Origin of the sequence: Brachybacterium sp. ACRRE, from assembly GCF_022346485.1 — a bacterium.
Classification (GTDB): Bacteria; Actinomycetota; Actinomycetes; order Actinomycetales; family Dermabacteraceae; genus Brachybacterium; species Brachybacterium halotolerans.
The window spans coordinates 1-56,223 of the sequence record NZ_JAKRMO010000023.1 but is presented as its reverse complement, the minus strand read 5'-3'; the positions used below and the strand labels follow the sequence as shown (position 1 = coordinate 56,223).

Annotated in this window: 46 protein-coding genes and 1 pseudogene; 22 read left to right on the top strand and 25 right to left on the bottom strand. The window is 71.0% G+C overall.

Features of this window, described 5'->3' with window-relative positions; all coding sequences use genetic code 11:
- The first annotated feature begins 209 nt into the window (after positions 1–209).
- The 4 genes from MHY49_RS08730 (at position 210) to MHY49_RS08715 (ending at position 4,748) form a co-directional block, all read left to right on the top strand.
- Positions 210–1,211, top strand: a complete 1,002-nt coding sequence (locus MHY49_RS08730) for a LacI family DNA-binding transcriptional regulator (protein WP_239203622.1) — start codon at positions 210–212, stop codon at positions 1,209–1,211.
- Positions 1,212–1,420: 209 nt separating this feature from the next.
- Entirely contained in the window at positions 1,421–2,584 is a 1,164-nt protein-coding gene (locus tag MHY49_RS08725; RefSeq protein WP_239203621.1) for a Gfo/Idh/MocA family protein, read from the top strand.
- A gap of 5 nt (positions 2,585–2,589) precedes the next feature.
- On the top strand, positions 2,590–3,879 hold the full coding sequence (locus MHY49_RS08720; protein ID WP_239203620.1) for a DUF993 family protein: 1,290 nt from the start codon (positions 2,590–2,592) through the stop codon (positions 3,877–3,879).
- On the top strand, positions 3,876–4,748 hold the full coding sequence (locus tag MHY49_RS08715) for a sugar phosphate isomerase/epimerase (protein WP_239203619.1): 873 nt from the start codon (positions 3,876–3,878) through the stop codon (positions 4,746–4,748). The genes MHY49_RS08720 and MHY49_RS08715 overlap by 4 nt, the downstream gene beginning before the upstream one ends.
- A gap of 30 nt (positions 4,749–4,778) precedes the next feature.
- Here MHY49_RS08715 and MHY49_RS08710 read toward each other — a convergent pair whose 3' ends face one another.
- From MHY49_RS08710 to MHY49_RS08675, 8 genes are all read right to left on the bottom strand, one after another.
- On the bottom strand, positions 4,779–6,665 hold the full coding sequence (locus MHY49_RS08710) for a M48 family metallopeptidase (RefSeq protein ID WP_239203618.1): 1,887 nt from the start codon (positions 6,663–6,665) through the stop codon (positions 4,779–4,781).
- A gap of 429 nt (positions 6,666–7,094) precedes the next feature.
- Positions 7,095–8,225: a LacI family DNA-binding transcriptional regulator gene (locus tag MHY49_RS08705; protein ID WP_239203617.1), complete on the bottom strand. Its 1,131-nt coding sequence runs from the start codon at positions 8,223–8,225 to the stop codon at positions 7,095–7,097.
- Between the two features lie 203 nt (positions 8,226–8,428).
- On the bottom strand, positions 8,429–9,739 hold the full coding sequence (locus MHY49_RS08700) for a D-arabinono-1,4-lactone oxidase (protein WP_239203616.1): 1,311 nt from the start codon (positions 9,737–9,739) through the stop codon (positions 8,429–8,431).
- Positions 9,740–9,742: 3 nt separating this feature from the next.
- Positions 9,743–11,251: an L-arabinose isomerase gene (araA, locus tag MHY49_RS08695; RefSeq protein ID WP_239203615.1), complete on the bottom strand. Its 1,509-nt coding sequence runs from the start codon at positions 11,249–11,251 to the stop codon at positions 9,743–9,745.
- Between the two features lie 142 nt (positions 11,252–11,393).
- Positions 11,394–13,313, bottom strand: a complete 1,920-nt coding sequence (locus tag MHY49_RS08690) for a BCCT family transporter (protein ID WP_370646066.1) — start codon at positions 13,311–13,313, stop codon at positions 11,394–11,396.
- A gap of 217 nt (positions 13,314–13,530) precedes the next feature.
- The gene (locus MHY49_RS08685; RefSeq protein ID WP_239203613.1) at positions 13,531–14,274 is read right to left on the bottom strand and encodes an L-ribulose-5-phosphate 4-epimerase; all 744 of its coding nucleotides are present in this window, start codon (positions 14,272–14,274) and stop codon (positions 13,531–13,533) included.
- Positions 14,275–14,399: 125 nt separating this feature from the next.
- Entirely contained in the window at positions 14,400–16,109 is a 1,710-nt protein-coding gene (locus tag MHY49_RS08680) for an FGGY-family carbohydrate kinase (RefSeq protein ID WP_239203612.1), read from the bottom strand.
- Between the two features lie 116 nt (positions 16,110–16,225).
- On the bottom strand, positions 16,226–17,263 hold the full coding sequence (locus MHY49_RS08675) for a LacI family DNA-binding transcriptional regulator (protein ID WP_239203611.1): 1,038 nt from the start codon (positions 17,261–17,263) through the stop codon (positions 16,226–16,228).
- A 329-nt stretch (positions 17,264–17,592) separates the two neighbouring features.
- Between MHY49_RS08675 and chvE the strand changes: the two genes are divergently transcribed.
- From chvE to mmsB, 3 genes are all read left to right on the top strand, one after another.
- Positions 17,593–18,762, top strand: a complete 1,170-nt coding sequence (gene chvE / locus MHY49_RS08670; RefSeq protein ID WP_239203610.1) for a multiple monosaccharide ABC transporter substrate-binding protein — start codon at positions 17,593–17,595, stop codon at positions 18,760–18,762.
- Positions 18,763–18,949: 187 nt separating this feature from the next.
- Complete coding sequence (gene mmsA, locus MHY49_RS08665) at positions 18,950–20,494, top strand: multiple monosaccharide ABC transporter ATP-binding protein (protein ID WP_239203609.1); 1,545 nt, start codon at positions 18,950–18,952, stop codon at positions 20,492–20,494.
- Positions 20,495–20,504: 10 nt separating this feature from the next.
- On the top strand, positions 20,505–21,686 hold the full coding sequence (mmsB, locus tag MHY49_RS08660; RefSeq protein ID WP_152354119.1) for a multiple monosaccharide ABC transporter permease: 1,182 nt from the start codon (positions 20,505–20,507) through the stop codon (positions 21,684–21,686).
- 412 nt (positions 21,687–22,098) lie between these two features.
- On the opposite strand, the gene MHY49_RS08655 is transcribed toward mmsB, so the two are convergent.
- From MHY49_RS08655 to MHY49_RS08640, 4 genes are all read right to left on the bottom strand, one after another.
- Positions 22,099–23,022: a carbohydrate ABC transporter permease gene (locus MHY49_RS08655; protein WP_239203608.1), complete on the bottom strand. Its 924-nt coding sequence runs from the start codon at positions 23,020–23,022 to the stop codon at positions 22,099–22,101.
- A gap of 3 nt (positions 23,023–23,025) precedes the next feature.
- Positions 23,026–24,012, bottom strand: coding sequence for a carbohydrate ABC transporter permease (locus MHY49_RS08650; protein ID WP_239203607.1), 987 nt, complete (start codon positions 24,010–24,012; stop codon positions 23,026–23,028).
- A 19-nt stretch (positions 24,013–24,031) separates the two neighbouring features.
- Entirely contained in the window at positions 24,032–25,231 is a 1,200-nt protein-coding gene (locus MHY49_RS08645) for an extracellular solute-binding protein (RefSeq protein WP_239203606.1), read from the bottom strand.
- Positions 25,232–25,560: 329 nt separating this feature from the next.
- Positions 25,561–26,622 (bottom strand): LacI family DNA-binding transcriptional regulator, encoded by a 1,062-nt coding sequence (locus MHY49_RS08640; protein ID WP_200503530.1) that lies wholly within the window; start codon positions 26,620–26,622, stop codon positions 25,561–25,563.
- 157 nt (positions 26,623–26,779) lie between these two features.
- Here MHY49_RS08640 and MHY49_RS08635 point away from each other — a divergent pair.
- Positions 26,780–28,222 (top strand): annotated as a pseudogene (locus MHY49_RS08635) (alpha-N-arabinofuranosidase); the annotation flags it as partial.
- A 103-nt stretch (positions 28,223–28,325) separates the two neighbouring features.
- Here MHY49_RS08635 and MHY49_RS08630 read toward each other — a convergent pair.
- Positions 28,326–28,694 carry a MerR family transcriptional regulator gene (locus MHY49_RS08630; RefSeq protein WP_228357021.1) on the bottom strand — a complete coding sequence of 123 codons (369 nt, stop codon included), beginning with the start codon at positions 28,692–28,694 and terminating at the stop codon, positions 28,326–28,328.
- A gap of 53 nt (positions 28,695–28,747) precedes the next feature.
- Here MHY49_RS08630 and MHY49_RS08625 point away from each other — a divergent pair, with 53 nt between their 5' ends.
- The 4 genes from MHY49_RS08625 to MHY49_RS08610 are packed head-to-tail and all read left to right on the top strand — an operon-like array spanning position 28,748 to position 31,229.
- Positions 28,748–29,677 (top strand): alpha/beta fold hydrolase, encoded by a 930-nt coding sequence (locus tag MHY49_RS08625; protein WP_239203604.1) that lies wholly within the window; start codon positions 28,748–28,750, stop codon positions 29,675–29,677.
- 57 nt (positions 29,678–29,734) lie between these two features.
- Positions 29,735–30,106, top strand: a complete 372-nt coding sequence (locus tag MHY49_RS08620; RefSeq protein ID WP_239203603.1) for a helix-turn-helix transcriptional regulator — start codon at positions 29,735–29,737, stop codon at positions 30,104–30,106.
- Complete coding sequence (locus tag MHY49_RS08615; protein WP_239203602.1) at positions 30,103–30,612, top strand: SRPBCC domain-containing protein; 510 nt, start codon at positions 30,103–30,105, stop codon at positions 30,610–30,612. The genes MHY49_RS08620 and MHY49_RS08615 overlap by 4 nt, the downstream gene beginning before the upstream one ends.
- Positions 30,609–31,229, top strand: coding sequence for a TIGR03086 family metal-binding protein (locus tag MHY49_RS08610; protein WP_239203601.1), 621 nt, complete (start codon positions 30,609–30,611; stop codon positions 31,227–31,229). Before MHY49_RS08615 ends, MHY49_RS08610 begins: the two co-directional genes overlap by 4 nt.
- On the opposite strand, the gene MHY49_RS08605 is transcribed toward MHY49_RS08610, so the two are convergent.
- Positions 31,197–32,660 carry an MFS transporter gene (locus MHY49_RS08605; RefSeq protein WP_239203600.1) on the bottom strand — a complete coding sequence of 488 codons (1,464 nt, stop codon included), beginning with the start codon at positions 32,658–32,660 and terminating at the stop codon, positions 31,197–31,199. The genes MHY49_RS08610 and MHY49_RS08605 overlap by 33 nt on opposite strands.
- A gap of 110 nt (positions 32,661–32,770) precedes the next feature.
- Here MHY49_RS08605 and MHY49_RS08600 point away from each other — a divergent pair, with 110 nt between their 5' ends.
- Together MHY49_RS08600 and MHY49_RS08595 are read left to right on the top strand one after the other, a co-directional pair.
- The gene (locus tag MHY49_RS08600) at positions 32,771–33,238 is read left to right on the top strand and encodes a MarR family winged helix-turn-helix transcriptional regulator (protein ID WP_239203599.1); all 468 of its coding nucleotides are present in this window, start codon (positions 32,771–32,773) and stop codon (positions 33,236–33,238) included.
- A gap of 89 nt (positions 33,239–33,327) precedes the next feature.
- On the top strand, positions 33,328–34,176 hold the full coding sequence (locus MHY49_RS08595; RefSeq protein WP_228357028.1) for a sugar phosphate isomerase/epimerase: 849 nt from the start codon (positions 33,328–33,330) through the stop codon (positions 34,174–34,176).
- A gap of 179 nt (positions 34,177–34,355) precedes the next feature.
- Here MHY49_RS08595 and MHY49_RS08590 read toward each other — a convergent pair whose 3' ends face one another.
- The 5 genes from MHY49_RS08590 to MHY49_RS08570 form a co-directional block, all read right to left on the bottom strand.
- On the bottom strand, positions 34,356–35,351 hold the full coding sequence (locus MHY49_RS08590; protein ID WP_228357029.1) for a glycoside hydrolase family 130 protein: 996 nt from the start codon (positions 35,349–35,351) through the stop codon (positions 34,356–34,358).
- 127 nt (positions 35,352–35,478) lie between these two features.
- The gene (locus MHY49_RS08585) at positions 35,479–36,357 is read right to left on the bottom strand and encodes a carbohydrate ABC transporter permease (RefSeq protein WP_239203598.1); all 879 of its coding nucleotides are present in this window, start codon (positions 36,355–36,357) and stop codon (positions 35,479–35,481) included.
- A gap of 1 nt (position 36,358) precedes the next feature.
- On the bottom strand, positions 36,359–37,294 hold the full coding sequence (locus tag MHY49_RS08580; RefSeq protein WP_239203597.1) for a carbohydrate ABC transporter permease: 936 nt from the start codon (positions 37,292–37,294) through the stop codon (positions 36,359–36,361).
- A 5-nt stretch (positions 37,295–37,299) separates the two neighbouring features.
- Entirely contained in the window at positions 37,300–38,595 is a 1,296-nt protein-coding gene (locus tag MHY49_RS08575; RefSeq protein WP_239203596.1) for an extracellular solute-binding protein, read from the bottom strand.
- Positions 38,596–38,666: 71 nt separating this feature from the next.
- A complete protein-coding gene (locus tag MHY49_RS08570; protein ID WP_239203595.1) occupies positions 38,667–39,740 on the bottom strand; it encodes a LacI family DNA-binding transcriptional regulator in 1,074 nt (357 codons plus the stop codon).
- Positions 39,741–40,220: 480 nt separating this feature from the next.
- Between MHY49_RS08570 and MHY49_RS08565 the strand changes: the two genes are divergently transcribed.
- Genes MHY49_RS08565 through MHY49_RS08550 form a run of 4 tightly spaced genes read left to right on the top strand, consistent with a single transcriptional unit; the run spans position 40,221 to position 44,435 of the window.
- On the top strand, positions 40,221–41,528 hold the full coding sequence (locus tag MHY49_RS08565) for an ABC transporter substrate-binding protein (protein WP_239203594.1): 1,308 nt from the start codon (positions 40,221–40,223) through the stop codon (positions 41,526–41,528).
- The gene (locus tag MHY49_RS08560) at positions 41,525–42,682 is read left to right on the top strand and encodes a carbohydrate ABC transporter permease (RefSeq protein ID WP_239203593.1); all 1,158 of its coding nucleotides are present in this window, start codon (positions 41,525–41,527) and stop codon (positions 42,680–42,682) included. The genes MHY49_RS08565 and MHY49_RS08560 overlap by 4 nt, the downstream gene beginning before the upstream one ends.
- Entirely contained in the window at positions 42,679–43,530 is an 852-nt protein-coding gene (locus tag MHY49_RS08555) for a carbohydrate ABC transporter permease (RefSeq protein ID WP_239203592.1), read from the top strand. Before MHY49_RS08560 ends, MHY49_RS08555 begins: the two co-directional genes overlap by 4 nt.
- The gene (locus MHY49_RS08550) at positions 43,527–44,435 is read left to right on the top strand and encodes a glycoside hydrolase family 43 protein (RefSeq protein WP_239203591.1); all 909 of its coding nucleotides are present in this window, start codon (positions 43,527–43,529) and stop codon (positions 44,433–44,435) included. Before MHY49_RS08555 ends, MHY49_RS08550 begins: the two co-directional genes overlap by 4 nt.
- Positions 44,436–44,503: 68 nt before the next feature.
- Here MHY49_RS08550 and MHY49_RS08545 read toward each other — a convergent pair whose 3' ends face one another.
- Positions 44,504–47,596, bottom strand: coding sequence for a YhgE/Pip domain-containing protein (locus MHY49_RS08545; protein ID WP_239203590.1), 3,093 nt, complete (start codon positions 47,594–47,596; stop codon positions 44,504–44,506).
- Positions 47,597–47,755: 159 nt separating this feature from the next.
- A complete protein-coding gene (locus MHY49_RS08540; RefSeq protein ID WP_239203589.1) occupies positions 47,756–49,258 on the bottom strand; it encodes a nitrate/nitrite transporter in 1,503 nt (500 codons plus the stop codon).
- Positions 49,259–49,643: 385 nt separating this feature from the next.
- Here MHY49_RS08540 and MHY49_RS08535 point away from each other — a divergent pair, with 385 nt between their 5' ends.
- Positions 49,644–50,663, top strand: a complete 1,020-nt coding sequence (locus tag MHY49_RS08535) for a TerC/Alx family metal homeostasis membrane protein (protein WP_239203588.1) — start codon at positions 49,644–49,646, stop codon at positions 50,661–50,663.
- Between the two features lie 234 nt (positions 50,664–50,897).
- Here MHY49_RS08535 and gluQRS read toward each other — a convergent pair whose 3' ends face one another.
- A complete protein-coding gene (gluQRS, locus tag MHY49_RS08530; protein WP_239203587.1) occupies positions 50,898–51,884 on the bottom strand; it encodes a tRNA glutamyl-Q(34) synthetase GluQRS in 987 nt (328 codons plus the stop codon).
- A gap of 60 nt (positions 51,885–51,944) precedes the next feature.
- Between gluQRS and MHY49_RS08525 the strand changes: the two genes are divergently transcribed.
- Complete coding sequence (locus MHY49_RS08525; RefSeq protein ID WP_239203586.1) at positions 51,945–52,235, top strand: hypothetical protein; 291 nt, start codon at positions 51,945–51,947, stop codon at positions 52,233–52,235.
- Between the two features lie 110 nt (positions 52,236–52,345).
- Here MHY49_RS08525 and MHY49_RS08520 read toward each other — a convergent pair whose 3' ends face one another.
- A complete protein-coding gene (locus tag MHY49_RS08520) occupies positions 52,346–52,780 on the bottom strand; it encodes a carboxymuconolactone decarboxylase family protein (protein WP_239203585.1) in 435 nt (144 codons plus the stop codon).
- A gap of 256 nt (positions 52,781–53,036) precedes the next feature.
- On the bottom strand, positions 53,037–54,068 hold the full coding sequence (locus MHY49_RS08515) for a hypothetical protein (protein ID WP_239203584.1): 1,032 nt from the start codon (positions 54,066–54,068) through the stop codon (positions 53,037–53,039).
- 237 nt (positions 54,069–54,305) lie between these two features.
- On the opposite strand from MHY49_RS08515, the gene MHY49_RS08510 reads away from it, so the two are divergent.
- Positions 54,306–54,818 (top strand): DUF805 domain-containing protein, encoded by a 513-nt coding sequence (locus MHY49_RS08510; RefSeq protein WP_239203583.1) that lies wholly within the window; start codon positions 54,306–54,308, stop codon positions 54,816–54,818.
- 145 nt (positions 54,819–54,963) lie between these two features.
- Positions 54,964–55,500 carry a peptidylprolyl isomerase gene (locus MHY49_RS08505; RefSeq protein WP_228357046.1) on the top strand — a complete coding sequence of 179 codons (537 nt, stop codon included), beginning with the start codon at positions 54,964–54,966 and terminating at the stop codon, positions 55,498–55,500.
- A 201-nt stretch (positions 55,501–55,701) separates the two neighbouring features.
- Here MHY49_RS08505 and MHY49_RS08500 read toward each other — a convergent pair whose 3' ends face one another.
- The gene (locus MHY49_RS08500) at positions 55,702–56,163 is read right to left on the bottom strand and encodes a DUF2871 domain-containing protein (protein ID WP_239203582.1); all 462 of its coding nucleotides are present in this window, start codon (positions 56,161–56,163) and stop codon (positions 55,702–55,704) included.
- Positions 56,164–56,223: the final 60 nt, after the last annotated feature.

The window sequence follows — 56,223 nt, the reverse complement described above, 5'->3', positions numbered from 1 at the left end:
GGGTGGGGCGCACCGGGGCGGCGAGGGCGGGCGCCGGGCGCGCCGTCTGCGCGGCGGCAGGATCGGGTCGGCTGGGGGCGGCGGAGCCGGACGGCTGCGTCATGAGTGCTCTCCTTCGAGCGGTGGGAAACTAGGCAAACGTTTGCCTCGCGTCACAGTATGCGAGGCGCCTCGCCGCGGACGCAAGCCCCCTGACGTACAGTTCCTGCATGTCTGCGCACTCCTCCGTCCCGCCCGTCGTGAAGATCGGCGATGTCGCGCGCGCTGCGGGAGTTTCCGTGGGGACCGTCTCGAAGGCCCTCAACGGGACCGGCAGCCTGCGGGCCGAGACGCGCCGGCACGTCCAGGAGGTCGCGGACCGACTGGGCTTCGTCGCCGACTCCCGCGGGCGCGGGCTCTCGAGCGGCCGCACCTTCACCGTCGGCTTCCTGACCACGGACACCTTCGGCCGCTTCACGCTGCCGATCCTCATGGGTGCCGAGGACGCGCTCGCCGTCGGACGCATGGCGGTGATCCTCGCCGACACCCGTGACGACCCCGCCCGCGAGGAGCACCTCCTGCGCTCGCTGCGCGGTCGGCGCGTGGACGGCCTCGTCGTGACGGGTCGCACCACGGACGAGCGCCCGCCGGTGGACATCGACATCCCGGTCGTGCATGCCTTCGCGCCCTCGTCGGACCGGGACCGACCCGCCGTGCTGAGCGACGAGAGCGCCGGTGCGCGGATGGTCGCGGAGCACCTGCTGGCGATCGGCCGCACCCGGGTCCTGCACGTCACGGGACCGCGCCGCCATCACTCGGCGACCGTCCGGGCGGAGGTCGTCGCGGGTGTCCTCGGCGACGCCCTGGTCGGTCAGGCGATGTTCGGCGAGTGGAGCGAGGAGTGGGGGCGGCGCGCCGTCGACCTCGCCCTCGCGTCGGGGCTCTCCTTCGACGCCGTCTGCTGCGGCTCCGATCAGGTGGCGCGCGGGGTGCTGGACCGGCTGCGGGATCACGGCACGAGCGTCCCGGGCGAGGTCGCCGTCACCGGGTTCGACAACTGGGACGTCATGGCGCTCGCCGCCCGGCCTCCCCTGACCACGATCGATCTGTGCCTGTGGGACGTCGGACGCAGCGCCGGCCGCATGCTCCTGGATCTCATCGAAGGGCGCGAGGTCGCCGAGCGCCGCGTGGTCGTGCCGCCCCGCCTCGAGGTGCGCGGCTCGACGGTCTGAGGCTCCCCGTCGAGCCGGCGTCGACGGTTCGGCCCTGAGGGGGCGGGGGCCGCGCCCTGGCGCCCGCAGCGCCCTCATCCTCGACACCCCGCCCCGCCTATGGTCTACGATGCGGGAAAGCGGTTACCCGCATCGCGCTCGCGATGCCTCGACGGTCGCCGCCCCGACGCACCCGACCCGGCACCGCCGCCGGACACCAGGAGACCTCCATGACAGAGCGACGCATCGGCATCATCGTCAACGGCGCGAGCGGACGCATGGGCTACCGCCAGCACCTCGTGCGCTCCCTGCTGGCGATCCGCGAGCAGGGCGGCGTCGAGCTCGCCGACGGCACCCGCCTCGTGCCCGACCTGCTGCTCGTCGGCCGCAACGAGGAGAAGCTGCGCACGATCGCCGAGCGCCACGGCCTGACCGAGTGGACCACCGACCTCGACGCCGCGCTCGCAGACGATCGCTTCGAGATCTACTTCGACGCCCTGGTCACGAACCTGCGGGTCGCGAACATCCGCACGGCGATCGCCGCCGGCAAGGCCATCTACACGGAGAAGCCCACGGCCGACTCCCTCGACGACGCCCTCGCGCTCGCCCGGGAGGCGAAGGCCGCGGGCGTGGTCAGCGGCGTCGTCCACGACAAGCTCTACCTGCCCGGCCTCCTCAAGCTGCGCCGCCTCATCGAGGCGGGCTTCTTCGGGCGGATCCTCTCGGTGCGCGGCGAGTTCGGCTACTGGGTGTTCGAGGGCGACGGGCAGAGCCCGCAGCGTCCCTCCTGGAACTACCGCGCCGAGGACGGCGGCGGCATCGTCGCGGACATGTTCCCCCACTGGAACTACGTCATCGAGAACCTCTTCGGCCGCATCGAGGACGTGTATGCGCAGGTCGCGACGCACATCCCGGAGCGCTGGGACGAGAAGGGCGAGCGCTACGAGGCCACGGCCGACGACTCCGCCTACGGCGTCTTCCGCCTCGAGGGCGGGACGATCGTGCAGATGAACTCGAGCTGGGACGTGCGCGTGGACCGCGACGAGCTCGTGCAGTTCCAGGTCGACGGGACGCTCGGCAGCGCCGTCGTCGGCCTCTGGGGAGCGAAGATCCAGCCGCGCGCGGCGACCCCGCGCCCCACCTGGAACCCCGACGTGCCCGACGCGCACGACTACCGCGCCGACTGGCACGAGATCCCCGACAACGCCGGGCCCGACGGCTTCGACAACGGCTTCAAGGCGCAGTGGGAGGACTTCCTCGCCCACTGGGCCGAGGGACGCGACTACCCCTACGACCTGCTCGCCGGCGCCCGCGGCGTGCGCCTGGCAGAGGCGGGCCTCGAGAGCTCCGCGCAGGGCCGGCGCATCGCCCTCGAGCCGCTCACGGAAGCGTGAGGTCCATGGTGGAGAAGAACCCGGAGCAGACCGCGCGGCGCCTCGCCCTGCTCGGCGAGGACGGCCGGCTCACGACGGCGCCGCTGCCCCCGTCGGCCGCCTTCACCCGTCCCGCCTCCCCGCTGCGCTCGCGCGTGGTCTATGCGGCCTCGCACGTGGTCCCGCTCGCCCACGCCGACAACACCCCGGGTGCCCCTGCGGCGATCGACTGGGAGGCGACCCTCGGCTTCCGCCGCACGATCTGGTCCTGGGGCCTCGGCGTCGCAGACGCCATGGACACCGCGCAGCGGAACATGGGGCTGGACCCCGCGGCGACCCGGGAGCTCATCACCCGCAGCGCCGACGCCGCCCGCGAGGCGCTCGCCGACCCCGCGATCGCCCCGCTGTTCGGTCGGGACGCCCAGGTCGGCGACCTCGTCGTCGCCGGGGTCTCGACCGACCACCGGGAGGAGGCGGAGCTCTCGCTCGACGAGATCGTGGACGCCTACCGCGAGCAGCTCGCGGCGACCGAGGAGTCCGGTGCCGGTGCCGTGCTGATGGCGAGCCGTCACCTGGCCCGCGCCGCGCGCTCGGCCGCCGATTTCGAGGAGGTCTACGCCCGCGTCCTCGAGCACGCCCGTCGTCCCGTGGTGCTGCACTGGCTCGGCACCGCCTTCGATCCGCAGCTCGAGGGCTACTTCGGCTCGTCAGACACCGCCGAGGCCGCCGACACCCTGCTGCGCATCATCGCCGCCGACCCCTCGCGGATCCGCGGCGTCAAGATGAGCCTGCTCGACGACGCCGCGGAGGTCGCCGTGCGCGACCGCCTGCCCGCGGGCGTCCTCATGCTCACCGGCGACGACTTCCACTTCTCCCACCTCATCGTGGGGGACGAGGACGAGGCCGGCTCGGAGCAGCGGAGCACCTCGGCCGACGGGGGCTTCTCCCACGCTCTGCTCGGCGCCTTCGCCGCGACCGCCCCGGCCGCGTCGGCCGCGATCCAGGCTCTGGATGCGGGCGATGCCGCCCGTGCCCGCGCGATCCTCGACGACGCCGAGCGTCTGGCGCGGCAGGTGTTCGCCGCCCCCACCTACCACTACAAGGCGGGCGTCGCGTTCCTGTCCTGGCTCAACGGCCACCAGCGCGCGTTCCAGATGGTCGGCGGACTGCACAGCGCGCGCAGCCTCCCGCACCTCTCGCGCATCGTCGAGCTCGCCGCGGCCACCGGGAACCTCGAGGACCCGGCCCTGGCAGCCGAGCGCTGGCACGCGATGCTCCGCCTGCACGGCTTCGACCCCCAGGAGGTCCTCGCATGAGCGTCCCGCGCCCCGCACCCGCATCGCGCCCCGCACCCGTCCCGCGCCTCTCCCTGAACCGCTGGAGCGTGCGCACCACCCCCATCGATGAGGTGCTTGCGGCATGCGTCGACGGCGGCGTCGGAGGGATCGGCCTGTGGCGCCAGGACGTCGGGACCACGGGCCTGACCGAGCTGCGGCGTCGGGTCGACGACGCCGGACTGCAGGTCACGAGCCTGTGCCGCGGTGGATTCTTCACGGCCGTCGACCCTGCCGACCGTCGCGCGGCGCTCGAGGACAACCGCCGCGCGATCGACGAGGCGGTGGGGCTCGGCACCGACGTGCTCGTGCTGGTCGTCGGCGGCCTGAGTCATGAGGACAAGGACCTCGCGGCCGCCCGGGAGCGGGTCGCGGAGAACATCGCACAGCTCGCCCCGCACGCCGAGCAGGCCGGGGTGCGCCTCGCGATCGAGCCCATGCACCCGATCTTCGCGGCCGACCGCGGCGTCGTCTCCACCACTGCCCAGGCCCTCGACATCGCAGAGCAGGTGGGCAGCGACGCCGTCGGCGCCATCGTGGACACCTACCACGTGTGGTGGGACCCGGACCTGCCCGCATCGATCGCCCGCGCGGGCGCGAGCGGACGCCTGCTGGGCTACCAGGTGTGCGACTGGATCCTGCCGCTGGCCGCCGAGACCCTGAACTCCCGCGGGTACATGGGCGACGGCTTCATCGACTTCCCCGCGATCACCCGCATGATCGCGGAGACCGGCTACAGCGGGCCGATCGAGGTCGAGATCTTCCACGAGGACGTCTGGGCGACGCCCGTCGCCGATGCCGTGCGCACCATCCGCGAGCGCTTCGAGCAGCTGGTCCTGCCCAGCGCCTGACACGTGCCCGACCCGGGTGAGCGGCCGGGGTCAGGCGCCGCCGACGGGGGTGCGCCCGCGTCCTGTGGTCAGCCGGCCGGGGCACACGTGCTGCAGCGCCTCGCCGATGTCGCCGAGCGTGGCCGAGTACTGGGCGGGCTTGACCTTCAGCTCCTTGTCGCGCCCGGAGACGCGGATCCGCACGCCGCCGCCGCGCACGTTGATCTCCTCGATGCTCTCGGCCGGGATCCAGATCGACCCCTTCTCCGCGCACAGGGCCTGCAGGCCCCTCTGCTCGAGGCGCCGGGTGATCCGCTCGGCCTGGCGGTCCTCGCGGCTGCCGCCCGCGAGCATCGCGAAGCCGTTGATGCGGCTGCGCACGATGAGCAGGCCCTGGGGGAGGACCCACAGGTCGCGCGGCATCAGGCCCGTGCCGGAGCCGTTGGTGAGAGCGGCCAGCAGGGTGTCCTCGGGGATCGCCTCCGCGTCGGCCGACGTCGGTGCCTCGTACGGGGTGTCGAGGTCGGCCCCGCGGCGCTCGAGCTCGGCGAGGACCCTCTTCGTCGCCTCGGGACCGCCGTCGCCCGCGATCTGCGAGATGTCGACGACCCCATGCTGGTCGGTGAAGACCGCCTCGGGCCGGAAGTCCGGCTGCAGGTGGAGGGCGCCGGACGCCAGCAGCCGGTCCCGGAAGATCGCCGTGCACAGCAGCTGCTGGATCTGCTCGGGTCGGATGGTCTCGGGGTCGAAGGTGCGCTGCTGCGGCACGGCGAGCATGCGGGCGCCGACGGGCACCTGCACCTGCGTCTCGAGGATCGCGCGCGGGGTGGGCGCCGGGACGACTCCTGCGGCGACGAGGTCGTGCGCGAGCTCGGCGGCCCGACGGTGCTCGTGGATCGCCTGGGCTCGCTGGAACATCTCGTCCCAGGTCCACAGCGGCGCGTCGGCGCGGACCAGCACTGTCCGCTCGATCGCATCGACGTCACGGGGCAGGAGCGTGAGCGCAGGGGCCGCGCCGTCCGGGACGGGCGGCGTCGGGTGGGTCCTGGCGCGCTCGATGCGCTCACGGGTCAGCGGGTGGCTGTCGTACCGGCTGGGCTTCTCCTCGGCGATGATCTGGTGGGCGAGCGGGACGATCCGGTCGCGACGATCGTCGACGAACCGGTGCAGCCCGCCGATGATGGGGGCACGGGCTCCGGTCGCCGCGAAAGCCGGGAGCGCGAAGTCCTCCCAGTAGTACTTCCAGGCGACGTCGGCCTCGGTCATCCGCTCGAAGGCCGAGGCCATGGCGTCGGACCCGGCCAGCCGCAGCGAGAAGCCGTCGGCCGCACGCTCCATCTCACGGGAGCTCAGCTGCGCCGCCCAGACGTACAGTCGCGCGTAGCCGCGGAACAGAAGACCCCACAGGCCCGAGGAGTTGCGGCCGATCGCGACCAGGGCGCGCTGGGCGCGCAGCAGGAACGAGCCCAGTGCGTAGCGCCCGCCCGCGTAGTGGCCGAGCTCGTGCGCGAGGACCGAGCGGAGCTCGCCCACGCTCAGCAGCCCCAGCACGGGCAGTCCGATGAGCATGATGCGCTCCCCGCGGATCCTGGTGACCGCGGCGTTCGCCTCCGCCGCGACGTAGATGCGGTCCACGGTGGGAGTGCCGACGGCGCCGGCGAGCTCGTCCACCTGCGCCCACAGCGCCGGGGCCAGGGATCGCTCCAGGGAAGGGCCGTCGATGCTGCGCCGCGGCCGGGTCGCCAGCTCCTTGATCGCGTAGCCGATGCCCCCGAGGAGGCCGAGCAGCACGATCACGGCGAAGATGATCGCGCGGCCGGTATGGAGCTCGACGATCGTGAGGACGAGCAGTGCCACCACGATCACCACCAGCGCGATCACGAGGACCGGGTAGAGGATCAGCATGAGCAGCGCGGGGAGTGCGCGGAGATAGGACATGGGTACGGGGCCTCCTGAGGTGCGGAGTCAGGCTAGGCCTGCAGGCGCGGATGCGGGACTGCTTTCCAGATTCCGCGCGTCGTCTGCGCGTGGCCCGGATGTCGAGGGACCTCCTGCGTGCGTCGTCCCGGTCCGGTCGGGCCAGTGCCCTGGCGACGAGGGGTCTCCGTCGCCCCCGTGCACTTCGTGTAGCAGGACGTCGGGTGACGTGCATATACGACGGTCACCCGACCTCCTGCTACGCGTAGTGCACGCCTCGCGCGGAGACCACCCGCCACAGGACGATCAGGAAGCCCCTCAGCCCCCGGACGCGGGATCGCCGTTCCTCGCGGTGACGCGACCCTCCCCTGCTGTGCCTTCCTATGGCGCGATCGCCGTGATCTGCCGCGACGCGATGGTCGTGGTCCGCCGCGACGCGATGGTCGTGGTCTACTGCGACACGGTCGCCGTGCTCTCCCGCAGGGCGATCTCCCCGGGCGCCGTCCAGACGGCCGGCGCCGCCTCCGGATCCTCGCCGGCCTCCCCGAGCACCCAGCTCACGGCAGTGTCGGCGATCTGCTCGAGGGGGAGGGCGAGGGTGCTCAGGGTGGGGCTCGCGTCCACGCCGGCAGGGACGCCGCCGAACCCGGCGACGGCCACGTCCTGCGGGACCCGCAGTCCCTGGCGGCGCAGCTCGCCGATGGCCCCGAGCGCCATCACGTCCGCCGGGGCGAACACGCACAGCGGACCGCCTGCCGACGAGCCGTCACGAGCACCGCCCGAGCCGTCGCGATCATCGCCCGAGCCGTCCGCGTCGGCGCTCGTCCCGACTCCCGCGGCCTCGTCGCTCCCGCGCAGATGCTCGGCGACGCGCCGGGCGAGCTCGTGCCCGCCCTGGCGGTCGAGGGTCGCCTCGACGCTCAGCTCGGCCTCGAGGCCCGCCTCCGCGAGGCCCGCGAGGAAGCCGCCTGTGCGGTGGGCGGCCGCGGGCACGGGGCCGTGCGCGCCGACGACGGCGAAGCGACGATGGCCCTCGACGACCAGCGCGGTCGCGAGCGCCCGCGCGCCGTCGGCGTCCCCGACGTCGATCGTGCGGCCCACGCCGGGCGACTGGCCGATCCCGACCACCAGGCCGCCGTTGCGGGCGAATCCCTCGAGCATCGCCGTCAGGGTCTCGTCGGAGCTGGCGCCGTAGGAGGAGGAGCCGACGATCACCAGGGCGTCCACGCGCTGGGCGATCAGCGCCCGGATCGCCCGCGACTCGGTCTCCGCGTCGCGGTCGGTCTGGGTGAGCAGCACCTGCGTGCCCGAGGCGAAGACGCGCATCTGGATCTGCCGGGCGATCTCCCCGAAGTACGGGTCGGAGATGTCGTGGACGACGAGGCCGATGAGCCCGGAGCGGGAGCGGGCGAGCGCCTGGGCCTGCGCGTTCGTCACGTACCCGAGCTTGGCCGCCGAGCGCTGCACGCGCTCGGCGACATCCTTGCCGGGCACCCTGTCCGAGCCGTTGAGGACCCTCGAGGCGGTGGCGAGCGAGACGCCGGCGTCTCGCGCGACGTCGGTGAGCCGGACGGCGGGCATGCGGTCTCCTGCGGGTCGGGTGCGGGGCCGCCGCGGGACGGCGGCCCGGTGCCGGGACGGCGGCCCAAGACGGGGCGCCGCCGCACGGACGGTTGCTGGGAAGGATACGTGCGCGAGCTGCCGCACAGGTCCTGAGCCCGCCGGGTCCCCGCTGCCCGTCGGCTCACCGACGCGTCGGGCGGCTCACCGACCTGTCCGGGCGCTCACGCCCCCAGCAGCCCGTCCACGTACTCGTTCCGGAACACCCGCCGCGGGTCCAGTCGATCCCGCAGCGTCTGGAAGTCCGCGAGCCGCGGGTACTGGGCGCGCACGGCGTCCGCGTCGAGCGTGAACACCTTCCCCCAGTGGGGACGCGGTGAGAACGGAGCGAGGGCGGCCTCGACCTCGGGCAGCACCGCACGGACCTCGTCGGGCCTGCTCTGCCAGGTGAAGTGGATGCATGCGCTCGCGCGCTCGTGGGCGGGGCTCAGCCAGAGGCCGTCGGCCGCGGTGGAGCGGATCTCCGAGACGATCAGCAGCGGGCGGATCCGCTCGACCGTCTCGCTCACGGCGGCGACGGCCTCGCCCACCTGTTCGCGCGGCACGAAGTACTCGGACTGGATCTCCGCGCCGCTGCTGGGCGTGAACTCCATCCGGAAGTGGGGGAGGACCTCGAACGCCGGGCCGGGCTCCCCGCTCTGGTCGGTGCAGAACGTGGGCGGCATGTCCGGGGCCGGGTGGACGGGGCCCGGGGCGCGCCGCGCGCCGTGCCAGGCATCCGGCATCGGGTCCGGGGTGCCGTCGGCCTCCTGCTTCACCCACACCTGCGCGGCCGTCCCGTCCCAGTGGTGGAACATGCTCACGCTGTACGCGCTCGCGAGCACGGCGCCCAGGCCCTCGTCGCTCATCCGCTCGGGCGGCAGGTCCAGGTAGACGGCCTGGCGCATCCGGAAGGCGGGCACCAGGTCGAGCTCGAGGTGGGTGACGATCCCCAGGGCGCCCAGGGCGAGCACCATCCCGTCGAACACCGCGGCGTCGGCCTCGCGGGAGAAGCCGACGAGGTCGCCGTCCGCGGTGACCAGCTCGATCGCCCGCACCGAGGAGGCGAGCGAGCGCTGGCGGTCACCGGATCCGTGGGTGCCGGTCGCGCTCGCGCCGCCCACCGAGATGTGCGGCAGGGAGCCCATGCTGGGCAGCGCGAGACCCTGCTCCCAGAGGGCGAGCACGAGCTCCCCGTAGCGGACCCCTGCGCCGACGCGCACGGTGCGGTGCTCCGTGTCGATGTCGATGCCGCCGGGCATCGCCTCGAGCGTCACCAGATCCGCGTCGGACGCCGCGACCCTCGAGAACGAGTGCCGGGTGCCGAGCGCCCGCATCCGGTCGGAGCGGCCGACGAGGGCGCGCAGCGCGTCGAGGGACGTCGGCCGATGCAGCGGGCCGGGCCCGTAGTCGACCGTGCCCGACCAGCTGAGACCCGGGCGGGAGCCCCGCTCCGCATCGCCGCCGGATCCGCGCATTCCGGAGCTCGTCCCCATGCCTCAGAACCCCTGCGCGAGGCGGTGGAAGACCTGGTTCACGCGCAGCTCCTGCGCGAAGGAGCGCACGGTGGTCGACTCGTCGATGACGGCGAGCTCGAGCCCGGAGATCTCCGCGAGGTCCTCCCAGATCTCGAGGTCGGTCGCCGTGGTCATCACCGTGTGGTGGGCGGCGCCGGCGGTCAGCCAGCACTCGGCCGACGTCGCCAGGCTCGGCGCGGGCTCCCACACCGCGCAGGCCACGGGCAGGTGCGGCAGGGGCTCGTCGGGCCCCACGATCTGCACCGTGTTGGCGACCAGGCGGAAGCGCTCGCGCATGTCGCTCATGGCGATCACGAGGCCGGGTCCGGGGTCGGCCGTGAAGGTCAGGCGCACCGGGTCCTCGCGGTCGCCGATGCCCAGCGGGTGGATCTCGAGACGGGGCCGTGCGGTGGTCAGCGACGGGGAGACCTCGAGCATGTGGGCGCCGAGGATCTTCTGCTCGCCCGGCGTGAGGTCGTAGGTGTAGTCCTCCATGAGCGAGGCGCCGCCGGGGAGGCCGAAGCCCATGACGTTCGCGACGCGCACCAGGATCGCGGTCTTCCAGTCGCCCTCGGCGCCGAAGCCGTACCCGTCGGCCATGAGGCGCTGCACCGGCAGGCCGGGCAGCTGGCGCAGCCCGCCGAGGTCCTCGAAGTTCGTGGTGAAGGCGCCGAAGCCGCCCTCCTCGAGGAAGCTGCGCAGTCCCAGCTCGAGCCGTGCGCCGTAGCGCAGGGACTCGCGGCGCTCGCCGCCCTCCTGCAGCTCGGGGACGACCTCGTACTCGGCGTCGTAGACCGCGACGAGCTCGTCGATCGCGGACTCCTCGATCCCGTCGACCACCTCGACGAGGTCGTTCACGCCCCACGTGTTCACCGAGACGCCCAGGCGCAGCTCGGCCTCTGTCTTGTCGCCCTCGGTGACGGCGACGTCGCGCATGTTGTCGCCGAAGCGCGCGAGGCGCAGCGAGTGCAGCTCCGCCCAGCCCGTCGCCGCCCGCGCCCAGCGGCCGATGCGCTGCTGGACGTCGGCATGCGAGGCGTGGCCGACGACCGTCTTGCGCTCCACGCCGAGGCGCGAGGCGATGTACCCGAACTCGCGGTCGCCGTGGGCGGCCTGGTTCAGGTTCATGAAGTCCATGTCGATGCTCGACCAGGGCAGCTTCTCGTTCGCCTGCGTGTGCAGGTGCAGCAGAGGGGTCTGCAGGGCGTCGAGCCCGAGGATCCACATCTTCGCCGGGGAGAAGGTGTGCATCCAGGCGATGACGCCCACGCACGCCGGGTCGGAGTTCGCCGCGAGCGCAGTCTCGCGGATCGCGTCGCGGCTGGTGAGCACGGGCTTCCAGACGATCTTCACGGGCACGTCGTCCGCGGCGTCGAGGGTCTCGGCGATGACGCGGGACTGCTCGGCGACCTGGTCGAGGGTCTCCGGGCCGTACAGGCCCTGGCTGCCGGTGAGGAACCAGATCTCGCGTGCGGCGAACGGGTTGTCCACGGGGTCTCCTTCGGTCGTGGTTGAACGTTCACATCCTACGGTGGGGAGCCGGCCCGGCGCGAGATGCCGTTCCGGATGCGGACAGCCAGGAGGCCGCCGCCCACGGGGCGACGGCCTCCTCTTGGCCCGAGATGTCGAGGGGTCAGTCCTCGCGGCGCTTCGAGCCGGGGCGGGCGGAGCCGCGTCCGCCCCGCTGCCCTCTGTCGAGGGCGCCGCGGGTCGCCGAGAGCCGGTAGTCGATCCGGTCGTCGACGAAGCTGCCCAGCTGCTCGTTCTCCGGGAGCGACCCGGTGACGTGCTCGGTCACGCGCTCGAGGCGGGCGCTGAGCTCGTGCGCCTCGACGACCGCCGAGTCCAGGCGCAGCGCCTTGACCAGCGCCACGCACATGAGCAGCAGGATCACGCTGAACGGCAGCGCCGTGGCCAGCGAACCCGCCTGCAGGGACTCCAGCCCGCCCGAGAGCAGCAGCGCGGCGGCGAGGAAGCCCGAGAGGGCGGCCCACAGGATGCGCGACCACATCGGCGGGTTCGGGTGACCGCCCGAGGCGAGCATGTCGACCACGAGGGACCCGGAGTCCGAGGAGGTGATGAAGAAGATCGCGACCAGCAGGATGCCCAGCACCGAGAGGATGCCGCTGAGCGGAAGGTCCTCGAGGATGCGGAACAGCGACTCCTCGGCCGTGATGTCGCCGAGGTCGCCTGCGCCGAACCACTGGCGGTACAGGCCGCTGCCGCCCCAGATCGAGAACCAGACCATGCCGACCACGGAGGGCACCAGCAGCACGCCGGCGATGAACTCGCGCACCGTGCGGCCGCGGGAGATGCGGGCGATGAACACGCCCACGAACGGCGCCCAGGCGATCCACCAGCCCCAGTAGAACAGGGTGGCGCCGGACCACCAGGTCTGCGCCTTCTCGGAGCGCTGGTAGGCGCCCACGTCGAGGGTCATGTGGAAGACGTTGGCGAAGTAGACGCCCAGGGACTCGACGAAGTTCTGGAGCAGGAAGACGGTGGGCCCGAACAGCAGCGCCACGATCATCAGCAGGCCGGCGAGCGAGAGGTTGATGTTCGAGAGCCACTTGATGCCCGCGCCGACGCCGCTGACCACGGACATCATGGCGAGCAGCGAGATGACGACGATCAGCGCCACGAGCAGCCAGTTGCTGACGTCGCCGATGAGGCCGATGGCCTGCATGCCGGCGGAGATCTGCTGGACGCCCAGGCCCAGCGAGGTGGCGATGCCGAAGACGGTGCCGAAGATCGCGAGGACGTCGATGACGTCGCCGACCCAGCCCTTGACGCGCTCGCCGAAGATCGGCTCGAGCGCCCACCGGATCGACACGGGGCGGCCGCGACGGTGCACGGCGTAGGCGAGGGCCAGGCCGATCACGGCGTAGCAGGCCCAGGGGTGCAGGCCCCAGTGCAGGAAGGTCTGCGCCATGGCCAGGCCGGAGAGCTCCACGCCCTCGCCGTCCCATCCGGGCTTCACATTGGTGGTGGTGTAGCCCAGGGGCTCGGCGACGCCGTAGAAGACCAGGCCGATGCCCATGCCCGCGGCGAACAGCATCGCGAACCACGAGAGGGTCGAGAACTCGGGTCGGTCCTCGTCCCGGCCCAGGCGGATCCGGCCGAAGCGGCTCAGCGCGATGATCGCCGAGAACGCCACGAAGAGGCCGATGATCAGCATGTAGTACCAGCCCAGGGTGGCCACGATCCAGTTCTGGACGCCCTGGAACACGGTGCTGGAGACGCCGGGGGCGATCACGGTGCCCACGGCGACCGCGAGGATCACGATCAGGGAGGGCCAGAAGACGGCGGGGGCGATGGTGCCGCGGCCGATGCGCGCGCCCTGCCGGCGCAGCTTCTGGGTGATCTCGTCGTCGCTGTCGCGCTCGTCGATCTGCAGGTGCTCGGGCAGGTGGACGGTGGTGGGGAGGTCCTCGGGCCAGGCTGCAGGACGGTCGTGCGAGGAGGTCGGGGTGTCGGGGGCCGCGGTGGCGGCTTCGGGCGGGATGGGCGAGCTCAAGCAGTTCCCTTCGACGAAGGCGGGCGGGTCGTGCATCGGACATCGGACGTCGTCGGCCGAACCTCCAGCGTCGGTCCTTCCCAGGCTTCTTTCAAGGGGCGAAGGGCCTGCCCGGTCTCGTGCACGGGAGCAGCGGAGGTGCATCGCTCCTGTTCGCGCGGGAGTTCGGTGCGGAGCGGCACGGCGACGGGGTTACGGACCTCATAGTCGGCTGCCGTGCCGTTCGGTCGCCGGCCGTGCCGACAACGGGGGCTCAGCGCTGCCCGTAGACGTTCTGGTAGCGCTCGAAGAGGGAGTCGACGAGCGCCTCGGGGACCTCCAGCGGCTCGCCGAGCTGGCGGGAGACGTGCACGGTGCGCGCGACCTCCTCGCACATGACGGCGGCCTTCACCGCGTCGCGGGCGTCGCGCCCGATGGTGAACGGGCCGTGGTTCCGCATGAGCACGGCGCGCGAGCGCGAGTCGCGCAGGGTCTCGACGATGCCCTGGCCGATCGAGTCGTCGCCGATCACGGCGAGCGGGCCCACGGGGATCGGCCCGCCGAACTCGTCGGCCATCATCGTGAGCACGCAGGGGATCTCCTCGCCGCGTGCCGCCCAGGCGGTCGCATAGGTCGAATGGGTATGCACCACCCCGCCCACCTCACCCATGTGGCGGTACACGTAGGCGTGGGCGGCGGTGTCGGAGGAGGGGGAGAGCGCCGCGGGCGTGCCGTCGGCGATCTTCTCCCCGTCGAGCGTGCACACGACCATGGTCTCGGGGGAGAGGTCGTCGTAGGAGACGCCGGAGGGCTTGATGACGAACAGCTCCGGGGCGTCCGGGGCATCGGCCGACGGCACGCCGGCCGACGGGCGGGGCACGCGCTCGGACACGTTCCCGGCGGTCCAGACGACCAGGCCGTTGCGCGGGAGCTCCGCGTGCAGCGCGGCGACGCGCTCGCGGGTCCGCGCGACCGCCTCCTGGACGGCCTCGGGGAGCTCGGTGAGGACGAGGGTCATGGGGCTCCTTCGACGTGCGGCCACATCGTCATGGCAACGTTCACATTACGGGTCCGGCGACGACCCGCGCAAGGCAGGACCGCGCGTCGCGCGCGAGCGGCGCGAAAGAGGCGCCCCTGCCGCCCTCAGTCGATCGACTCCCCGGCGAGGCGCTCCACGGGCAGCGCCGCGCGGTAGCCGCGCAGCCAGTCGGCGTAGCCCTGCGCGCCCTCGTCGGTCGGCTCGAGTGTCGTGACCTCCTGGGAGGCGAAGACCTCGTCGGCCAGGAAGCGGCGCAGCGCCTCCGTGGTCGCCCCGTCGGCTCGGTCCGGCGCCGCCTCCGTTCCACCCCGCGCCGCCCCGTCCGATGCGGCCCGGCTGGTCCTCCCCTCGGCGAGCTGCGCCGTGTGCGCGGCGAGCAGCGCCATGCCCCAGGCGCCGCCCTCGCCGGCCGACGCGCCGAGGGCGACCGGCGTGCGCAGGGCGTCGGCGAGGACCTGCTGGGCCACGCCCTTCGTGCGGAAGATGCCGCCGTGGGCGTACATGACGTCGAGCCCCACCTTCTCCTCCTCGAGGAGCACCTCCATGCCCACGGCCAGGGCGCCGAAGGCCCCGTGCAGCTGCGCGCGCATGAGGTTCTCGAGCGTGAAGCTCGCCTGCTGGGTGCGCACGAGCAGCGGCCGGCCGGAGTCGACGCCCGTCTGGTGCTCTCCCGAGAGGTAGTTGAAGGACAGCACGCCGCCCGCGTCCGCATCGCCCGCGGCGCCCGCCTCGAAGAGGCGTGCATACAGGTCCTCGGTGTCCACGTCCTGCCCGAGCAGCTGCGCGAACTGCGCGAACACGCCGAGCCACTGGTCGAGATCTCCCGTGCAGTTGTTCGTGTGGATCATCGCGACCGGATCGCCCGAGGGCGTCGTGACCATGTCGATCTCCTCGCGGGGCGTCGCGAGCGGACGCTCGAGCACGACCATCGCGAACGCGCTGGTCCCGGCGCTCACGTTGCCCGTGCGCGGTGCGATCGCCTGCGTCGCGACCATCCCCGTGCCGGCGTCCCCCTCGGGCGGGGCGGTGAGGGCGCCCGCCTCGAGGGCGCCCGACGGATCGAGCAGTCGCGCGCCCTCCTCGGTGAGCGTCCCGGCGTCCTGCCCGGCCACGAGCACCTCGGGGAGCAGGTCGGCGAGTTCCCAGGGGACGTCCGCGACGGCGTCGAGGCCGGTGAAGCGCCCGAGGAGCTCGCGGTCGTAGTCCGGTGCGCCGCCCGCGGAGGAGATCGGGAACATGCCGCTGGCGTCGCCCACGCCCAGCACGGAGCGTCCGGTGAGGCGGCGGTGGACGAGGCCGGAGAGCGTGGTGATCGCGGCGATGCTCCCCACGTGATCCTCGCCGCCGAGCACGGCGTGCAGGAGATGGGAGACGGACCAGCGCAGCGGGATGTTCTGGCCGAAAGTCTCCGAGAGCAGGGACGCGGCGTCGGAGGTATAGGTGTTGCGCCAGGTGCGGAACGGGGCGAGCAGCTCGCCGTCCGCGTCCAGGGCGATGTAGCCGTGCATCATCGCGGAGATGCCCAGGGACGCCAGGCGGGTGAGCGGCACGTCGTAGTGCGTGCGCACGGCGTCGGCGAGGTCCGCGAAGCACGTGGCGAGCCCCTCCCAGACCTCGTCCATCGGGTAGGTCCAGCTGTCGTCGGCGAGCGTGTTCTCCCAGGCGAAGGAGCCGGTCGCGAGCACGGCCCCCGCATCGTCGATGAGGGCCGCCTTGATCCGTGTCGAGCCCAGCTCGATCCCCAGGTGCGCGCGCCCCTGGGAGATGAGGTCGGCGGCATCGGGGCGGGGAGCGGTCACATCATCGTGGGTCATGGCCCTATTCGATCAGGCGCACCCGGGGTCGGCAACGTGCACATCGGACGCGGCGGAAGATTCCGACCTCCCAGGAGCGGCGGCGCGAGCGTCCGTCCGAGGGGTGGGTGCGCGGTTCAGAGGGGTCGAAGACTCGACTCCCGGACGACGAGCTCCGGCGCGAGCGCGGCCGAGGAGTCGGCCGAGAGGTCGGCCGTGCCGTTCTCTGCGCCTGCCCCGTCCTCGAGCCGCGCGAGCAGCCGGTGCATCGCCGCTCGGCCGAGCTGCGCGAAGGGCTGGGCGACGGAGGTGAGCGAGGGCGTGGAGTAGGTGGCGCCCTCGATGTCGTCGAAGCCCACGAGGGCGACGTCGCGGGGCACCTCGATGCCGCGCTCGCCCAGGGCGCGCAGAATCCCGATCGCCATCAGGTCGTTCGCGGCGAAGATCGCGTCGGGGAGCGCTCGTGCGGCGAGCTTCGTGCCGATCCGGTAGCCCGATCGCGCGGACCAGTCGCCGGGATCCGTGAACTCGCCGTCGGCCCCGACCTCCGCGAGCGTCTCCTCGGTGCCGCGGCGCCGGGCGCGCGCATCGAACCAGTCGACGGGGCCGGGGACGTGCACGATCCGCCGCATGCCCTGGTCGGCCAGGTGCGTGATGACCGCGCGGGCACCGCTCGCCTGGTCCACGCCGACGACCTCGACGCCCGTCGCGTCCAGGGGCCCGGAGGACACCGAGAGCACGGGTGTGGTGCGGGCCGCGACCTCGGCCACGGGCGTCATGCCGTCGTGCCCGGCGACCACGATGATCCCGTCGACCCCGGACCCGACGAGGTCCGAGGCGACCTGCGCATGCGGCTCACCCGGGGCGACGGTGGTGAGAAGGGTCGAGTAGCCGGCCTCGCGCGCGGCCCGCTCGATCGCCGCGGTCGTCTCCGCGGGGCCGAACAGCGACGAGCCGTCCGACAGCACGCCGACGAGGGCCGAGCGGGTGGTCTTCAGCGCCCGGGCCGCACGATTGCGCGCGTACCCGAGCGCCACGATCGCCTCGAGCACGCGGTCGCGGGTCTCCGGGCGCACGATCGCGGGCTCGTTGAGCACCCGGGAGACCGTCTGGTACGAGACCCCGGCGCGCGCCGCGACATCGAGCATCGAGGGTCGGCGCGAGGTCGTCGGCATGGGAGCTCCGTGGATGTCGGCGGGAGAGGGTCGCTGGAGGGGAGTGCAGGGTGTTTCGAAGGATACGGCGACACGGCGGTGGCCATCTGGGTCGCCCATCCGTCGCCCACACCGATGTGAACGTTGCGATTCCGTGACCTCGCGGGCCACGTAAATGCTTGCGCCCGGAGAGGATGTGAACGTTATCATCCATGGTGCTCCACGCCACAGCGCATGGATCCGATGCCGCCGGCACCGCTGCCGGCCCATCCGCCCGCCGCCCCTGTCCCCGACGCCCGCGCAGCGTGCGCGGGTCGCCGACGCGGGCACCGTTTCGAAGAGGAGACACCATGACCAGCAGCCTTCCCGTTCCCAGCAGGCGCACCTTCCTCGCCGGCGCCGGCTCCCTCGGCGCGATCGCCGCCCTCGCGGCCTGCTCCGGCGGCGGCGCCGGATCCTCCGGCCCCGACACCGAGGCCGACCCCAAGGACCAGACCATCGGCGTGGCCATGCCCACCCAGACCTACGAGCGCTGGGTCCAGGACGGCGCGAACATCAAGAAGTCCCTCGAGAAGGAGGGCTACAAGGTCACCCTCCAGTACGCCGACGACGACATCCCCACTCAGTCCCAGCAGATCGACCAGATGGTCACCCAGGGCGTCGCCGCCCTGATCATCGCCTCGATCGACGGCTCGGCCCTGACCAGCCAGCTCGACGCCGCGAAGGCCGCCGGGATCCCCGTGATCTCCTACGACCGCCTGCTGACCAACAGCGAGAACGTCGACTTCTACGTCACCTTCGACAACTACAAGGTGGGCGTCACCCAGGCGAACTCCCTGCTCTTCGGGCTCGGTCCGCTCGACGAGAAGTTCAAGAAGGCCTCCGACGCCCCGAGGGGCCCGCTGAACATCGAGCTGTTCGCCGGCTCGCTCGACGACAACAACGCCCACCTGTTCTGGAAGGGCGCGATCGACACCCTGCAGCCGTACATGGACGACGGCGTGCTCGAGGTGCCCTCCAAGCAGACCGACATCGACCAGTGCGCCATCCAGCGCTGGGAGCAGGAGACCGCGCAGAAGCGCATGGAGAACCTGCTGACCACGCACTACAAGGGCGACAAGAAGCTCGACGGCGTCCTCGCCCCGGCGGACCCGCTCTCGCGCGGCATCATCAACGCCCTGCAGAACGACGGCCGCGGCGACACCATCAAGGACGGCCTGCCGATCATCACCGGCCAGGACGCCGAGATCGCCTCGATCAAGCTGATCGCCGACGGCGTGCAGTTCTCGACGATCTTCAAGGACACCCGCAAGCTCGCCGACCAGGCCGTTGTCGCCGCGAAGGCGTACCTCGAGGGCAAGGAGCCGGAGGCGAACGACACCAAGACCTACGACAACGGCTCGAAGGTCGTCCCCTCCTACCTGCTGCCGGTCGAGATGGTGCTCGAGTCCAACTACGAGAAGATCCTCGTCGACTCCGGCTACTACACGGAGGAGCAGGTCGAGAAGGGCCAGGCCTGAGCGTGCTCGGGACGAATCGGCGTCGGCCGCGGGACCAGCGGTCCCTCACTGCGGCCGACGCCCCCACCCATGCCCGCGCGGTCGACCCGCTCGCCGCGCGCGCCCGTGCCGGATGCACCTGCGCCCGCGACGCAAGCGCCCGCGCCCGCGGCGCACGCACCTGCGCCCCAGCCCGAAGGAGGGCCCGATGAACGACAGCATCCTCGACATGCGCTCCATCACCAAGCGCTTCCCCGGCGTCACAGCCCTGAAGGACGTCTCCCTGAGCGTGCGCGAGGGCGAGATCCACGGTATCTGCGGGGAGAACGGCGCCGGGAAGTCCACGCTCATGAAGGTGCTCTCGGGCGTCGAGCCCGCCGGCACCTACGACGGGGAGATCCACTTCCGCGGCCGCCCCATGAGCTTCCACTCGATCAACGACTCCGAGGCCGAGGGGATCGTGATCATCCACCAGGAGCTCGCCCTGGTGCCGCACCTGACAATCGCTGAGAACATCTTCCTGGGCAACGAGCGCTCCCGCGGGGGCGTCATCAGCTGGGGCGAGACGAACGCGGAGGCGCTCAGGCTGCTGCGCCGCGTGGGCCTCGACGAGAACCCGGTGACACCTGTCGGACAGCTCGGCGTCGGCAAGCAGCAGCTCGTCGAGATCGCCAAGGCGCTCTCGAAGAACGTGAGCCTGCTGATCCTCGACGAGCCCACCGCCGCGCTCAACGACGACGACTCCGAGCACCTGCTCGGCCTCATCCGCGGTCTGCGCGACGAGCAGGGCGTCACCTCGATCATCATCTCCCACAAGCTCGGGGAGATCGCCGAGATCGCCGACACCACCACCGTCATCCGCGACGGCTCGACCATCGAGACCATCGACATGCACGGCGGCGGAGCGACGGGCCGCGCCCTCATCCCTCGCATCATCAAGGGGATGGTCGGGCGGGACATGGACAGCATGTTCCCCGAGCGCAGCGTCGAGATCGGCGAGGAGGTGCTGCGCATCGAGGACTGGCACGTCACCCACCCGACCCAGCCCGACCGCACCCTCGTCGACGGCGTCTCGCTCACCGCGCGCGCCGGAGAGGTCGTCGGCATCGCCGGCCTCATGGGCGCCGGCCGCACCGAGCTCGCGATGAGCGTGTTCGGCCGCTCCTACGGGCGCGAGATCAGCGGGAAGGTGTTCATGCACGGGCGTCCCGCGAACGTGCGCGGCGTGGCCGACGCGATCGGCAGCGGCATCGCGTACGTCAGCGAGGACCGCAAGCGCTACGGGCTGAACCTCATCCAGGACGTGCGGCGCAACATCAGTGCCGCGGCGCTGGGCAAGGTCTCCCGCACGGGCTGGATCGACGGCAATCAGGAGATCTCCGTCGCCGAGCGCTACCGGAAGTCGCTGAACATCAAGACGCCGACGGTGCTCTCGCGCGTCGGCCAGCTCTCCGGCGGCAACCAGCAGAAGGTCGCGCTCAGCAAGTGGCTGTTCACCGAGCCCGACGTGCTGATCCTTGACGAGCCCACCCGCGGCGTCGACGTCGGCGCGAAGTACGAGATCTACACGCTGATCAACGAGCTCGCCGAGCAGGGGAAGGCGATCGTCGTGATCTCCTCCGAGCTGCCCGAGGTGATGGGGCTCGCCGATCGCATCTACACACTGTCCGCCGGTCGCATCACCGGAGAGGTGAGCGCCGCGGACGCCACGCAGGAGCACCTGATGGAGCTCATGACCATGGAGAGGGAGTGAGGGACCACCGATGGCCGGAACCTCCGATATCAAGGACCTGCTCACCAGGAACGTCCGCCAGAGCGGCATCTACATCGCGTTCGTGTTCATCGTGCTGCTGTTCACGGTGCTCACCCGCGGCGCGCTGCTGAGCCCGGGCAACCTCACGAACCTGATCCTGCAGTACTCCTACATCCTGATCCTCGCGATCGGGATGGTGCTCATCATCGTCGCCGGGCACATCGACCTCTCGGTCGGCTCGGTCGTCGCGTTCACCGGCTCGGTCGCCGCCGTGGTCGTCATCCAGCACGGGCTCCCGTGGTGGCTGGGGATCCTCGCGGCCCTGGGCGTCGGCATCCTGGTGGGGCTGTGGCAGGGATTCTGGGTCGCGATCGTCGGGATCCCGGCGTTCATCGTGACCCTCGCGGGCATGCTCATATTCCGCGGAATGACCATGCAGACCCTGGGCAACGTGTCCCTCTCGCCGTTCCCCGAGGCCTACCAGAAGATCGCCGGCGGCTTCCTCAACGGCCTCTTCGGCGGGCCCGGGTACGACGTGTTCACGCTGGTCGTCGCGGCCGCCGTGGTGATCGTGTTCGCGCTCCAGCAGTGGCGGGCGCGCCTCGCGAAGCTGCGCTACGACCAGAGCGTCGAGGCGCTGTGGATCTTCGCGGTCAAGGTCGCGGTCGTCGCCGTCATCGTGATGGCCTTCGCCTGGCAGATCGCCAACGCCCGAGGCCTCCCCGTGGTGCTGATCCTGCTCGCCGCGCTGATCCTCATCTACTCGTTCGTCAGCCAGCAGACCGTCTTCGGCCGGCACGTCTACGCCATGGGCGGGAACCTGCAGGCCGCACGCCTCTCCGGTGTGAAGACGCGCCTGGTGAACATGATGCTGTTCGTGAACATGGGCCTGCTCTCCGCGATCGCCGGCATCGTCTACTCGGCCCGCTCGAACTCGGCGCAGCCGGGGGCGGGCAACATGTTCGAGCTCGACGCGATCGCGGCCGCGTTCATCGGCGGAGCCGCCGTCAGCGGCGGTGTGGGCAAGGTGCAGGGCGCGATCATCGGCGGCCTGATCATGGCGGTCATGTCCAACGGCATGCAGATCATGGGCATCGGCCAGTCCACCCAGTCGATCGTGCGCGGCGTGGTGCTGATCCTCGCCGTCGCCTTCGACGTCTACAACAAGAAGCGCGCCGGCGCCGAGGGGTGAGGGCGCCGCCCTTCGCTGCCGACGCCCGTCGCTGCCGCCGTCGGCCGTCGTCGGCCGCCCGTGGAGCGTGAGAAGTACGAAACCGTTGCCAAGAGTGCTCATGGCAACGGTTTCGTACTTCTCACGCCCATGCGGCCGCGTGGTCGGCCTGCGCCGGGGGTCCTCTGGGTGATCGGGCCGGATCCTTGCTCGTCGAGGAGCTCCTGGGTGGCACGGCACATCACACCTCCTCGATGCCCTCAGCCGAGCACGTCGGAGCGACCCGCTGGGCAAAGATATGAGGATGGCGAACCACCGAAGCGCTGGGTGGTTCGCCATCCTCAAATATTCGTGCCCGTGTGCCCGTGTGCCGTGCACCCGTGTGTCTGTGTGGGCACCGAGGAGCCTCAGCCCGCCGCCCCGGAGCCGCCCGCTAACCCTTCAGTCCGGTCCCCGCGACGCCCTCGACGATCCGGCGCTGGAAGACGAGGTAGAGCAGTACCAGGGGGAGGGCGGCGAGGATCGCGCCGGCCTGGATGTCGGCGTACCGCTGCCCGAAGCTGCCCTGCACCGTCGCGAGTCCGACGGGGATGGTCATGAGGTTCGGGTTGGTGAGGACGAACAGCGGCAGCAGCAGGTTGTTCCACACGCCTACGAAGGTGAGGATCGCGACCGCGGAGATCACAGGGCGCGAGAGGGGCATGATGATCGACCAGAAGATCTTCCACAGCCCGGCGCCGTCGATGCGCGCGGCCTCCTCGAGCTCGCGGGGGATGCCGTCGAAGAACTGCTTGAAGATGAACACCGAGATCACCGCTGGAACCTGCGGGAAGATCACGGCCCAGTAGGTGTTCAGCAGGTTCGCGGCGCCCAGCATCTCGAAGATCGGCACGATGAGCACCTGGCTGGGGATCATGATGCCGAGCAGGATCATCAGCATCACGGTGGAGCGCCCGCGGAAGCGCAGCCGCGAGAGGGCGAACGCGGCCATGGCGGAGAAGAGGACCGTCAGCACCGTCGTGATGATCCCGGTGATCGCGCTGGCGATGTACCAGTTCCAGATGTCTCCGGCTTGGAACAGCGTCGCGTAGGAATGGAGCGTCGGATACCAGTTCGAGAGGATCTCACCCGCGCCGAGTGCCGCCGTCCCGTTCTCCGACAGCGAGGTCTTCAAGGCGAACAGGCTCGGCGCCAGCCACATCAGGGCGAAGAGCGTGAGCACGATCCAGGTGACGATCGTGAAGGTGCGGCCGCTGATGCCTGCGCCGGCGCCTGTCGGTCGGGCCGGGGGAGCGGCGGCGCTGATCCCGTTCCGTACGCGGGACGCGCGGCGAGGGCTCGTGGTGGTGGCGCTCATGGCTCAGGCCTCCTGATCGCGACGGGCCGCCGCGCGCTCGACGAGCTCACGGATCACGGCGATGACGATGATGATGACGAACAGCAGGACCGAGGCGGCCGACGCGGCGCCGATGCGGTTGTCGGTGAAGGCCGTGCCGGTGACGAGCCCCAGGGTGACCTGGGTGGAGATGCCGGGTCCGCCGCCCGTCATCAGGTAGACCTGGTCGAAGACCTTCAGGCTCGCGATGATCTGCAGCAGGATCACAAGGGTGGTGGTGCGGCGGAGCAGCGGAAGAGTCACATGGCGAATCTGCTGCCACGTCGTCGCTCCATCCACCGCAGCGGCCTCGTACAGCTCGCGCGGGATGTCCTGGAGACCGGCCATGTACAGGATGAAGTTGAAGCCGATCGTCCACCACACGGTCGCGATCGCCACACCGATCATGGCCGTGCGCGGGCTCGCCAGGATCCCGGCACCCGGATCGATCCCCAGCAGCGACTGGATGCTCGCGAAGAGCCCGGTCTCCGGCGTGAAGATGAACATCCAGACCATGGAGATCGTCGCCGAGGGAAGGATGAACGGCAGGAAGAACGCCAGGCGGAAGAACCACTGGCCCCGTCGGAGACGATTGGTGAGGACCGCGAAGACGAACGCGAGGATCACCAGCGGCGGCACGGTGTACAGGGTGAACTGCAGGGTGTGCCACAGCGATGACCAGAAGTCCGCACGGGAGAACATCTCGGCGTAGTTGTCGAGACCTGCGAAATCGCCGAGGCCCTTGTGCACCAGCGAGGTGTTGAAGAAGCTCGCGACGAACATCCAGATGGTCGGCCCGAGCAGGAATGCCAGATAGAACAGCCCGAACGGTGCGAGGAAGAGCCACGCACCCCCGGAGTGTCTGTCGGATGCGCTGCCGGACGAGCGACGCGAGCGAGCAGGCGCGGCGTCCGTCGTGGCGGACGACCCCGGGGCAGTGCGGCCGGGGCTGTCGATGGAAGCTGTGCTCATCTGTGGTGATCCCTTCGGCTCACAGCGGGCTGGGGGTGTCGAGGTAGACCTGGAGCTGGCCTCGGATGGCGTCGAGCCCCTGCTTCGGGGAGATGGCTCCCAGTTGGATCTGGGCGAGCTGCGCTCCGACCGTCTCCTCGAACGTCGAGCCCGAGCCGCCGTACCAGGCGGGATCGTCGTACACGGCGTACTCGGCGGCAGGGGCGTAGTCGGACTGAGGCCTGAGCTTCTTGTACTCGGCGCTCTCGAACGTGGGCACGTAGGCCGGGACGTGGCCGCCCTGTGCCCAGGTCATCGACTCCTCGAGCATGGTCTTGATGAAGGTCATGGCCTGCTTGCGCTGCTCCGGGGTGCGCTCCTTCCGAGGGAGCACGAAGCAGTGAGAATCGGCGTGCGCAGCCTTGCGGTCGAAGAGCCGAGGAATCGGCGCCATGCCGAACTTCAGCCCTTCGACGTCCTGCGCGGTACTGATCTCCCACTCGCCCTGCAGATAGATGCCGACCTTGCCGGTGTACATCGAGGTCTGGGAGCCCGGGTAGTCGATGCCGCGCGTGAGCCACCCCTTGTCGACCCACTTCTGGATCCGGGAGGTGATGTCCTCGAAGATCGCCTCGTCCACGGTGATCGAAGCCCCACCGTCGGACAGGAACGGCGTCGCGTCCTCGTACTGGTTGTAGAGGGACCAGAACAGGCGCCAGGGCGTGGCCGTCTCGCTCACGTTCGCAACCGCCAGGGCGGCCCCGCCGGTGACGCCGCTGATCTCCTCGAGAGCAGACTCGAACGTGTCGACGCCGGTCAGGTCGGTGATCGTCCCGTCCTTCTCGAGAAGATCCGCCTTCTGCAGGACTTCCTGATTGAAGAACATGACGAAGGGGTGCGTATCCAGGGGGATCGCGATCGCCCTGCCGTCCGTGACCTGAGCCTTCCAGGCCTTCTCGTTGAAGTCCTCGGCGCTTAGTCCGACGCTCGCCAGGTCTTCGGTGGTGACCGGTTCCAGGATCCCGCCATCGAACAGGGGTTTCGCTCGGGTCAGGTGAGCGGCGGCGACGTCGGGCGGCTGGTTGCCCTCGGTCGCGAGCGTGACCTTCGAGTAGTAGGGGTTGCCCCAGGAGAACGTCGTGGCCTGGAGCGATGACGGTCCGCCGTGCGCCTTCTCGTAGACCTTCTCCATGTCCTGCATGCGCCCGCCGTCGCCGCCCGCGAACAGGTTCCAGTACACCAGCGTCGAGGGGTCCAGTTGGCTGCCGAAGAATCCTGACGCGACCGGAGAGGAGCAGGCTGAGAGCGGCCCGGCGAGCGTAAGCGCACCACCGACTCCGAGGAGCGCCCGGCGGCTCACGGACTTCGTGCGCGTCCGGGATGCACCGGTGGGGTGCTTCGGAGATGTGCGTGGGCGCATGGGCATCACTCCGTCGTGGTACGGGATCGCGCCGAGAACGTGATCCAGAGCATCTTTGCAACGTTGAGAATACACGCGCTGCGACCAGGTGCAAGGCACCTGTGCCATGCAGGCGGAGATGCGCGGCCGTCGCGAGGCCGACCGCCCCCTCAGCCCTCCGGCGTGCTCCCGCGGACCACGAGCTCGTGCGGCGCGGTGATCGTGCGCGGAGCCCCCTCGTAGCCGTTGATCCGCTCGATGAGCATGTCGAGAGCGGCCTTGACCAGGAACTGCTTGTCCGGGCGGATGGTCGTGAGCGGAGGATGGGCGAAGAGCGCCTCGGGACTGTCGTCGTAGCCGACCACCGCGACGTCGCCCGGGACGGTGCGGCCGCGGTCGCGCAGGCCGGCGAGCGCGCCGAGGGCGATCTCGTCGTTGCCGCACACCAGGCCGTCGAGGTGCGGATGCGCGTCCAGCAGGCGGTGCGCGGCCTCGCGCCCGTCGGCCCGATGCCAGTCCGCGACCTCCTCGATCGGCGCCCGCGCGGGGTCGAGGTCGTGGCGCCACAGGGCCTGGCGGAAGCCCTCGATGCGCAGGCCCGAGGAGCTGTGGGGCGCGGGGTCCGTGGTCTCCATGGCGCCCACGAAGGCGAGCCGGCGCCGGCCCCGCTCGAGCAGGTGGGCGGTGGCGTCGGCGGTCGCTCGCGTGTTGTCGATCCGGACGTAGTCGGAGCCGGGCGGCAGGTGCGCGTCGGAGAGGTGCTCGCCGATGAACACGGTGGGCTGGTCCACGTGCTCCATCTGCGCGAGGTAGTCCTCGCCCACCTGCATGGGGTTGAAGATGACGCCGTCGCCCAGCCGCCGCCGGAAGCCGCGCAGCACCTCGATCTCCTCGTCGCGACCCGCGGAGGTGGTGTGCAGGACGACGGTGCGGCCCCGGCCCTGCGCCTCGTCGATGAAGGTCTGCGCGAGGTTCGAGAAGTAGCTGAAGTTCAGCGAGGGGACCGCGAGGGTGACGATGCCGCTCGCGCCGGTGCGCAGCTGCTGGGCGGCGAGCTGGGGCCGGTAGCCCGTCGCCGCGATCGCCTCCTGCACGCGGGTGCGGGTGGACTCCCGCACGTGCGGGTAGTCGTGGACGACGTTGGACACCGTCTTGATGGAGACGTCCGCGATCTCGGCGACGTCGCGCAGCGTGGGCGGTCGGCGCCGTGCGCGGCGGGTGGACGGTGGCATGCGGCTGATTGTGCCACCGCGGGGTGCCGCGGGAAGCCGCTTGCCTGGGGCGGTCGCAGGGTCACCGAGACATCGCGCCCCCACGAGGCAGCGGCGGCGGGGAACTTCTTGACGGCCGACGGGGGCCGTGGTGAGATCGTCTGCAACGTTGTAGACGATGAAAGGCCCCGCCGCGATGACCCGCACCGTCACCCTCGCCCTGCACCCCGCCTTCCGGGTCGCGCCCGTGCGCCCGCGCACCTTCGGGGCCTTCGTCGAGCACCTGGGCCGCTGCGTCTACGGCGGCATCTTCGAGCCCGACCACCCCGCGGCCGACGAGGCGGGCTTCCGCACCGACGTCCTCGACCTCACGCGCGAGCTGGGCGTCACCAGCGTCCGCTACCCGGGCGGCAACTTCGTCTCCGGGTACCGGTGGGAGGACGGCGTCGGCCCCGTCGAGGAGAGGCCCGCGCGCCACGACCTCGCGTGGCACTCGACGGAGCCGAACACCGTCGGCCTCGACGAGTTCATGGCCTGGGCCGAGCGCGCCGGCGTCGAGCCGATGTACGCGGTGAACCTGGGCACCCGCGGCGTCCCCGAGGCGCTCGACGTGCTGCAATACGCCAATGCGCCGCAGGGCATCGCGCTCTCCGACGCGCGCGCGGCCCACGGCCACCCCGAGCCCTACGGGATCCGCATGTGGTGCCTGGGCAACGAGATGGACGGCCCCTGGCAGACCGGCCACAAGACCGCCCAGGAGTACGCCCGCACCGCCGCCGAGACCGCGCGCGCCATGCGCCAGGAGGACCCGGGGCTCGAGCTCGTCGTCTGCGGGTCCTCGAGCTCGCAGATGCCCACCTTCGGCGCCTGGGAGGCGACTGTCCTCGCCGAGGCCTACGACCTCGTGGACATGGTCTCCGCCCACGCCTACTACGCCGAGAAGGACGGCGACCAGGCCTCCTTCCTCGCTTCGGCCGACGACATGGACCACTTCATCGACGCCGTCGTCGCGACTGCCGACCACGTGCGCGCCGAGCTCAAGGCCGAGAAGCGCATCATGGTCAGCTTCGACGAGTGGAACGTCTGGTACCAGCACCGCGCCGAGTCCCGCCCGCCCGAGGGCGACGACTGGCCCGTCGCGCCCGTGCTGCTCGAGGACACCTACAACGCGATGGACGCCGTGGTCGTGGGCAGCCTGCTGATCTCCCTGCTGCGCCACAGCGACCGCGTCGCCTCGGCCTCCCTCGCACAGCTCGTCAACGTGATCGCCCCGATCATGACCGCGCCCGGCGGGGCGGCCTGGCGCCAGACCACCTTCCATCCCTTCGCGCTCACCGCCCGCCACGCCGCCGGCGAGGTGCTCGACGTGCGCATCGAGGCCCCGACCTTCGCCAACGAGCGCTTCGGCACCTCGAGCGCGGCCGACGCCGTCGCCACCTGGGACGAGAGGGCCGGGGACCTGACCCTGTTCGTCGTGAACCGCGATCCCGAGCGCGAGCTCGACCTCGCCGTGGACCTCGCGGACTTCGGCGGCCTCTCCCTCGTCGAGGCGCTCACCCTCCACCACGAGGACCCCTACGCCGCGAACACCCAGGACGCACCGGACACGGTGACGCCGCAGGCCAACGACTCGATCCGGGTCGAGGGCGGCCGGCTGTCCGGCGCGCTGCCCGCGATCTCCTGGAGCCTCGTGCGGCTGCACCGGGACTGACCGGTCGGCGCCCTCAGCCCTCGTCGGCGAACCGACTGCAGGCGGGGCAGCGGGTGAGCAGGTCGTGCCGGCAGGTGCGCACGTGCTCGAGGAAGGACTCCGCGTCCGCGAGGCGCTCGCGCTGGGCGCGGATGCGCGAGAGGCGCTCCTCGATCACCTGCGCGCGCCCCGCCTCGTCGCGGTGCAGCACGAGGCGGATCTCCGCGAGCGAGAGCCCCACCTCCTGGCATGCGCGCAGCACGCGCAGGCGTCGCACCTGCTCCTCGTCGTACTCGCGGTGGCCCGAGGCCGTGCGCGAGGGCGAGACCACGCCCATGTCGTCCCAGTGCCGCAGCACGTGGGCCGGCACCCCGATCAGCCGCGCGGCGTCCCCGATCCTCATCGGGCCATCCTGGCATTGACCTCAGGTCGACCTGAAGCCCTAGCGTCCCGGGCATGGAGACGAAGACGCACCCCCTGGCGCTGCCCGCGCCCGCCATGGTCGATCTCGACGGCATCCGCACGGCCACCTGGCTCCTCGAGTCGGCGGTGGGCGGGCCGACGGGGCGGACGTCGGTGCGGCCGACGGGCCGGGACGTCGTGCTGTGCCATGGAACTCCCTGGTCGGCGCGGGTCTGGGCCCATGTCGCGGCGACCCTGGCCGCGGATCGCCGGGTGCTCCTGTGGGACATGCCGGGGTACGGCCGCTCCGAGATGGGGCCGCAGGTCCCGGTGGACCTCGCGACGCAGATGGGCCGGCTTCCCCGCCTGCTCGACGTGCTCGGGATCGAGCGCCCGCACGTGGTCGCCCACGACATCGGCGGCGCAGTGGCGCTGGGCGCCCACCTCCTGCACGGCCAGGACCTCGCCTCGCTGATGCTCTGGGACCCGGTGGTGCTCGAGCCCTGGGGATCGCCGTTCTTCCGGCTGGTCGCGGAGAACGCCGACGTCTTCGCCGCGCTGCCGCCGCAGCTGCACCGTGCGCTCGTGCGCGAGTACATCTCCGGCGCGGCGGGCGCCCCGCTCGACGCCCGGGTGCTCGAGCAGCTGGTGGACCCTTGGACGACGCCCGAGGGGAGGTCCGGCTTCTACCGCCAGATCGCGGCGCTCACGCCGGCCCACACCCGACCGATCGCGCGCAGCCTGGGCTCGGTGCGCTGCCCGGTCGCGATCGGCTGGGGCGAGGAGGACCCCTGGATCCCCGTCGAGCAGGCGGCCAGGCTGTCGGCGGCGCTGCCCGGGAGGCCGACGCCCCGCCTCCTGCCGGGCGTCGGGCACCTGGCGCCCCTCGAAGCATCGCGCGCCGTCGGGGACACGGTGCGGCAGTGGCTCGCGCGGCTCGAGTCCTCCGCGGGCCCCGACGTCTGTGTTCAACCGAGGGGTTGATCACGGGCGCCGACCGGCGTACCGTCGTCCTCAACCCACCGGTTGACGAAGGACGTGATGGACGACGATGAACTGACGAGGGCCTTCGCCGCCCTCGCCGACCCCACCCGGCGCGACCTGGTCTCTCGGCTCGCCCTCGGCGACGCCGCCGTCGGCGACCTCGCCGCCCCCTACGACATGTCCCTGCAGGCCGTCAGCAAGCACATCGCGGTCCTCGAGAGAGCGGGTCTGGTGACCCGCAGCCGCGACGCGCAGCGCCGCCCCGTCCGCCTCGACGCCGAGGCCCTGGGCGAGCTGACCGGATGGATCGACCGGCATCGACGCGCGGCCGAAGCGCGCATGTCCCGCCTCGAGGACGTGCTGGCCGATCCCGTGACCGCCCCACCCGCCACCCCGACGCACACACCCTCCGAGGAGGACCAGCCATGAGTCCCGACGCACCCCTGACCACCGCACGCATGAGCGCCGACCCCGACCTGCCCGTCGTGCGCATCGAGCGCGACTTCCGCGCATCGCCCCAGCAGGTGCTGCGCGCCCACACCGACCCCGAGCTCTTCGCCCGCTGGATCGGCCCGCACGACCTCACCACCCGCATCACCCGCTGGGACGCGACCACCGGCGGCGCCTGGGCCTACACGGCCTTCCGCACCGCCGACCCCGAGGGGGAGTCGTACTCCTTCCACGGCAGCTTCCACGACGTGCTCCCCGACCGCATCGTCCAGACCTTCACCTACGACGCCTGGCCCGAGGCCGTGACCCTCGAGACCGTCCGCGTCGAAGACATCGGCGACGGCCTCACCCGCCTGCACGGATGCTCGCTCTTCGACTCCTTCGCCTCCCGCGAGCAGATGCTCGCGAGCGACATGGAGACGGGCGTGCAGCAGGGGTACGAGGCCCTCGACGCGCTCCTGACCGAGCGGGGCGAGCAGCGTTGACCGCGCCCCTCCCGCAGCTCCCGCCCGCCGAGAAGTACGGGGCCATCGCCGACCGTTTCACCGCGACCGTGCGCGGCACGGCCGACTGGGACGCGCCCACGCCCGTGGCCGAGTGGCGGGCGCGCGACGTCGTCGACCACCTGGTGAACTGGCTGCCCGCGGTCATCGAGGACGGCTCCGACGTGCGCTTCGCGCCAGGGCCGTCGGCCGAGGAGGACCCGGCCCGCGCCTGGACGCACCTCGACGAGCAGATCCGCAGGATCCTCGCCGACCCCGAGGTCTCCGCGCGCTCCCACGCGAATCGCCACACGGGGCAGGACCGTCCGGTCGGCGCCGTGATCGACGAGATCTTCACCGGGGACGTCTTCTTCCACACCTGGGACCTCGCGCGCTCGAGCGGCCAGGACGACCGCCTCGATCCCGACATGGTCCACGCGGCGCTCACCGGCATGAGTGCCATGGAGGAGTATCTGCGGCCGACGGGCCAGTTCGGCGAGCAGCAGCCCGTCCCCGAGGGCGCGAGCGAGCAGGAGCGGCTCTTCGCCTTCCTCGGCCGCGATCCGCGCTGGGCGCCGCCGACGGGCTCAGGGCAGGGCCGGCTCGGCCTCGGGAGCTGACTGCGGGGTGGGGGTGGGCGACGACGGACGGCGCGAGATGCACAGCGTGACGCCGGCGGCCGCGAGCCCCGCGACCGCGCCGAGCGCGAAGCACAGGCGGAAGGCGTCCAGCGTGGGGATCGCCGCGCTGCCGAGCGGCATGGTGACCGAGGTGAGCACGATCGCCATCACCGCCCCGGCGCTCGTGGTGCCCATCGAGCGCATGAGCGAGTTCAGCCCGACGCCCGCCCCTGCCTCCGCCTCGGGGGCGTTCTCCATGATCAGCGTGGGCATGGCCGCGTAGGCGATGCCCACGCCGGCGGAGGACACGCAGGAGGCGAGCATGAGCTGCCACGGCGCACCGGTGAGGAAGAACGCGAGGACGTACCCGGAGGCGAGCACGATCATGCCGATCGCCAGGGTGACTCGCCCGCCCAGGCGGTCCAGCATGCGGCTCGAGATCGGGGTGAAGGCGAGCATCATCAGGCCCGCCGGCGCCATCCAGAGCCCCGCCTGCAGCATCGTCTGGTGCAGGCCGTAGCCGGTCGCGTCCGGCGCCTGGAGCAGCTGGGGCATCACGATCGACTGCGCCATCATCCCGAATCCGGCGAGCACCGCCGCGATGTTCGTGAGCAGGATCGGCCGACGGGCGGTGGTGCGCAGATCCACCAGCGGGCTGGTGCGACGCAGCTCGAAGCGGCCCCAGAGGAGGAGGACCAGCAGGCCGCCGAGGATGGTGCCGAGGGTCGCCGGGCTCGTCCAGCCCCAGCTGCTGCCCTTGGACACGCCCACCAGCACTCCGACGACGCCGACAGCCATGCCGAGCGCGCCGAGCACGTCGAGGCGCCCGGAGGCCGCGGCGGGCCGATGGGGGAGGGCCGCTGCGGTGGCGATCACCATGATGGCGGCGAGGGCGCTGGCCACCCAGAAGAGGGCGTGCCAGTCGTAGGACTGGGCGATCCACGCCGAGATCGGAAGACCCAGGGCGCCTCCGACGCCGAGCGTCGCGCTGATGCCGGCCACGGCCGCGTTGCGCAGATGGGCGGGCATCACCTCGCGGACGAAGCTGATGGCGACGGGGATGTACCCCATCGCGAGGCCCTGCAGCACGCGCCCCACGAGGACGGGGGCGAGGGAGTCGCCGAGGGCGCAGACCAGCGAGCCGATGAGCAGGAGGGCGGCGGAGGCGAGGAGCACGGGCTTGCGGCCCTTGAGGTCGGCGAGCCGGCCCGAGACGGGCATGGCCACGCCGCCGGCCAGCAGCGTCGCGGTGACGACCCACGCCGCGTTGGCGGCCGAGGTGTCGAGCATGGTGGGCAGCTCGGGCTGGATGGGGATCACGAGCGACTGCATGAGCGAGGCGCTGAGGCTCGAGAAGCCCGCCACGGCGAGGATCAGTGCCGGGCGACGAGCGGCGGCACGGGGTGGGGCGACGTCTGGTGTCGGTGTCATCAGGGCCTTCCGGAGAGGTGCGCGAAGCGATGTGTAAGTTACACAAGCGATCCTATGTAGACTACACACTGCTCGACGGGAAGCCCATCCCGGGTGATGAGAGGAACGAGATGACCGCGCACGAGGGCGACGATCCGACGATGGACGTCGAGGGCGGCAGGCGCCTGGCCGGCCAGTACGCGAGGCTCGAGCGCTTCCGTCGCAGCCATCAGCAGAACATGCGCCTGGGGACCGCCGACCTGCGGATCCTCTGGCTGTTCACGGACGGGTCGCCGCGCACGCTCAAGGAGATCGCTCGCGAGCTCGGCCTCGAGCAGTCGACGGTGAACCGCCAGGTGAACGCGGCCGTGGCCGACGGGCTCCTCGAGAAGACGCGCCCCGCAGCGGGCTCCGCCTTCCATGTCGTGAGCACGCAGGCCGGCAGGGATGTCTTCGAGAAGGACGTCGCCGTCTCGCTCCAGGGGTACGAGGCCGCCCTGCGCACGCTGGGGGAGGCCGACTCCTCGCGGCTGCTGGAGCTCCTGGAGCGATTCGTCGACGCCTACGGATCTCTCGCCCCCGGGGACGAGGCCTCCTGACCTGATCGGGCGCATCCCTGGGAGTCCCAGCAGATGGACATCGCTCGGGAATTCCCCACGTGGGAAGAGAACGCGCCTAGGCTCGGGGAATGTTCTCGAACCTCTCCGCCGGAGCACTCGGCCTGGACCTCGACCTGCCCACCGCCGTCGACCTCGCCGCGAAGCACGGCTTCGGCGGCGTCGACCCCGATCTCGGACACTTCCGCTCGCTGGGCAGCACCGCAGCCGTCCGCGAGTTCGCCGACTCCGTGCGCGAGCGCGGACTGGAGTGGGGCATGACGGGGCTGCCCGTGCCGCTCGATGCTCCGGCCGAGGAGTTCCGCCGCGCCCTGGTCGACCTCCCGGAGAGCCTGGACCTGCTCACCGCCGCCGGCGTCACGCGCGTGGGCACCTGGATGCGGCCGATGCACGACGAGCTCGACCACCGCCGCAACTGGCGTCTGCACGCCGGGCGCCTCGCGCTGGTCGCCGACCTGCTGGCCGACGCCGGCCTGCGCATCGGCCTCGAGTACATCGGCCCGAAGACCTTCTGGTCCACCGAGCGCTTCCCCTTCATCCACTCGCTGCGCGAGGCCCGCGAGCTGATCGCCGATTCGGGCGCGGACAACGTGGGCCTCATCCTCGACAGCTATCACTGGTACACCGCCGGCGAGGACGTCTCGGACCTCGAGGGCCTCACCGATGCCGACATCGTCTCGGTCGACATCAACGACGCCCGTGACGACCGCGAGCGCGACGAGCAGCAGGACCTCGACCGACGCCTGCCCTTCGCGACCGGAGTCATCGATGTCCCCGGCTTCATGGGCGCCGTGCGCGCGGCCGACTACTCGGGCCCCGTGAAGATCGAGCCGTTCATGAAGGAGCTCGCCGAGCGCCCCGTCGACGAGGTGCTCGAGCAGATCTCTGGCCTCCTGGATCGCGCGATCGCGGGGGAGTGAGGCCAGCGCCCGGCCCGGCGCGGAACAACTGACGCGGTCCGGTCGAGCAGAAGATATGAGGCCGGCGAACCAAGAGAAGCTTCTCTTGGTTCGCCGGCCTCATATCTTGTGGGGGGACCGTGGCACTTCGTGCGGGCCACGGGGTCACGGGGCCTCGGAGCCGTTCTCGCCCGTCGGACTCATGCGTCGGCGTGGAGTCCTGTGCCGTACCTGTTGTCGGGGTCGGTGACTGCGACGGCGAGGGTGGTGTCGGACTGTCCGTAGTAGGCGAACCAGCGGTCGTGGAACTTCACGAGTCCTTCGACGAAGGTGACGTTGGAGACCAGGCCGTGGGTGTCCTCGTAGGTCTGCGGGCGCAGCCAGGGCTCTTGGAGGCGGGCGAGGACCGTGGTCGGTTGGGCGGGGTCGATGACGATCTGTCCGCAGCGGTAGTCGACGCCGGTGGTGCCGTCCTCGTGGACGATGCGGGTGGCGCCGTTGGTGAGCATGAGCAGCAGTCCGGTGTCGGTGAGGACGGGGGAGGTGCCGATCTCCACGAGGGCTTCGTCGAAGGTGCCCGGGGTGGGGGAGTACATGGGTTCGGTGTCGGGTGTTCCGGGTGTCCAGTGGATGAGGTCGTCGCTGGTGGCCCAGTAGATCGCTCCCTCTCCGAAGTACATCCACCACTGTCCGTGGATCTGCTGGGGGACGATCACGCCGGCCTTCGACCAGTTCTGCTTGCCGTTGTCGCTGACCGCGGCGAAGGTGTTGAAGTCCTCGAAGAGTGGTCCGTGCTTGGTCCAGGTGCGCAGGTCCGGTGAGGTCGCCAGGCACAGCTGGGCGGTCTCGCGGTCCCAGCCCGTGTAGGTCAGGTAGTAGGTGCCCTCGATGCAGGCGATGCGGGGGTCTTCGCAGCCATACCGCTCGTAGTCGTGCTCGGGGGACAGGATCGGGGCGTCCTCGCGCTCGAAGTGGTACCCGTCGTCGCTGAAGGCGATGCCGATGTGGGAGACGATGTCTTCGGCGTGGGCGCGGTAGAGGAGGACGACCTGGTCGTCGACGACGAGCGCTGCGGGGTTGTAGAGGTTCGCCGATTCCCAGGAGTCGCCCTTGGGCCGCAGGATCGGGTTGTGCTCGTAAGGGGTGAACGGCCCCAGGGGGAAGCGTGCATCGCCGAAGAGGCTGACGGTGGTCATGGTTGTCCTTCGCGGTTCGGGGGTGTGGTGAGGGGGTGCGGTGCGCCTGCACCGGTCGTCATGGAGACCGGAGCGGTTCGTGAGGGCTTGCCGCCGGGTCGGATGCGCGCATCGAGCAGTGAGGGCATCACCCCTTGATGCCGGCTCCGATGTCGGATGCCGTGAAGTAGCGCTGGAACAGGCAGAACAGGATCACCACGGGGAAGGCGAGCGTGCAGGCGCCGGCGAGGATCGCGCCGTTGGGGTTCGCGACCGTCCCGGCGACGTTGTTGATGTAGTTGGCGAGCGCCACGGCGAGCGGCTGCATCGAGGACTCCTTGGTGATGAGGAACGGCCAGAGGAACTCGTTCCACGGGCCGATGAAGGTGATCAGCACGACCGTCGCGATGGCGGGGCGGACCATGGGTATCGCGATGGACCACAGCACGCGCAGCTCGCTGGCGCCGTCGATGCGAGCGGCCTCGAAGATCGACTCCGGCAGGCTCCGGAAGAACTGGCGGAAGATGAACACCGCCGTCGTGTTGATGAGCGAGGGCAGGATCATCCCTGCGTAGGTGTCGCCGAGCCCGTAGTTCCCGGCGATCTGCACGTAGAGCGGGATCATCAGCAACTGGAAGGGCACCATCTGGACGCCCAGCATGACCACGAACAGTGCGCCGCGGCCCCGCCATCGCAGTCGGGCGAGGGCGTACCCGGCGGACAGTCCGAACACGAGGGTTCCCGCGAGGACGCCCGCGGTGAAGACGAGTGAGTTCACGAGCGCCCGCAGCAGCCCGAGCCGCTCGTTGATCGTCGTGAAGTTCTCGAGCGTCCACCCGCCCCGGGGAGCCAGTGCCGACAGGCTCGTCGTCGGGTCCTCCTGGAACGCCCCGATCGCCATGAAGTAGAAGGGGAAGATGAAGACCAGAGCGATGACGGCGAGCACCGCGTACACAGGCCCCCGTGACCTGCGCCTGCGGCCTGCGCGGTCCGGGGTGGCCCCGGGGGTCGAACGATCGACGGACATCTCAATCCTCCTTCGTCAGGCGGGTCGATATCAGTGACAGCAGGCCGACGAGGATCACGAGGATCACGCCGATCGCCGAGGCGAGGTCCGGGTTCCCCTGCTGGATGCCCTTCTGGTAGATGAGCAGGACGGGTGAGGCCGAGGCCCCGTCGGGCCCGCCCCCGTTGGTGAGCAGGTAGGGCTCCGTGAACAGGTTCGAGCCGGTGATGATGGCGAGGATCAGCACGAGCAGCGTCGTGGAGCGGACCCCGGGGACGGTGATGTGCAGGAAGCGCTTCGCCGCCCCGGCGCCGTCGACCTGCGCGGACTCGTAGAGCTCCTTGGGGACGTTCTGCAGGGCGGCCAGATACAGCAGGACGTAGAACCCGAGCTGCTTCCAGGTCACGAACAGTGCGATGGAGGGCATCGCCAGGTGCGAGTTCACGAGCCACGAGGGGTCTGGGGCGAACGGACCGAGGATCGAGTTGACCAGCCCGTCCTGCGAGAACATGAGCATCCAGACGCCGATCAGGGACACGCTCGCGGTCACGTAGGGGACGTAGAAGGCGACCCGGAAGGCCGCTGTCCAGCGCGTCAGCGAGTTCAGCGCCGAGGCGAGCACCATCGAGAGGATCACCGTCAGCGGGACGTTGATGATCAGGAACACCGCGATGTTCGCGAAGGAGCCGAGAACGCGCGGATCGCTGAGCACGGCGCGGTAGTTCGCGAGCCCCACGAACGGGTGGTCGGCGTGGACGCCGGGCGCTGTGAACACGTAGTCGAAGAACGAGATGTAGACGGCATAGCCCAGCGGGTACGCCATCACCACCGCCAGGAAGACGATGTAGGGGAGGGACATGCCGAGCCCCAGCGGCTGTGTGCCGAGAAGGCGTCGCCACCACGGGTCGCGGGCGGAGGTGCGGGCGCGAGGCGCCGCGAGAGCGGAGGGAGTCGTCATCGTCATCACTCCTTGATCAGGGCGTCGATCTGGTGGGCGACGTCCTCGAGCCCCTGCTCCACGGAGTCGGTCCCGAAGATCACCGCCCCGGAGTACGCGTCGCGGAATCTCTGCCAGATTTCGATCCCTCCGGAGACGTACGGGACGTCGGCCACGCGGTCCGCCTGGTCGGCGAAGCTCGTGTAGTCGGGGTTCTTCGCGAAGTAGTCCGGGTACACGGAGGCGAGGTCCTGGCGCAGGGGCATCTGCCCCGTCAGCTCGAGGAGCTCCCCGTCCCACTTCTCGTCGGTTGCGAAGGCCAGGAACTCCCAGGCCGTGAGGCGGTTCGTGCTCGTCGAGCACAGAGAGACGTTCTTGGAGTCGGCGAAGGTGATGGTCTTCTCGGCGGCGATCCCCTCGGCCGTCGGCACAGGCATGAAGCCGTAGTCGATCGCATCCTTGTAGGTCGCGATCGCGTAGGGACCCGCCAGCTGCATCGCGGTCGCGCCCGTGGTCATGGCGTCATCGGTCGACTGCTCCCGTGGTGCCAGCTCCTCGTCGTACATGGATCGCCACATGCGGGCGACGGCCAGGCCGTCGGGTGAGTCGAAGGTCGCCGAACCGTCCTCGATGAGCCGGGTGCCGCCCGTCTGGGCCAGGTAGAGCGGGTAGAAGTCGGACCAGGGCTGATAGAAGTCGCTCGTCGGCGACGGCCAGATCGCGGATCCTGCAGCCCCGGAGGAGACGATCTGACGGGAGGCGTCGAGGAGCTTGTCGAAGGTGTCCAGGTCCGGTGTCTCCGCGTCGAGGCCGGCATCGGCGAAGATCTTCCGGTTGTACATGAGCATGACGGGGTTGGACTTCCACGGCAGCTGGTAGTAGCCGCCCTTCCCCTCGTCCTCGGCATAGTTCCGGGCGCGCGTGCCGCCGCGCTCCTCGATGTGGCGGCGGCCGCCCTCGAAAGTCGTCAGGTCGACGAGACCGCCCGCACGCACCCAGTCCGGGAGAGCAGCGGGAGAGATGTTGAAGATGAGGTCAGGGGTGGTTCCCGCGACGATCGCCGCGGTGATCGCCTCCTCGGAGCTCGAACCGGCCGGGATCTCCTGCAACGTGACCGGTTCGTGCTCGTGCTCGGCGTTCCACGCCTCGCTCACCGCCTTGCCCCAGGCGAGCTCCTGCTCATTGGTGGAGACCCAGATGCTGATCGGACCGCGCGAGGTCGCGGCCTCCTGGGAGTCCACGGCGCTGCGTCCGCACGCCGCGAGGGCGAGCGGAAGAGCGAGCGCTGCGGTGCCGAGAGTGCGGCGGGTGAGGGTCCTCATCGATCTCCTCAGGGACAGTCGGCTCCATGGGCCGAGGGGTGGGCGCGCACGGCTCGGGTGCGCGCGGTGGGTCAGACGGTGGACGGGGGTGCGAGGCTTCCTCGGCGCACGACGCGATTGCCCTCGACTTCCACGCACTGCGGGGCCGCGCCGGTGAGGACGGCCAGAAGAGTGCGCGCCGCGGCTTCCCCACGGGCCTCTGCTCCGGTCGATACCGAGGTGAGTCCGGGGGAGAGGTGCGCAGAGAGCTCGGAGTCGTCGAACCCGGTGATCGAGAGGTCGTCGGGAACCCGCAGCCCGATGCTGCGGGCATAGGAGAGGCCGGCGATCGCCATCACGTCGTTGGCGAAGACGATCGCCGTCGGGCGGTCGGGGAGCGTGATCGGCGCGGTTCCATCGGCCGAAGGGCACGGGGCCGCGGACCCGAGCAGCTGCTCGGCCGCCGACCGTCCCGAGGCTGCGGTGAAGTCGCCCTCGACGATCCGGGCCTCTTCCAGACCGTGCCGACGCATCGCCGCCTCGAATGCACGGCGGCGGGTCGCCGCGTGGACGTAGCGCAGAGGGCCCGCGACATGGGCGATGCGCTCGTGGCCGGCGTGGACCAGAAGGTCGACGAGCTCATGGATGGCCGACGCGTCGTCGGTCCAGACCACGGGAAGATCCGAGCTCGTGTCCGTATGGGGCTGCTCACCGGTGAGAACGACTGCGCTCAGTCCGAGGTCGCGCACGAGCTCGGGCCGGGTGTCGTCCTGTTCGACATCCAGCAGGATCACCCCGTCGACCCGTCCGGCTGCGAAGCGCTCGTAGACCGCGGCCTCGGCATCGGGGTCCCCGACGACGTGGAGCATGAGGCCCATTCCCGCCTCTGCCAGCACCGCCTCGCAGCCTGCGATGAAGCGGGAGAAGAAGGTGTCCGTGGCGATGACGTCGGGACGCCTGTTGAGCACCAGTCCGATGCTGCCGGTGCGGGAGGTCGCCAGGGCCCGGGCGCTCTGGCTGGGGGTCCAGCGCAGGTCCTCGGCCGCCGCGAAGATGCGTCGGCGCGTCTCCTCCGCGACCGGCCGGTTCCCCGAGTACGCGAGGGAGACGGTCCCCTTGGACACACCCGCGACGCGCGCGACGTCACCGATGGTTGCTCGCGGCATCGGGCACCTCCTCGTGGAACGGCGGATTCGGCGATGGCGTCCTACGGCGGCGCGCATCGGAACGAACGGGCGCTATCAAACCGGTTTGCGCCCATGGTGTCAAGGTGCACGGCGCGATGCTGGCCGGCGTGCCCGAGGTCGTGCTCGATGCTCGCAGCGGTGGCTGCGGCTGTGGCCGGGGCTGTGTTCGTGCGGGTCTGCGGACCATTCGCGGCGACGAATGGTCCGCAGACCCGCACGGATGACGTGGTGGGCGGGCGTCAGGCGTGATGTGCGCGGTAGCGGGGCACACCGCCCTCCGTCGCCGCCCGCGCGGCGAGACCATACCGAGACCTCCCGCCTCTTGTGATGCGCACCATGTGCAACGTTAGAATCGCCGCGACGCCACCGGATGGAGGAGGACGACGACGTCCTGCCCGGTGGAGGCCCAGGGAGGTCACCATGACGCGACGGAGCGCACGGAACAGCGACGATCACTCGATGCGGGACGCAGGACGGCTGCGGAGGGGCCCGGTCGACGGCGCCGGGATCTCCCGGGCGCCGCTCAGCCGGCGCAGCGCCCTCGGCCTCGCGGGCGCCTCCGCGATGGGCATCGGTCTCGCGGCCTGCGGCGGCAACACCGGAGGGCTGACCAAGGGCGGCGGCAGCGACGGCGGTGGCGGCGGGATCAGCCAGTGGTACCACCAGTACGGCGAGGACGGCACGCAGGATGCCGCGAAGAAGTACGCCGCGGCCTACGACAAGAACGACGTCACGGTGAACTGGGTGATGGGCGACTACGCCGCGAAGCTCTCCACGAGCCTGCTCTCGGGCAACGGCGTCGACGTGTTCGAGAACAACGCGATCGCGGTCGACCAGGCGAAGCAGGGGCGCTACGCCGACCTCTCCTCGATCATGGAGCCGGTCAAGGACCAGTTCAACCCGGCGTCGCTGAACACGGTGACGATCGACGGCAAGATCTGGGGCGTCCCGATGATCCTGGATCCCCAGCACTTCTACTACCGCAAGTCGATGTTCGAGAAGGCCGGCATCGAGGTCCCGAAGACCATGGACGACCTCGTGGATGCGGCCAAGGAGCTCACCGGGGGCAAGCAGAAGGGCCTGTTCCTGGGGAACAACTTCGATGCGATCTGCTGGACGATGATCTGGGCCGCGGGCGGCAGTCCGATGAACGAGGCGAGGGACGCCGTCGGCTACAACACGCCGGGCATGGTCGAGGGCCTCACGCAGATCCAGCAGATGAAGTCCGACAAGTCCCTGCTCACCGGGGCGCCCTCGGACTGGACCGACCCCGCGGCCTTCTCGACCGGCCTCTCGGCCATCACCTGGGGCGGATGCTGGGCGCTGCCGCAGCTCGAGGACGCGCTCGACGACGTCGGCGTCTTCCCCCATCCGGCCGTCGGCTCGGACGGGAAGCAGGTCGCGATGGTCGGCTCGTGGAACGAGCAGGTCGCGGGCGCCTCGAAGAACATCGAGGCCGCCACCGCCTTCGTGAAGTGGCTGTGGATCGACCAGACGGACGACCAGACCGACTGGGCCCTGAGCTACGGGTTCCACATCCCGCCGATCACCTCGGTGGCCGACAAGGCCGAGGCCCTGAAGTCCGGCAACGGGCTCGAGATCGCGACCATGGCGAAGGAGATGGGCGTCTCCGGGCCGCCCGAGTGGACCGGTGCCGTGAACACGCCGTTCACCGACGCCATCAGCAACATCCTCAAGAAGGGGGCGGACCCGGAGGCGGAGCTGTCCGCGGCGGAGGAGGCCAGCAACAAGGCAGTCGCGAAGTGAGCACCGCGACCGCGGGCCGGTCCTCGCGCGCCGCGCGGGCGCGCTCGCGCGACAGCTCCCGCCCCACGCGCATCCGCGGGACCGGGATCGCGTTCTGGCTGTTCTTCACCCCGTTCGCCGTCGGCCTGCTGATCTTCACGATCATCCCGCTGCTGTGGGGCGGGGCGCTGAGCTTCTTCGAGGCGAAGGGCACCGTGCTGCCCACGCAGTTCGTGGGCCTGGGGAACTTCAAGGACTTCCTCACCGACACGGCGTTCCTGTACTCGCTGCGCACCTTCACGATCTTCGCGATCTTCATCGTGCCGGTGACCATGGCGACCTCCCTGTTCCTCGCGGTGCTGGTCAACGGCATCCCGCGCTTCCAGGCGTTCTACCGCTCGGTGTTCTTCCTGCCGACGGCCTGCAGCTACGTCGTCGCCTCGGTCGTGTGGCGGCTGGGGCTGTTCAACGGCCTGGACTCGGGCGTCGTGAACACGATGCTCTCGAGCATCGGGCTGGACCCGATCGCGGACTGGCTCTCGGCCTCCCCGTACTGGTGGGTCGTGCTGATCTCTGTGCGCCTGTGGATGCAGGTCGGGTTCTACATGCTGCTGTTCCTCGCGGGCCTGCAGGCGATCCCGTCCCAGCTCTACGAGGCGGCGGCGGTCGACGGGCTGAACCCCGGCGGCTGGCGCATGTTCCGCATGATCACGCTGCCCCAGCTGCGCACGACCTCGACCGCGGTGCTGCTCCTGCTGCTCATCGCGGCCTTCCAGGCGTTCGACGAGTTCTACAACCTCACCGGCAACAATCCGGAGACCCGCCCGCCGCTCGTCTACCTGTACAACATCGCGCTCGGGCCCGAGCAGGACTTCGGGCACGGCAGCGCGGGCGCGCTCGTGCTCACCGCGATCATGGTCGTCGCCGGCCTCCTGCAGACCTGGATCATCGGCTTCGACAGCAACGACGACGCCCGTCGACGCCGTCTGCCGTGGCGTCGACGCGGGCCCGTCGGCGCGGGCGTCGGGACGACGGTCACCGCGGATCTCGCGGGGACCGGCGCGCCCCAGAGTCCGTCGGCCGACGCCCCCTCCGACCTGTCGGCCGACGGGGGCCACCCCGCCGCCGCGGCGGCACCGGAGATCATCCGACCCGACGGAGGAGACCGCTCATGAGCACCCTGACGATGGCCGGGTACCGGCGCCGCCGCGGCGGACTGATCGTGCGCTACGTGATCGCATCGCTGCTCGCACTGGTGTTCCTGGTGCCGTTCTACGCGATGGTGAAGACGGCGCTGTCCACGAACGACGAGATCTACTCGACGACCTTCACGTTCTGGCCCTCTAACCCGCAGTGGGCCAGGATCCCGGAGGTGCTGAGCGATCCGCGGTTCCTGGACGCGCTGAAGAACTCGGCGATCATGGCCGTGGTCGCCACGAGCCTGTCGATCCTCATCGCCGCGCTCGCCGGCTACGCCCTCGCGCGCATCCCCAACCGGTTCGCCCTGCCCATGTTCATGATGGTCGTGATCGTGCTGCTGATCCCCGGCACCACGGCGTTCGTCCCGAACTTCATCATCGTGGCCTCGCTGGGGTGGATCGGCACGCTGCGCGGCCTGATCATCCCGGGCCTGTTCGGCGCGTTCAACGTGTTCCTCTTCCGCCAGTTCTACGTGAACTTCCCGAAGGAGGTCGAGGAGGCGGCGCACATCGACGGCGCCGGCTACTTCCGCACGTTCTTCCAGGTCATCTTCCCGAACACGCTGCCCTTCGCCTCGGCGCTGACCGTGCTGGGGCTCATCGGATCGTGGAACGCCTTCCTGTGGCCCCTGGTGGTCGCCGGTTCCGGGCAGAGCGCGAACACGGTGCAGATCTACCTGTCGTCCTTCCTCACCGCCCAGACCTTCGACTACGGGGGACTGTTCATGGCGGCGACGCTCAGCCTGATCCCGGTGCTCGCGATCTTCTTCTTCCTTCAGCGCTATCTGGTGGCCGGCATCGCGGCGACGGGGCTCAAGGGATGAGCGCGCCCGCCTACGGGCATCCGCTCCCGGACCCGGACGTGGTGCGGACGGACGACGGCTGGATCGCCTACGGCACGGGGCCGCGCACCGCGGACGGCCGTGCGGTCCCGGCCGCCGTCTCGCCCGATCTGCGCACCTGGGAGGCCGTCGGCGAGGTGCTCGAGGCGCTTCCCGAGGAGGCCGGCGAGTCCTACTGGGCGCCCGAGGTCTGCGAGCGCGACGGCGCCTGGTGGATGTACTACTCGGTGGGCCACGGCGATCGTGGGCACCATCTGCGGGTGGCCCGCGCAGGGACCCCGCGCGGGCCCTTCCGCGACCAGGGCGTCGACCTCACCCCGGGGGAGCTCTTCGCGATCGACGCGTCGCCGTTCCGGGCGGCCGACGGGAGCTGGTGGCTGTTCTTCGCGCGGGACGTTTTGGACGCCGAGCGCGTGGGCACGCACCTCGCGGTCGCGCCGCTTCCCGAGCCGACGCGGATCGGGGAGATCGTCCCGGTGCTCGCCCCGGATGCCGACTGGCAGATCTTCGCGCGCGACCGTCCGATGCACGGCGGCGTCCACGACTGGCACACGCTCGAGGGAGCCCATGTGCTCGAGCGCGAGGGCGTGCTCTTCCTCAGCTACTCGGGCGGCTCCTACCAGGGGGCCGGGTACCGGACCGCGTGGGCGTGGGCCCGCCATCCCACCGGCCCGTGGCACCGGCCGGCCGACGGCGAGGACATCCTGCTGGCGACCGACGAGGCCACGGGGCTCATCGGGCCCGGGCACAACTCGTTCACCACGGGTCCCGACGGGGAGGACATGATCGCCTTCCACGCCTGGGACCCCGAGCGCACGGGGCGGTACATGCACCTGCGGCGCCTCGAGGTCGATCCGCGGGCGCCGAGCCTGCGCGTCGTGGGCTGAGCGCCGCGCGGGCGGGCGGGCCGTCGGGCGTCGGCCCGCCCGCCGGGCGTCAGCCGGCCCGACCCGCGTCAGTCGGCGTCGCCGGTCGACGCGCCGTGCCGCGCCCGGAGCGCCCCGGCCAGGCCCATGGCCACGCCGATCAGGAGCCAGATCCCGAGCACCGACAGGTCCTGGACCGGGTTGACCCAGCCGCCGCCGATCACGCCCCGGAAGGCGTCGATCGCGTGGGTCATCGGCAGGTACGGGTGGAAGAACCGCAGGAACGCGGGGATCGTCTGCACGGGGTAGGTGCCCCCGCCGGCGGCGATCTGCAGAGCGATGAGGATGAGCCCCACGAACTTGCCGATCGGCCCGAACACAGCGCCGAAGCCGTGGTTCAGCGCGACGAACACCAGGGAGGTGAACGCCGCCAGCAGGTACATCCACCCCAGGTGCATGACCTCGATGCCGACGGCCAGGTGGAGGACCGCCACCGCCATCGCGGACTCGACGATGCCCAGGACGAACGCCGGCAGCAGACCGCCCACCAGCAGCTTCACGGCCCCGACGCCACGGCGCGCGGCGCGCGCGGAGAACGGCGGCATCATGAGGAACATCGACATGCCGCCGACCCACAGGCCGATGCACAGGAACAGCGGGGTGAGGCCCTCGCCGAAGCGGCCCACGTCGTTCGAGCGCTCGAAGTTCATGCCCACCGGGTCGCTCGCGACGTCGTCGAGGTTCTCGCGCTCGGCGTCGCTGTAGTCCGGCACCTGGTCCTCGGCGTCGACGAGCCCGCTGTGGAGCTGGTCCGCGCCGTCGACGAGCTGCACGGCGCCGTCGTCGAGCCGGTGCGCGCCGTCGGCGAGCTGGGCGGACCCATCGGCCGCCTGCTTGGCCCCGTCGTCCAGCTGGACGGAGGAGGAGGCCAGCTGCTGGGCACCGTCGTCGACGTCGGTCGCCCCGTCGTGCAGCTCGGAGGCGCCCTGCGCTGCGGAGCCGGAGGCGTCGGCGAGCTGCGAGGACCCGCTGGTGAGCTTCGAGCTCCCGGCGGCCAGCTGGTCGGCGCCCGAGCGGGCGCTGGAGACGCCGTCGGTGTAGCGACCGAGCCCCGAGTCGAGCGACTGCGCGCCCGTGTTCAGGGTGCCCGTGGAGCCCGCGAGCTGATCGGCGCCATCGGCGACCTGCTGGGCGCCGTCGTTCAGGCTGTGCACGTCGGCCGCGCCGGACTGCAGCTGGTCGTAGGCGCCGGGGAGAGCGTCGGCAGCCTGCCGGGCCTGGTCGGCGAGGGCGTCGATGCGCTTCTTCGCATCCTCTGCATCGGTGCCTTGGGCGGCCGTGCGTGCATCGTCGATCGCATCGGCGATGTCCGTGATGTCCTGAGCCTGCTCCTCGGCCGGTGTGCGCAGGGCGTCCATGGCGTCGCTGGCCGTCGCGGCCCGGGTCTGGATGCTGTCCAGGCGGGTCGCGAGGTCGTCGGCCGCCGAGGTGACGTCGCTCCCGAGGGAGTCGAGGTTCGCCGCGGCATCCTTCGCATCGGCCGTGGCCGTCGCGGTGGTCGCGGCGTCATCCGAGGCGGTGCTCGCGGAGTCCCGCAGGCCGTCCGAGTCCTCGGAGAGCTCCGCGAGCTGCGCGCAGACCTGCGAGTCGGCGGCGGGCGTCGCTTCGTCCCCGCCGCCGTCCGAGGCGTCGTCGGAGCCGCTGCCCGCGCCGCCGTCGGAGGTGCTGCACGTCGCCGCGATCTCGTCGAGCCGCTTCGTGTAGTCGTCCACCGTTGAGGCGACATCGCTCGAGGAGGTCTTCGAGGCCTGCGCGGCGGCGTCGGCATCGGCCGTGTCGCCCTTCAGGCCCGATGCGCCCTGCACGCCGTCGAGTGCGTCGCGCACCGTGGACAGGTCCTCGCTCGCGGCCGAGACGTCGTCGCCGAGATCGGTGACCGCTGTGTCCGCGGTCTTCGCCTTCTCCGCGAGGTCGGCGGCCTTCTTCTGCAGGGCGCCGACGTCGTGGGAGGGATCGTCGAGCGCGTCGACGAGGTCGTCGGCAGCGGTGGAGAGGTCGTCGACGGCCTTGTTCGCGTCCTTGGACGCCCTGTCGACGGAATCGGAGTCGATGCCCAGGTCATCGGCCTTCTTCTGCGCGTCGGTGACGGCCTTGTCGAGAGCGGCCGTGCCGTCGGCGACCTGCCGGGCCCCGTCGGCCAGATCCGAGGCGCCGCCGTCGAGCCGCGAGGTGCCGTCGGCGAGCTTCGAGGAGCCGTCGCGCAGGGTCGAGCTGCTGCCGTCGAGCGTGGTGAGGCCCTGATCCAGGGAGTTCGCACCGCTGCTGAGGCTGACGGTGCCGTCGTGCAGCTCGACCGCGCCGCTGCGCAGCTGGGAGAGGCCGACCGCGAGGGTGCCGCTGCCGTCGACGAGCTGCCCGGTGCCGTCGGCCAGCTGCGAGGTGCCGTCCACGAGCCGGCCGGTGCCGTCCGCGAGCTGCGAGGTGCCGTCCTCGAGGTCGTCGGCCCCGTCGGAGAGGTCCGAGATGCCGTCCTCGAGGTCTCCCGCTCCGTCCTTCAGGTCGCCCGAGCCGTCGACCGCATCGCCCAGTCCGTCGTGGATCGAGGAGAAGCCCACGTAGATCTGGTCGAGGTACTCGCTGGACAGGGAACTGCGCAGGGAGTCGGTGAGGGCGGTGCCGATCGACTTCGTGAAGTTGCCGCTCACGTAGTTGATCGTGTCGTTCGTGCGCACGTCGATGAGGGTCTGCGCGGCGTTCCCGGGATCGTCCGAGAGCTTGGAGACGTTGGAGGAGAAGTCCTTCGGGATCACGACGGTCGCCCCGTAGGTGCCGTCGGCCAGTCCCTTCTCCGCCGTCTCGGCGTCGACCTCGACGAAGCGGTAGGCGGTGGGCTTGTCGAGATCGGTGAGGGTGTCGGCGAACTCGTCGCCCGCGTCGATGTGCTTCGAGTCGCCCGATGGAGTGGTCAGGTCGGAGCCTGTGTCCTCGTTCACCACGGCCGCGGTGATGCGGTCCAGGTGGTTGTTGGGGTCGGCGAAGGACCAGGTCAGGTTGCCGGCGTAGATGATCGGTACGAGCGAGAGCCCGGTGATGAACAGGGCGGCGATGGGCTTCGCCCACTCATCGGGCAGCACGCTGCGCAGGGAGTTGAGGAGACGCGCGGGAGCACTGTTGTGAGGCACGGGCACGACGATACGTCGGCCAACTCAATACGTCGATGTATCGAGTCGAGGTGTGGCGGAGCGAATAGCTGAGATGCAGTGCGCGGGAGAGGGCGAGCGGGAGCCGGCGGAGAACCGGTGGGAGATCCGTGGGGCGATGCGACGGAAGGCGGTGCGGAGTCAGGCTGCGGAGCCGGACCCGGCGCGGGCCTCGGCCTGCTCCTCGCCGATCTCCTCGGCGGGGGTCAGAGGGCGGCCATTGCGCGGGACGGGGCGCAGGCCCCCGCGTGCCGAGGCGACCAGCAGCACGATCACGCCGAGGGCGAAGAGGACGCCCATCGAGGCGAAGGCGAGCCGGAAGTCGTCCAGGCCCGGGTTCCCCGCGGGAGCGAGCAGGTCCAGGACCAGACCCACCAGGAACACGGAGACCAGCCCCGCGCCGAATCCGCCGATGTTCACGAAGCCCACGGCGGTGCCCACGGACATCGGCTGCACGCCCGTGCGAGCGACGTCGAACCCGAGACCGCTGAGCGCCGCCCCGAGCGCGAGCGCGCAGGCCAGCGGCAGCAGGGCGAGCATCGAGTGCTCACCGGGCACCGCGAGGGTCGCCGTCCACAGCAGGGCCATGAGCGTCACGCCCACGGCCAGCACGCGCCCGCGGCGCAGTGGGAAGCGCCCCGAGAGCGTCCCGATCGCGGGTCCCAGCGCCATGCCGATGAGGACCTGGATCGTCAGCAGCGTGGAGACCTGGTTCATCGGCAGCCGGTGCCCCGAGGACAGGAAGGGCACGCCCCACATGACCACGTACGTGTTCACGGCGAACAGGGTGATCCAGTGCGCGGCGAGTCCGGCCCACGCGCCGGGCGAGGCGAGAACATCCTTCAGCACCAGCCAGGGCGAGGAGGCGAGCACGGGGATCGCGCCGGTGGGCAGACCGTCCTGCGGCTCATCGCGCACCAGCAGCAGGCACCCCAGACCCGCCGCGAACACGAGGGCTGCCAGCAGCGAGAAGGCCGGCGACCAGCCCACGTGGACGAGGATCGCGAAGAACGGGATCGCCGAGATCACCTGGCCGGACTGGCCGAGGACGCCTGTGAGCTGGGTGATCAGCGGGACGCGGCGCGCGGGGAACCAGGCGGCGGCCAGGCGGATCACGGAGATGAAGACGGTGGCGTCGCCCGCGCCGATGAGGACGCGGGCGGCGACGGCGAGGCCGAAGACGGTGCAGAACGCCATCCCGATCTGCCCGACGAGCATGAGCACGCTGCCGGCGACCAGCATCCGTCGCGCCCCGAAGCGGTCCAGCAGCAGACCGGCGGGGAACTGCGCGGCCGCGTACGTGCCCAGCTGCACCATGCCGAACAGGGACAGGGCGGCCGAGCCGACGGAGAAGCGGTCGGCGGCCTGGACGCTCGCGACGCCGAAGCTCGTGCGGCCGGCGACGGTGACGATGTACGCGAACATCGCGATGCCCCACAGGAACAGGGCGCGCCGGCCGCGGCGGGCGGCCTGGACGCGGGGGTCGATCGCGGCGCGGCGGACGCGGGCGGCACGGGCGCGCTCGCGCGCCGTCCGCTCGGGAGCGCAGCACTCGAGCGAGGAGGCGGACTCGGGGGTGCGGGCGCCAGGGGACGTCCGCGCGCTCTGCGAGTCGGTGGCGGTGGACGGAGCCGGGCCGGACATGGAGGAGCACCTGTTCTGCAAGTTCTGCATGGGGGTCTGCGTGGGGAGGCCGGCGTCCTTGCCGTGGGGGACTCCTTCAGGCTACGCCGGGCCTGCCGGGGCGCATCGCGCGATGAGACGGGGCCGACGGCGGGCGGCCGCGGTGATTCGTCACAATCGCCCGGAGCTCGCCCATGACGCCGGGATTCTCACAACGGCCGCGGCCCGCGCCGACGGTACCCTGAGGGGATCAGACCCGGCCCGTGCCTCGTGCCGCCCGTCCTCCCACCCGAAGCCGCATCGGCATCGCACGGGGCGTTGGGCCACGGCGGAACCGCGCGAGACGCCTCGCGCCGTCGGCCCGGGTCGCTCCGTCCCCGCACCGCTTCCGAGAGGGTCCCCTCGCATGGGTGAGCTGTCCATGACCTTCGAGATCACCTCCCTGGTGGTCCTCATCGCCATCATCGTGGGCGACCTGATCCTGGTCTCGCGCCGTCCGCACGTGCCCTCCATGAAGGAGTGCCTGGCGTGGGTGGGCTTCTACGTGGCGCTCGCGCTGGTCTTCGCGCTGATCCTGTACTTCGTGGGCGACACGCACCACGTCTCGGTCGAGTTCCTCACCGGCTGGCTCACGGAGTACTCGCTGAGCGTGGACAACCTCTTCGTGTTCATCCTGATCATGGGCAAGTTCGCCGTGCCCAAGAAGTACCAGCAGGAAGTGCTGATGGTGGGCATCATCATCGCGCTGATCGCCCGCGCGATCTTCATCCTGGTGGGCTCGGTCGCGATCTCCCACCTGTCCTGGATCTTCTACATCTTCGGCATCTTCCTGCTCTACACCGCGATCAAGCAGGTCAAGGGCGATGACGACGAGGACGACGGCGAGGACAGCGCGGTCCAGAAGTTCGTGGGCCGCTTCATCCACGTCCACGACGAGTACGACGGCAACAAGATCCGCACCGTCCTGGACGGCAAGAAGGTCTTCACGCCGATGCTCATGGTGTTCGTGGTCATCGGACTCACGGACGTCATGTTCGCGATCGACTCGATCCCCGCGATCTTCGGCATCACCCAGAACCCGTTCATCGTGTTCACCGCGAACCTGTTCGCGCTCATGGGCCTGCGCCAGCTGTACTTCCTGCTGGGCGGCCTCGTCGACCGCCTCGCGTACCTGCACTACGGGATCGCGGCGATCCTCGCGTTCATCGGCGTGAAGCTGCTGATCCACGCCATCCACGAGGCCCCGCTCGAGTTCATCCCCGGCTTCGAGGCCCTCGAGAAGCTGCCGGAGATCGGCACCGCGGCCTCGCTCATCGTGATCATCGGCGCCATGGCCATCGCGACCGTCGCCTCCCTGCTCTGGGGCCCCAAGAGCGAGCCCGAGGAGGTCGCCTCCGACTCCGGTGACGACCAGCAGCAGGGCTGACGGCAGGTCGCTCCCGAGCGGGCGGCGGCTGCTCGCCTGGACGTGATGGCGCGGCGGCTCCTCGCTCGTCCGCGGTCGCCCGGGCGAGGTATCCGGTGCCTCCGTGCACTACGCGTAGTCATACGTCGGGTGACGTGCCATATATGCGGTCACCCGACCTCTGACTACGCGTAGTGCACGGGGCCGCGTGAGACCCCGCCCACGGGCCCCCGCGTGAGCGCCCTCCGCGTCGTCTCAGGCCGGCAGGTCCACGACCCACGGCTCGCGCGACAGCGTCGCGGGATCCCAGCGTTCGAGCACGTCCCGTGCGCTGCGGCATCCTTCGAGCCCGAGCGAAGCACCGATCCGCTCCACCACGTCACCGACGTCCTCGCCGCGCTCGAGCCGATCGCGCAGGGTCACCGCGCCGTCGCGCTTGGCCAGCCGCGCGCCGCTCGGGGAGACGGCGAGCGGGACGTGCGCGTACTCCATCGGAGCGGTCGGATCCGGCGCGGCCGCCCGGCTCCGGTCGGCGCTGGTCGCCGGATCGGTGCCGCTCGCCAGGTCGGCACCGTCCAGAAGATGAGCCAGATAGGCCTGACGAGGGGCGGAGCTCAGCAGGTCGTCGGCCCGCACCACCTGGTCCACGCCCTGCGCGGCGTCGTCGACGACGACCGCGAGGTTGTAGGCGACCACGCCGTCGCCGCGGCGCAGCACCAGGTCGTCGACAGTGCCGGTGACCTCGCCCGCGAACATGTCGTGGACCGCCCATTCGGCGACTCCCGCGCGCAGGCGGAGGGCCGGCTCGCGCCGCAGCTCGCGCATCCTCGCGCGTCCGCGCTCTCGGGCGTTCTCGTCCAGATCCCGGCATGTGCCCGGGTAGGCGCCGGGCGGAGCATGCGGGGCCGTTGGCGCCTCGAGGATCTCCCGCCGCGTGCAGTAGCACTCGTAGACCAGCCCCGCATCGGCGAGTCGGCTGAGGGCGGCGTCGTAGGCCTCGGCGCGCCGGGACTGGTGCATGACCTCTCCGTCCCAGTCCAGGCCGATCGCCTCGAGGTCCTCGAGCTGGCGCTCCTCGGCGCCCTCGCGCACCCGGTCCAGGTCCTCGACGCGCAGCCGGAACGCGCGGCCGCTGCGGCGCGCGAGCACCCAGGCCAGGATCGCCGTGCGCAGGTTCCCCAGGTGCAGGTCGCCGCTCGGGGAGGGGGCGTAGCGGCCAGCGGGCGAAACGGCTTCGGGCATGGCCCCAGTCTGGCATCGTGGGCTGTCGACCGACGCGAGAGTGCCGACGGAAGGGGAACCATGAGCGCCGCACCGAAGCCCGCCCGGCCTGCGGGCGGCGAGACTGTGCTGATCCTGCGGATCGTCCTGTGGGTGTGCGCGGTCGTCGCCCTGATCGGGATCGTCCTCGCGGGCCTCGGAGAGGTCTGGAGCCTGGCGACGGCCGATGACCTGGAGGGTGCGAACATCGGCGCCGGCCTCGTGATCATCGCCGGGGGTCTTCTGGGCGTGCTCGGCCTGGCGGGCTGCGCCGTCGCCCTGGTGGGCCGGTCGGTGGTGCGGCGCCGGGCCCGGGCCGACCGGGCGCGCTGAGCGCGGGGACGCGCGCCTGCGCGTGGTCGAGCACGAGACCGGCGCCGACCCTCTCGCCGACGCCGACGCCGACGCCGACGCCTATGCCACTGCCGGCGCCGGCAGCGGGCTCAGGCCTGCGGCTCGAGCTGCGTGGGGATCGCCAGACGGTTCCACACGTTGATCGTGGCGATCGCGAAGAGGAGGTCCCCCAGCAGGGCCTCGTCGAACTGCGCGGCCGCCTCGTCCCACACGTCGTCGGGGACGCCCTCGGCACCCAGCTTCGTCACCGTGTCGGTGAGGCGCAGTGCGGCGCGCTCGCGGTCGTCGAAGTGCGGGGAGTCGTGCCACGCCGCCACGGCGAACAGCTTCGGGGTGGGGATGCCGGCCTTGATGCCGTCGCGCGAGTGCATGTCCGTGCAGAACGAGCAGCCGTTGAGTATCGAGGCGCGCAGCTTCACGATCTCGTACAGCTCGCGCGGGATCCGCCGGCTGCAGTAGGACTCGAGGCCCATCACGGCCTTGTAGGCCTCGGGGTGCGTCTCGAACAGCTTCATCCTGGTCATCGGTCGTTCTCCGTTCTGGACTCCGGGTGTCCTGGCGGAACGTGGGTCCCGGGCGTCCCGTCATGATGACCGACGAGAGGCCCGAGATGTGAGGCGAGCCCCGGGACCGCGACCGCGCTCCGTCGCGAGTGTGCTCGCGGCGAGTGGTCGGACGGCCACCCCCGCACGCGACGCGGCCCCCGGTGCGAGTGCACCGGGGGCCGCGGGGTCCGATCATCCCGCCGGGGCGGGATCAGCGGGTGATGTCAGGCGTCGATCAGGCGTCGCCGCGGTGGTTGCCGCGCTTCTCCGGATCGGCCGGGTTGTCCGCCGGGTCGATCGCGGGGTCGATCACGCGCCCCTGCTCGACCTCCCCGTCGGCCGAGCCCTTGGGCTGCCCGGCCGCGGAGCCGGCGCCCGCGGCGGCAGCGCCCTTCGCACCGGCGGCCTTGGCGTCGGAGCCCTTGGCGTCGGTCCCCTGGGAGCCCGAGCTCTTCCCGTCCGAGCTTTTGGCGTCGGCCTTCTTCGCGTCGGCCGACTCGACCTTGACCTCCGACGGAGCAGTGTCCGACGAGCGGTCGGCGGTGTTCGGGGTCGACGCGGCGTGGGAGCCGCCCTTGAGCGAGGAGGCGACGTCCCCCGCCTCGGCGCCGGCGACGGCGTCGGAGACCTGGGTGGAGTCGGACTCGCTCGAGCCCGAGGCCGGGTAGTGCGCACGGGCGAAGTCGGCCGGCGGGGCCCAGGGGTCCTCGACCGGACGGGTCTTCTTCCACACGAGGTAGCCGGCGGCGGCACCGACGGCCGCGAGGCCCAGGACCAGCAGCACCTTGCCGGCGCGGCCGCTCTTCTTCTTGGGCGCCGCCACGGCGGCCTTCCTGATGTCGCCCTGGCCCTTGTCGAACTCGCTGCGCGCGGCGTCGACCGCTGCGGCGACCGCCGAGCTCACCACGGAGCCGGTCGCCTCGGCGGTGCGGCGGGCACGGGGGAGGTAGTCGTCCTGCAGGTCGTTCCGGAACTTCTCCGCCTGCGGGCCGATCTTCTCGCCGAAGGCGGAGATCTTCTCGCCCTGGGTGCGAAGTCCCTCCTCGACCTGCGGACGGACCTGGTCGACGAACTGCGAGGCCTTGTCGCCCGCGTTCCCGGCGAGGGACTTCAGCTCCTCGACGGCCTTGCCGGCCTTGTCCTCCGCGGTGCTGCCGAGGTCCGCGGCGGTCTTCTGCGCCTGGTCCTGGACCTTGGACGCGGTCTTGGCCGCGTCCTTCCGGCCCTTCTTCGCTGCCTTCTTGGCACGCTTCGTGCTCAGCGCCATGCGAGTCCCCTTTCGGTCATGTCCGCCGGGCTGTCCCGACGGGGGAGTGCGTGCGGACGAGGGTCGCGTCGCTCAAACGCGACGACACGTCTCGAGTGGTTCCACCCTACCGTGACCCCCGGCACGCGGATCCAGAGTGCTGACAGGTGGGGATGGAGATCCGCGGCCCAGCGGTAGTGTGATCGGCACGACCCCCTCGCATCCCCGCGACGACGCACCCCGAGCAGGTGATCCCCGATGCCCCGCAAGCCCTCCCTCCCACCGCTGCGCGGAGCGACGCCCCTGCAGGCTCTCGGCCGCTTCTTCCGTCTGTACGGCATCTCCAGCGGGCGGGCGAGCCGGAGCGAGTACTGGTGGTGGGTGCTCGTGAACCTCCTGGTCACGGGCGCTCTGCAGATCGCCGGGAACATGCTGGTCACGGGGTGGAGGTGGGACTACACGTTCGTGATCGTCGGCAGCCGATGGCCGATGGGCTCGAGCGGCGCCTCGGTGATCGGGGTCATCGCGACGATCTGGGCTCTGGGCACTCTCATCCCGAGTTTCGCGGTGGTCTGGCGGCGCCTGCACGACGCGGGGCACGGCGGCGGCTGGTTCTTCCTGATCCTCATCCCGATCGTCGGCTGGCTGCTGCTGATCTGGCTGCTCGCCTCGAAGGAGAACCCCGACGGGGCGCGCTTCGACCGGCCGACGGCCACCACCGGCCCGGATGCGCCGCTGGGCCTGCGCAGCGACGCCTGGTCGAGGTCCTGACCCGCGCCTCCGGCCGGGTCCCTGACCCGCGAGCGACGGACCGGCTGGCCGCGCCCGCGACCCCGCCGGCCGTGTGCACGTCGCCGTCGGTCGTGCGGTCGGTCTCGCGCACGCCGCGCACACGCGCCTGTGCGAGACTGGCGGCATGTTCGCAACACTGCACACGAACCAGGGCGATATCCGCCTCGAGCTGTTCGAGAACGACGCCCCCAAGACCGTCGCCAACTTCGTCGGCCTCGCCGAGGGAACCCGCGAGTTCACCGACCCCGATTCCGGCGAGAAGGTCACCCGTCCGTTCTACGACGGCGTCATCTTCCACCGCGTCATCGACGGCTTCATGGTCCAGGGCGGCGACCCGCTCGGCACCGGCACCGGCGGCCCGGGCTACATGTTCGACGACGAGATCTCCGAGAAGAACTTCGACGAGCCCTACAAGCTCGCGATGGCCAACGCCGGCAAGCGCATGAACGCGATCACCGGCAAGCCCGCGGGCACCAACGGCTCGCAGTTCTTCATCACCGTCGCCCCCACCCAGTACCTGCACGGCAAGCACACCGTGTTCGGCGAGGTGGCCGACGACGAGTCGAAGAAGGTCGTCGACGCGATCGCCACCACCCAGACCGACATGCGCGACCGTCCCGTCGAGGACGTCGTCATCGAGTCCGTCGACATCGAGAAGTGATCCGGCGGCGGGCACCCACCAGGGCGTCCGCCTTTCGACGGCCCCGCACCGGGCCCGCCGCACCGGTGCCGCCCCGCGAGAAGTACGAAACGGTTGCCATGAGCGCTCATGGCAACCGTTTCGTACTTCTCGTCGGCGTCGGGGCCGGTAGGCGGCCCGATCGGCTCGATCAGGGGCCGATAGCCGGCCCGATCGGCGCGGTCAGGGACGCGTGGTGACGGTCTCCTGCGTCGTGCGTCGGACGATCGCCCGACGGATCAGGACCATCAGCAGCACGAACCCGACGGTGAGCAGGATGTGCCCGATCCCGGCGATGCCGGAGACCATCGCGTCCATGCTGCCCAGATCCGCGCCCTGCACGGTGAGCAGGCCGCGCACGAACATCATGGCGGCGCTGACCAGCACACCCGCGTGGTAGACGCCCTGGAACCACGCGAACAGACGCGGGGAGTCGGAGAGCCGGAGCACGGCCTCGAGGGCGAGGACCGCGAGCAGGACGATCACGCCCAGGGTCAGCAGGTGCGTGTGCACGACGCCCAGCTGGGTGTGATCGGTGGCCGGCCAGTCGGAGTGCTTGGTGATCTCGCGGAACGCGAGTCCGGAGGCGAGACCGAGGCCGAGGTAGACGCAGATCGCGGTGAACAGACGGTTCATGGCGCGCATGGGTGTTCCTTTCGAAGGTGGAGCTGAGGGACGGGGAGCTGGGGTCGGGGGCCCTAGCGA

Excerpts from the sequence above, each read along its gene's own strand:
- MHY49_RS08730 (WP_239203622.1), top strand. The coding sequence starts at position 210 with ATGTCTGCGCACTCCTCCGTCCCGCCCGTCGTGAAGATCGGCGATGTC.
- MHY49_RS08725 (WP_239203621.1), top strand. The coding sequence starts at position 1,421 with ATGACAGAGCGACGCATCGGCATCATCGTCAACGGCGCGAGCGGACGC.
- MHY49_RS08720 (WP_239203620.1), top strand. The coding sequence starts at position 2,590 with ATGGTGGAGAAGAACCCGGAGCAGACCGCGCGGCGCCTCGCCCTGCTC.
- MHY49_RS08715 (WP_239203619.1), top strand. The coding sequence starts at position 3,876 with ATGAGCGTCCCGCGCCCCGCACCCGCATCGCGCCCCGCACCCGTCCCG.
- MHY49_RS08710 (WP_239203618.1), bottom strand. The coding sequence starts at position 6,665 with ATGTCCTATCTCCGCGCACTCCCCGCGCTGCTCATGCTGATCCTCTAC.
- MHY49_RS08705 (WP_239203617.1), bottom strand. The coding sequence starts at position 8,225 with ATGCCCGCCGTCCGGCTCACCGACGTCGCGCGAGACGCCGGCGTCTCG.
- MHY49_RS08700 (WP_239203616.1), bottom strand. The coding sequence starts at position 9,739 with ATGGGGACGAGCTCCGGAATGCGCGGATCCGGCGGCGATGCGGAGCGG.
- MHY49_RS08690 (WP_370646066.1), bottom strand. The coding sequence starts at position 13,313 with ATGCACGACCCGCCCGCCTTCGTCGAAGGGAACTGCTTGAGCTCGCCC.
- MHY49_RS08685 (WP_239203613.1), bottom strand. The coding sequence starts at position 14,274 with ATGACCCTCGTCCTCACCGAGCTCCCCGAGGCCGTCCAGGAGGCGGTC.
- MHY49_RS08680 (WP_239203612.1), bottom strand. The coding sequence starts at position 16,109 with ATGACCCACGATGATGTGACCGCTCCCCGCCCCGATGCCGCCGACCTC.
- MHY49_RS08675 (WP_239203611.1), bottom strand. The coding sequence starts at position 17,263 with ATGCCGACGACCTCGCGCCGACCCTCGATGCTCGATGTCGCGGCGCGC.
- chvE (WP_239203610.1), top strand. The coding sequence starts at position 17,593 with ATGACCAGCAGCCTTCCCGTTCCCAGCAGGCGCACCTTCCTCGCCGGC.
- mmsA (WP_239203609.1), top strand. The coding sequence starts at position 18,950 with ATGAACGACAGCATCCTCGACATGCGCTCCATCACCAAGCGCTTCCCC.
- mmsB (WP_152354119.1), top strand. The coding sequence starts at position 20,505 with ATGGCCGGAACCTCCGATATCAAGGACCTGCTCACCAGGAACGTCCGC.
- MHY49_RS08655 (WP_239203608.1), bottom strand. The coding sequence starts at position 23,022 with ATGAGCGCCACCACCACGAGCCCTCGCCGCGCGTCCCGCGTACGGAAC.
- MHY49_RS08650 (WP_239203607.1), bottom strand. The coding sequence starts at position 24,012 with ATGAGCACAGCTTCCATCGACAGCCCCGGCCGCACTGCCCCGGGGTCG.
- MHY49_RS08640 (WP_200503530.1), bottom strand. The coding sequence starts at position 26,622 with ATGCCACCGTCCACCCGCCGCGCACGGCGCCGACCGCCCACGCTGCGC.
- MHY49_RS08630 (WP_228357021.1), bottom strand. The coding sequence starts at position 28,694 with ATGAGGATCGGGGACGCCGCGCGGCTGATCGGGGTGCCGGCCCACGTG.
- MHY49_RS08625 (WP_239203604.1), top strand. The coding sequence starts at position 28,748 with ATGGAGACGAAGACGCACCCCCTGGCGCTGCCCGCGCCCGCCATGGTC.
- MHY49_RS08620 (WP_239203603.1), top strand. The coding sequence starts at position 29,735 with ATGGACGACGATGAACTGACGAGGGCCTTCGCCGCCCTCGCCGACCCC.
- MHY49_RS08615 (WP_239203602.1), top strand. The coding sequence starts at position 30,103 with ATGAGTCCCGACGCACCCCTGACCACCGCACGCATGAGCGCCGACCCC.
- MHY49_RS08605 (WP_239203600.1), bottom strand. The coding sequence starts at position 32,660 with ATGACACCGACACCAGACGTCGCCCCACCCCGTGCCGCCGCTCGTCGC.
- MHY49_RS08600 (WP_239203599.1), top strand. The coding sequence starts at position 32,771 with ATGACCGCGCACGAGGGCGACGATCCGACGATGGACGTCGAGGGCGGC.
- MHY49_RS08595 (WP_228357028.1), top strand. The coding sequence starts at position 33,328 with ATGTTCTCGAACCTCTCCGCCGGAGCACTCGGCCTGGACCTCGACCTG.
- MHY49_RS08590 (WP_228357029.1), bottom strand. The coding sequence starts at position 35,351 with ATGACCACCGTCAGCCTCTTCGGCGATGCACGCTTCCCCCTGGGGCCG.
- MHY49_RS08585 (WP_239203598.1), bottom strand. The coding sequence starts at position 36,357 with ATGTCCGTCGATCGTTCGACCCCCGGGGCCACCCCGGACCGCGCAGGC.
- MHY49_RS08580 (WP_239203597.1), bottom strand. The coding sequence starts at position 37,294 with ATGACGACTCCCTCCGCTCTCGCGGCGCCTCGCGCCCGCACCTCCGCC.
- MHY49_RS08575 (WP_239203596.1), bottom strand. The coding sequence starts at position 38,595 with ATGAGGACCCTCACCCGCCGCACTCTCGGCACCGCAGCGCTCGCTCTT.
- MHY49_RS08570 (WP_239203595.1), bottom strand. The coding sequence starts at position 39,740 with ATGCCGCGAGCAACCATCGGTGACGTCGCGCGCGTCGCGGGTGTGTCC.
- MHY49_RS08565 (WP_239203594.1), top strand. The coding sequence starts at position 40,221 with ATGCGGGACGCAGGACGGCTGCGGAGGGGCCCGGTCGACGGCGCCGGG.
- MHY49_RS08555 (WP_239203592.1), top strand. The coding sequence starts at position 42,679 with ATGAGCACCCTGACGATGGCCGGGTACCGGCGCCGCCGCGGCGGACTG.
- MHY49_RS08550 (WP_239203591.1), top strand. The coding sequence starts at position 43,527 with ATGAGCGCGCCCGCCTACGGGCATCCGCTCCCGGACCCGGACGTGGTG.
- MHY49_RS08540 (WP_239203589.1), bottom strand. The coding sequence starts at position 49,258 with ATGTCCGGCCCGGCTCCGTCCACCGCCACCGACTCGCAGAGCGCGCGG.
- MHY49_RS08535 (WP_239203588.1), top strand. The coding sequence starts at position 49,644 with ATGGGTGAGCTGTCCATGACCTTCGAGATCACCTCCCTGGTGGTCCTC.
- gluQRS (WP_239203587.1), bottom strand. The coding sequence starts at position 51,884 with ATGCCCGAAGCCGTTTCGCCCGCTGGCCGCTACGCCCCCTCCCCGAGC.
- MHY49_RS08525 (WP_239203586.1), top strand. The coding sequence starts at position 51,945 with ATGAGCGCCGCACCGAAGCCCGCCCGGCCTGCGGGCGGCGAGACTGTG.
- MHY49_RS08520 (WP_239203585.1), bottom strand. The coding sequence starts at position 52,780 with ATGACCAGGATGAAGCTGTTCGAGACGCACCCCGAGGCCTACAAGGCC.
- MHY49_RS08515 (WP_239203584.1), bottom strand. The coding sequence starts at position 54,068 with ATGGCGCTGAGCACGAAGCGTGCCAAGAAGGCAGCGAAGAAGGGCCGG.
- MHY49_RS08510 (WP_239203583.1), top strand. The coding sequence starts at position 54,306 with ATGCCCCGCAAGCCCTCCCTCCCACCGCTGCGCGGAGCGACGCCCCTG.
- MHY49_RS08505 (WP_228357046.1), top strand. The coding sequence starts at position 54,964 with ATGTTCGCAACACTGCACACGAACCAGGGCGATATCCGCCTCGAGCTG.
- MHY49_RS08500 (WP_239203582.1), bottom strand. The coding sequence starts at position 56,163 with ATGCGCGCCATGAACCGTCTGTTCACCGCGATCTGCGTCTACCTCGGC.